43 protein-coding genes and 1 pseudogene (2 of these 44 cut by a window edge) are annotated in these 57,671 nt (G+C 55.1%); 35 read left to right on the forward strand and 9 right to left on the reverse strand.

The genetic code is table 11. The features are described from left to right. A protein-coding gene (locus tag HG15A2_RS07450; RefSeq protein ID WP_145059312.1) for a dipeptidase crosses the window boundary here: on the forward strand, positions 1 to 319 show its final stretch. The gene continues 956 nt to the left of window position 1, outside the view; only the last 319 of its 1,275 coding nucleotides appear in the window; its start codon lies beyond the left edge, outside the window; the stop codon is at positions 317 to 319. A 662-nt stretch (positions 320 to 981) separates the two neighbouring features. On the opposite strand, the pseudogene HG15A2_RS07455 reads toward HG15A2_RS07450, so the two are convergent. The 3 genes and pseudogenes from HG15A2_RS07455 to HG15A2_RS07465 all read right to left on the reverse strand — a co-directional run. Next, positions 982 to 1,140 (reverse strand): annotated as a pseudogene (locus HG15A2_RS07455) (sulfatase-like hydrolase/transferase); the annotation flags it as partial. A gap of 138 nt (positions 1,141 to 1,278) precedes the next feature. Further along, positions 1,279 to 2,328 carry a ThuA domain-containing protein gene (locus HG15A2_RS07460; protein ID WP_145059316.1) on the reverse strand — a complete coding sequence of 350 codons (1,050 nt, stop codon included), beginning with the start codon at positions 2,326 to 2,328 and terminating at the stop codon, positions 1,279 to 1,281. Between the two features lie 17 nt (positions 2,329 to 2,345). After that, entirely contained in the window at positions 2,346 to 3,179 is an 834-nt protein-coding gene (locus HG15A2_RS07465) for a TIM barrel protein (protein ID WP_218932392.1), read from the reverse strand. Between the two features lie 268 nt (positions 3,180 to 3,447). Here HG15A2_RS07465 and HG15A2_RS07470 point away from each other — a divergent pair, with 268 nt between their 5' ends. Next, positions 3,448 to 7,977 (forward strand): PVC-type heme-binding CxxCH protein, encoded by a 4,530-nt coding sequence (locus HG15A2_RS07470; RefSeq protein WP_218932393.1) that lies wholly within the window; start codon positions 3,448 to 3,450, stop codon positions 7,975 to 7,977. A gap of 38 nt (positions 7,978 to 8,015) precedes the next feature. On the opposite strand, the gene HG15A2_RS07475 is transcribed toward HG15A2_RS07470, so the two are convergent. Together HG15A2_RS07475 and HG15A2_RS07480 are read right to left on the reverse strand one after the other, a co-directional pair. Next, complete coding sequence (locus HG15A2_RS07475) at positions 8,016 to 8,993, reverse strand: hypothetical protein (protein ID WP_145059322.1); 978 nt, start codon at positions 8,991 to 8,993, stop codon at positions 8,016 to 8,018. Beyond that, positions 8,990 to 10,138 carry an aldose 1-epimerase family protein gene (locus HG15A2_RS07480; protein ID WP_145059324.1) on the reverse strand — a complete coding sequence of 383 codons (1,149 nt, stop codon included), beginning with the start codon at positions 10,136 to 10,138 and terminating at the stop codon, positions 8,990 to 8,992. Before HG15A2_RS07480 ends, HG15A2_RS07475 begins: the two co-directional genes overlap by 4 nt. Before the next feature lie 221 nt (positions 10,139 to 10,359). Here HG15A2_RS07480 and HG15A2_RS07485 point away from each other — a divergent pair, with 221 nt between their 5' ends. From HG15A2_RS07485 to HG15A2_RS07545, 13 genes are all read left to right on the forward strand, one after another. Continuing rightward, positions 10,360 to 11,583: a cupin domain-containing protein gene (locus tag HG15A2_RS07485; protein ID WP_145059326.1), complete on the forward strand. Its 1,224-nt coding sequence runs from the start codon at positions 10,360 to 10,362 to the stop codon at positions 11,581 to 11,583. A 157-nt stretch (positions 11,584 to 11,740) separates the two neighbouring features. Then, complete coding sequence (locus tag HG15A2_RS07490) at positions 11,741 to 12,784, forward strand: sugar phosphate isomerase/epimerase family protein (protein WP_145059328.1); 1,044 nt, start codon at positions 11,741 to 11,743, stop codon at positions 12,782 to 12,784. A gap of 75 nt (positions 12,785 to 12,859) precedes the next feature. After that, positions 12,860 to 13,972 (forward strand): Gfo/Idh/MocA family protein, encoded by a 1,113-nt coding sequence (locus HG15A2_RS07495; RefSeq protein WP_145063965.1) that lies wholly within the window; start codon positions 12,860 to 12,862, stop codon positions 13,970 to 13,972. Positions 13,973 to 14,007: 35 nt separating this feature from the next. Further along, positions 14,008 to 14,835 carry a 3-keto-disaccharide hydrolase gene (locus tag HG15A2_RS07500; protein ID WP_145059330.1) on the forward strand — a complete coding sequence of 276 codons (828 nt, stop codon included), beginning with the start codon at positions 14,008 to 14,010 and terminating at the stop codon, positions 14,833 to 14,835. A 158-nt stretch (positions 14,836 to 14,993) separates the two neighbouring features. Further along, entirely contained in the window at positions 14,994 to 16,031 is a 1,038-nt protein-coding gene (locus HG15A2_RS07505) for a sugar-binding protein (protein ID WP_145059332.1), read from the forward strand. A 15-nt stretch (positions 16,032 to 16,046) separates the two neighbouring features. Next, positions 16,047 to 17,597, forward strand: coding sequence for a sugar ABC transporter ATP-binding protein (locus HG15A2_RS07510; RefSeq protein ID WP_145059334.1), 1,551 nt, complete (start codon positions 16,047 to 16,049; stop codon positions 17,595 to 17,597). Between the two features lie 24 nt (positions 17,598 to 17,621). Continuing rightward, positions 17,622 to 18,617 (forward strand): ABC transporter permease, encoded by a 996-nt coding sequence (locus tag HG15A2_RS07515; protein WP_145059336.1) that lies wholly within the window; start codon positions 17,622 to 17,624, stop codon positions 18,615 to 18,617. Between the two features lie 173 nt (positions 18,618 to 18,790). Further along, the gene (locus tag HG15A2_RS07520) at positions 18,791 to 21,970 is read left to right on the forward strand and encodes a DUF1553 domain-containing protein (RefSeq protein WP_145059338.1); all 3,180 of its coding nucleotides are present in this window, start codon (positions 18,791 to 18,793) and stop codon (positions 21,968 to 21,970) included. A 29-nt stretch (positions 21,971 to 21,999) separates the two neighbouring features. Beyond that, positions 22,000 to 23,433, forward strand: coding sequence for a DUF1501 domain-containing protein (locus HG15A2_RS07525; protein ID WP_145059340.1), 1,434 nt, complete (start codon positions 22,000 to 22,002; stop codon positions 23,431 to 23,433). Between the two features lie 302 nt (positions 23,434 to 23,735). Then, positions 23,736 to 25,706: a redoxin domain-containing protein gene (locus HG15A2_RS07530; RefSeq protein WP_218932394.1), complete on the forward strand. Its 1,971-nt coding sequence runs from the start codon at positions 23,736 to 23,738 to the stop codon at positions 25,704 to 25,706. A 498-nt stretch (positions 25,707 to 26,204) separates the two neighbouring features. Then, complete coding sequence (locus HG15A2_RS07535) at positions 26,205 to 28,184, forward strand: response regulator (protein ID WP_145059344.1); 1,980 nt, start codon at positions 26,205 to 26,207, stop codon at positions 28,182 to 28,184. A gap of 48 nt (positions 28,185 to 28,232) precedes the next feature. Continuing rightward, positions 28,233 to 29,246 carry a response regulator gene (locus tag HG15A2_RS07540; RefSeq protein WP_145059346.1) on the forward strand — a complete coding sequence of 338 codons (1,014 nt, stop codon included), beginning with the start codon at positions 28,233 to 28,235 and terminating at the stop codon, positions 29,244 to 29,246. A 109-nt stretch (positions 29,247 to 29,355) separates the two neighbouring features. Next, entirely contained in the window at positions 29,356 to 30,741 is a 1,386-nt protein-coding gene (locus HG15A2_RS07545; protein WP_145059348.1) for a diguanylate cyclase, read from the forward strand. Between the two features lie 27 nt (positions 30,742 to 30,768). Here the strand turns inward: HG15A2_RS07545 and HG15A2_RS07550 are convergent, their stop codons facing one another. After that, complete coding sequence (locus HG15A2_RS07550; RefSeq protein WP_145059350.1) at positions 30,769 to 31,203, reverse strand: peptidylprolyl isomerase; 435 nt, start codon at positions 31,201 to 31,203, stop codon at positions 30,769 to 30,771. A gap of 159 nt (positions 31,204 to 31,362) precedes the next feature. After that, positions 31,363 to 32,496, reverse strand: a complete 1,134-nt coding sequence (locus HG15A2_RS07555; RefSeq protein ID WP_218932395.1) for an LptF/LptG family permease — start codon at positions 32,494 to 32,496, stop codon at positions 31,363 to 31,365. A 102-nt stretch (positions 32,497 to 32,598) separates the two neighbouring features. Here HG15A2_RS07555 and HG15A2_RS07560 point away from each other — a divergent pair, with 102 nt between their 5' ends. From HG15A2_RS07560 to csrA, 14 genes are all read left to right on the forward strand, one after another. Then, positions 32,599 to 33,384, forward strand: a complete 786-nt coding sequence (locus HG15A2_RS07560) for a ComF family protein (RefSeq protein ID WP_145059354.1) — start codon at positions 32,599 to 32,601, stop codon at positions 33,382 to 33,384. An 80-nt stretch (positions 33,385 to 33,464) separates the two neighbouring features. Further along, the gene (locus tag HG15A2_RS07565; protein WP_145059356.1) at positions 33,465 to 34,406 is read left to right on the forward strand and encodes a DUF502 domain-containing protein; all 942 of its coding nucleotides are present in this window, start codon (positions 33,465 to 33,467) and stop codon (positions 34,404 to 34,406) included. 5 nt (positions 34,407 to 34,411) lie between these two features. After that, positions 34,412 to 35,368, forward strand: coding sequence for a hydroxymethylbilane synthase (hemC, locus tag HG15A2_RS07570; RefSeq protein WP_145059358.1), 957 nt, complete (start codon positions 34,412 to 34,414; stop codon positions 35,366 to 35,368). Positions 35,369 to 35,674: 306 nt separating this feature from the next. Beyond that, positions 35,675 to 36,424: a flagellar hook-basal body protein gene (locus HG15A2_RS07575; protein ID WP_145059360.1), complete on the forward strand. Its 750-nt coding sequence runs from the start codon at positions 35,675 to 35,677 to the stop codon at positions 36,422 to 36,424. Positions 36,425 to 36,490: 66 nt separating this feature from the next. Further along, complete coding sequence (flgG, locus tag HG15A2_RS07580) at positions 36,491 to 37,291, forward strand: flagellar basal-body rod protein FlgG (RefSeq protein ID WP_145059362.1); 801 nt, start codon at positions 36,491 to 36,493, stop codon at positions 37,289 to 37,291. A gap of 49 nt (positions 37,292 to 37,340) precedes the next feature. Continuing rightward, positions 37,341 to 38,387, forward strand: a complete 1,047-nt coding sequence (flgA, locus tag HG15A2_RS07585) for a flagellar basal body P-ring formation chaperone FlgA (protein WP_145059364.1) — start codon at positions 37,341 to 37,343, stop codon at positions 38,385 to 38,387. A 29-nt stretch (positions 38,388 to 38,416) separates the two neighbouring features. Beyond that, the gene (locus tag HG15A2_RS07590) at positions 38,417 to 39,097 is read left to right on the forward strand and encodes a flagellar basal body L-ring protein FlgH (protein WP_145059366.1); all 681 of its coding nucleotides are present in this window, start codon (positions 38,417 to 38,419) and stop codon (positions 39,095 to 39,097) included. A gap of 63 nt (positions 39,098 to 39,160) precedes the next feature. Continuing rightward, positions 39,161 to 40,219 carry a flagellar basal body P-ring protein FlgI gene (locus HG15A2_RS07595; RefSeq protein ID WP_145059368.1) on the forward strand — a complete coding sequence of 353 codons (1,059 nt, stop codon included), beginning with the start codon at positions 39,161 to 39,163 and terminating at the stop codon, positions 40,217 to 40,219. Between the two features lie 73 nt (positions 40,220 to 40,292). Further along, a complete protein-coding gene (locus tag HG15A2_RS07600; protein ID WP_145059370.1) occupies positions 40,293 to 40,685 on the forward strand; it encodes a rod-binding protein in 393 nt (130 codons plus the stop codon). 53 nt (positions 40,686 to 40,738) lie between these two features. Beyond that, positions 40,739 to 41,272: a flagellar export chaperone FlgN gene (gene flgN / locus HG15A2_RS07605; RefSeq protein WP_218932396.1), complete on the forward strand. Its 534-nt coding sequence runs from the start codon at positions 40,739 to 40,741 to the stop codon at positions 41,270 to 41,272. A gap of 62 nt (positions 41,273 to 41,334) precedes the next feature. Then, positions 41,335 to 43,038: a flagellar hook-associated protein FlgK gene (gene flgK, locus HG15A2_RS07610; RefSeq protein ID WP_145059374.1), complete on the forward strand. Its 1,704-nt coding sequence runs from the start codon at positions 41,335 to 41,337 to the stop codon at positions 43,036 to 43,038. Between the two features lie 89 nt (positions 43,039 to 43,127). Continuing rightward, a complete protein-coding gene (locus tag HG15A2_RS07615) occupies positions 43,128 to 45,800 on the forward strand; it encodes a flagellin N-terminal helical domain-containing protein (protein WP_145059376.1) in 2,673 nt (890 codons plus the stop codon). A gap of 374 nt (positions 45,801 to 46,174) precedes the next feature. Beyond that, positions 46,175 to 46,615: a flagellar assembly protein FliW gene (gene fliW, locus HG15A2_RS07620; RefSeq protein WP_145059378.1), complete on the forward strand. Its 441-nt coding sequence runs from the start codon at positions 46,175 to 46,177 to the stop codon at positions 46,613 to 46,615. 98 nt (positions 46,616 to 46,713) lie between these two features. Next, complete coding sequence (gene csrA / locus HG15A2_RS07625) at positions 46,714 to 46,950, forward strand: carbon storage regulator CsrA (RefSeq protein ID WP_145059380.1); 237 nt, start codon at positions 46,714 to 46,716, stop codon at positions 46,948 to 46,950. 390 nt (positions 46,951 to 47,340) lie between these two features. Here the strand turns inward: csrA and HG15A2_RS07630 are convergent, their stop codons facing one another. Then, complete coding sequence (locus tag HG15A2_RS07630) at positions 47,341 to 47,574, reverse strand: hypothetical protein (RefSeq protein ID WP_145059382.1); 234 nt, start codon at positions 47,572 to 47,574, stop codon at positions 47,341 to 47,343. Between HG15A2_RS07630 and HG15A2_RS07635 the strand changes: the two genes are divergently transcribed. The 6 genes from HG15A2_RS07635 (at position 47,558) to HG15A2_RS07660 (ending at position 57,354) form a co-directional block, all read left to right on the forward strand. Beyond that, positions 47,558 to 49,735 (forward strand): flagellin, encoded by a 2,178-nt coding sequence (locus HG15A2_RS07635; protein WP_145059384.1) that lies wholly within the window; start codon positions 47,558 to 47,560, stop codon positions 49,733 to 49,735. The genes HG15A2_RS07630 and HG15A2_RS07635 overlap by 17 nt on opposite strands. 342 nt (positions 49,736 to 50,077) lie before the next feature. After that, positions 50,078 to 53,194 carry a flagellar filament capping protein FliD gene (gene fliD, locus HG15A2_RS07640; protein WP_145059386.1) on the forward strand — a complete coding sequence of 1,039 codons (3,117 nt, stop codon included), beginning with the start codon at positions 50,078 to 50,080 and terminating at the stop codon, positions 53,192 to 53,194. A gap of 66 nt (positions 53,195 to 53,260) precedes the next feature. Then, complete coding sequence (locus HG15A2_RS07645; RefSeq protein WP_145059388.1) at positions 53,261 to 53,758, forward strand: flagellar export chaperone FliS; 498 nt, start codon at positions 53,261 to 53,263, stop codon at positions 53,756 to 53,758. Between the two features lie 232 nt (positions 53,759 to 53,990). After that, entirely contained in the window at positions 53,991 to 54,863 is an 873-nt protein-coding gene (locus tag HG15A2_RS07650) for a menaquinone biosynthesis family protein (RefSeq protein WP_246117904.1), read from the forward strand. Between the two features lie 85 nt (positions 54,864 to 54,948). Further along, positions 54,949 to 56,169 (forward strand): M20 metallopeptidase family protein, encoded by a 1,221-nt coding sequence (locus HG15A2_RS07655; RefSeq protein ID WP_145059392.1) that lies wholly within the window; start codon positions 54,949 to 54,951, stop codon positions 56,167 to 56,169. Positions 56,170 to 56,223: 54 nt separating this feature from the next. After that, positions 56,224 to 57,354, forward strand: coding sequence for a carboxylate-amine ligase (locus HG15A2_RS07660; protein WP_145059394.1), 1,131 nt, complete (start codon positions 56,224 to 56,226; stop codon positions 57,352 to 57,354). Positions 57,355 to 57,375: 21 nt separating this feature from the next. Here the strand turns inward: HG15A2_RS07660 and HG15A2_RS07665 are convergent, their stop codons facing one another. After that, a protein-coding gene (locus HG15A2_RS07665; protein ID WP_145059396.1) for a thioredoxin family protein crosses the window boundary here: on the reverse strand, positions 57,376 to 57,671 show its 3' portion. Its footprint extends 283 nt past the window's final position; only the last 296 of its 579 coding nucleotides appear in the window; the start codon falls outside the window, past its right edge; the stop codon is at positions 57,376 to 57,378.

The following is a 57,671-nucleotide window of genomic DNA, read 5'->3' on the forward strand; positions in this document are numbered from 1 at the left end:
AGTCGATGCGAAAATGCGTATCTGGGAAAACCGCCGCCCGATAACACCCGGCACCATTCACGACGTGATCGATCACCTAGTGCACATCGTCGAAGTCGCTGGCATCGATCACGTGGGAATAGGTTCGGACTACGACGGTGTTCCTGTGGTCCCCAAACAGCTAGAAGACGTGAGTTGCTTCCCATTGATTACTCAAGCCCTGCTTGATCGCGGCTATGATGAAGAGCAAATTCACAAAATTCTTGGTGGCAACGTCCTGAGAGTCATGAGGCAATCGGAAGAGGTTGCCGCAGAGCTGCAAAATAAGAAAAGGCAATAATTCGCTTGAATGCGACTTGGCAGAGAGAATCACCGCCGACTTCAAGTTTTGACGGGTGCAAGCTCATCAAAATGAGTTCTCGAAGTTGTCGGCATGAATCGTTTCGGTCGATTTCTGCAACGATTCTTGGCCGATTGATCGGATGGCGCTGGGGTGGCTCGCAGGACCACTCTAACCATACGCTTGGCTAGTGCTTGCTTAAGCAGACGGCGTGTAGCGCAACACGCTGTTAGCTACCAGTCATTCGTTCGGCCGTCATGGGCACGGCAAGCTCACTATCTTCCTGAGTCTTAGGTGGCATTGCGGCCAGTTCGTGACTTTGGTGAAGCATACATGGCTTCACGCGGTGGAGCTCACCCAGTCGATGAGCCGCACAGCAGCAACACACCCATCTTCTCGTGGCATTCCTTATACAACTAATGAGTGTCAGTGCTACCCGATCGCCGCCCAGTCTTAGAGATAGGCAGGAGTCATCGTTCTACAGACTAGTCCCACATCTAGAACAAAAGATCGCGGCTGCAAGAGGATTCTGTTCGATGAGCGTCTTGCCACACGGATCATAAAACTTTGTACTACCCGTTGGATACTGGGTCCACAAGCTTACCCCGCAGGTAGTTAACTTCTGCCGAACAACTCGACTCTGCCCGCTCTCACGAATTTGGTCAAGCTCCGTAACTTATAGGCGAGCACACGGCTGAAGGAGAGTGCGCATCAGTGAATCGTATGCCGGCTGCGGCTATGGCATCGATGTTAGGCGTGGGGATTTTCGACCCGGGGTTGTAGCACTCTGGGTCGCCAATACCCACGTCGTCCGCCATGACGACGACAGTATTAGTTCACTGTGTGGGGATGTTCGGTGGTTGATCGGCAGAAGCTGTAGGCAGTCCCAATAGCAGGGCCAGAAATAGCGAGGCTGAGAGGAAAATTTTGATTGCCTGCTAAATCTCGCGATACGAGCGTTATTCATCCTGAGTAGCCTCTATGGCATTGAATGTTAGATCGCTAGGCTTCACGCCTTTGCGGAAACCGTCGAAGCCATAGTCAGTGGGCTCGTACTTGCCGACGACGCGCACATTTGCCTTTTCAGGTACTTCGATTTCCAGTCCCCAATACACGCCGTTCACGAGCAGGCGGCGGAAGCTTTCGTCGAGCAAATCGGTGGCGGCGCCCATCGTTGTGCAAAGCACGCGATTGTTCGTGCCGTCCGGATTGTCGTGAGTACGCGACCAAACAACCGGTTGCAGGGGTTCGTTCTTTCCGTTGGCTTCCAACGGCGAGTCGGGCTCCATGCCGGCAAGAACTTCGCCGAACATGAGAATCGTTGAGCCATCCATGGGGTTCGCCTCGTAAGCACCACTGTAAGCGAAAACTTTGCCTACTCCGCGCAGTAGTGGGTTGCTCAGTTCGCTTTCCACGGGGACCGCTCGCGTGGCCTCTTTGTGATTCTTGCCCAAGTGACCGGCCCACGTTTCGCCGAGCACCTGCCGCCCGAAGCCCCCGGGCCATTCCTTACTGTTGTGGGAATAACGAGCGAAGTTGGACTTCGAATTCTTGCCGAAGTTGAAGGCATGCGTGCTAGTGCGAACCGCCACAATGGGAATGCCCCTGTGAATCGCTGCCTCGAAATGCTTCATGATCGCGTCAGGGTATTTTCGGAATCGCAGCCCGATGACCAACGCATCGGCTGTGCTGAGTAGCTCAGCCCCAGGAAGTGTGTTGCTCACCTTGGGGTTGATCGTGCCGTCAGTCGGATCGATGGCAAACAGCACGGTTGTGCGAAATCCGTGGCGGAAAGTTAGTATCTTTGCCAACTGCACAAGTCCCTCTTCGCTGCGATACTCCTCATCTCCGGTGAGTAGTATCACGTGCTTCCCGATGCCGCTATCTTGAGCCGGCTCGTAGACAACGTACTGCTCAGAAGCTTCGTGTTGCGTGGCGAAAGCCGCATCGGCCGCACCGAGAGAGATCCCTCCAAACGCCACGAGTATTGCGACAATGGAGTAGATCATTTTGGTAGAATTCGAATTCAAACGTCGCATAGCTGAACTGCCTCCTTGAGGCCTTCGAAGGGATCGCGGGTGGGCAAGTACTCTTGGCCGACGTAACCGTCGTAGCCGAGTTCCAGGAGTTTGTGCATGACGGCCGGGTAGTTGACTTCCTGTGTAGCATCGATTTCGGCGCGGCCAGGGCAGCCGGCTGCGTGGATGTGGCCGAGGATATCTTTGTTTTCTTCCAGGCGACGGAGAATATCGCCATGCATGATTTGCACATGATAGACGTCGAACAGCAGTTTCAAGCCGGGCGAATCAACGCGGCGGATGATCGAAGCCACATAGTCTAGATCGTCGCCTTGGTAGCCAGGATGACCTTTCATGGGGTGCGAGTCGTCTCGCGTGTTGAGATGCTCCAGGCAAATCGTGACGCCCTGCTTGGCTGCGTAGTCGGCCAGTTCCTTGAGGCCCTGTACGCAATTGTCGGCACCTTCTTCGCGGGAAAGTTTTTCGCTCGTCGGGTCCTCCGCATCGCGATATTCGAAACCTGTGAAGGCGATTACATTCGGAAAACCAGCGGCGGCGTGTTCGTCGATTGCTTGGGTTGTGCGCGCGGTTAGCTCTTCATGATAGATCGGGTTGTTGTAACCCTTCACGAATGGGGCGCCCTCCATGCCGATCAAAGACAGGGCGGATACGAGGCCGTGTTTCTTGAGGATGGGCCAGTCGCTGGGTTCAACGAGTTCTACCGAAGGGCAACCAAGCTGATTGGCCACCTCGCAGGTTTTCTCGACATCCCACTGATCGCCTGCTGTGTTGAAACACCAGTAGGCGATGGATTGCTTGATTCGACCCTTGGTGGCTGCCATTGCTGTGTGCGATTGTGTAGAGGTTTGGTTGGTCAAGTAGTACGCCCACATTCTAGCAGCTCGGCTCATGCCGTTCTATTGCTCTCAATCGTCCGCACGGCGTCGTTCGAAAGCGTTCGTTGACCCAGCCGAGTTGCAAGAAATGCCTGTCCCGTGCGAGAGAACTGGAAAATCAGCCTGCCATCGACTAGAACAGTATTGTCAGCCTTCTGTGACCGTTGTCCGGGTGAAGGCATTTCTTTTGTCGAATCTGCCCCTCGAGCCAGGTATGCATCGAACTCTCCAGACGTTTGCCATTGTTCTCACTCTGCTGGGAGCCAATCTAATCGGTAGCGGCTCTGCAACTATTCAAGCACAAGCCGCTAATGGCACTGCCTTTGAGTTTCACAAGGGTGACCGGATTGCCATTCTCGGCAATGGGATGGCGGATCGTATGCAGCATGATGGATGGATGGAGGCGCACTTCCAAATGCGATTTCCTAAGGACGAGTTGGTCTTCCGCAATTTGGGATTCACAGGCGACGAACTTACCATTCGTGGGCGCTCGGCCGGGTTTGGCAGTCCGGAGGATTGGCTGAAGCGAACCGAGGCGTCGGTTGTGTTCGCATTCTTTGGTTACAACGAATCATTCCGCGACGAAGCCGGGATAGAGGCTTTTAAGAAAGACTTGACCAGCTTCATCAAGCAGACAAGAAATCCGAGTAACGATGCCACTGCTCGCCGGCTCGTGTTGTTCTCGCCGATTGCCTACGAGGACTTGGCCGACCAGTTGCTACCGGCGGCTAATGAAATGAATCGCCGATTGCTGGCGTACAGCAACGCGATGGCGGAAGTTGCAAAGCAAAATGAGGTGCCGTTTATTGACTTATTCCACCCGTCGCTCAAGGCCTACGAAGAATCGCCCGAGCCGCTAACGATCAACGGAGTGCATCTCAACGAACAGGGCAATCACGCGATTGCTCAAGCAGCGGCTGACGCTATGTTTGGCGAGCACGCTCTTGATGCCGATGTGCAGATCAATGAAATCCGTCAGGCAATCCAAGAGAAGAACCATTATTGGTTCCAGAGATATCGCGCGACCGACGGCTTTTCCATCTTTGGGGGACGGAAAGGCATGGGCGGTAGTCAGTGGACGCCGAAAAACGAGCCCGTCATGCTACGCGAGATGGAAGTTTTGGACGTGATGACGGCTAATCGCGACCAGCAAATTTGGGCCGTCGCCCAAGGCTTGAGCTACAGGGTCAACGATTCCAACGCACCGCCACAGATTCCGGTGGCCACGAATCGCCCCGGCCCGTTGTCTGACGGCACTTATCCGTTTCTTGGCGGGGAAGAAGCGATCAGCGAGATGACTTTGCCCGAGGGACTAGAAGTCAATCTGTTTGCCTCGGAGGAGCAATTCCCTGAATTGCAGAATCCGGTACAAGCGTCGGTAGATACGAAAGGCCGGCTCTGGGTGTCGGCTTGGCCCAGCTATCCCCATTGGCGGCCCGGCGATGAAATGAATGACAAGCTGCTCATCCTTGAAGATACTGACCACGACGGTCGTGCAGACAAGTGCAAAGTCTTTGCTGACGGGCTGCATAATCCCACCGGGTTTGAGTTCTACAACGGAGGCGTTTATGTAGCTCAGGTGCCGGATATCTGGTTCTTTAAAGATACCGACGGCGACGATGTGGCCGATATCCGGCAACGGGTGATTGGTGGAATCGACTCCGCGGACACGCATCATTCGGTGAACAGTTTTGTCATCGGCCCAGGCGGCGGACTCTATTTTCAGGAAGGCTTGTTCCACCACACACAGGCGGAGACGCCCCATGGACCGCCGGTTCGCGTTACCAATGCAGGCGTGTTTCGCTACGATCCTGTCAGCAAAGCTTTTGAGGCACATGCCGACCATGGTTTTGCCAATCCCCATGGGCACGTGTTTGATTATTGGGGCGACGACATCATCCACGACGGCACCGGGGCGGTTCCGTACTTCGGGCCCACGATCTCTGGCCGCACTGTTTATCCCGCCAAGCACAGACGCGGCCCCACGGTTTACAGGCAACGCACTCGACCCTGCGCGGCGACGGCAATTCTTTCCAGCGAACAATTCCCTGAGAAGTATCGCGATACGTTGCTCGTGTGCAACGTGATTGGCGATCAGGGCGTGTTGCAGTATCGGTTGAACGAAGAAGGGGCAGGGCTGAAAGCCGAAGAAATTGAGCCTCTAATCATGTCGAGCGATCCCAACTTTCGTCCTGTTGATTTAGAAGTGGGCAGCGACGGCGCGCTGTATGTGCTCGATTGGCAGAACCCCCTTATCGGCCACTTACAACATAACTTGCGGGACTCGAGTCGCGATCATCGCCACGGGCGCGTGTACCGAATCAAAGCCAGCGACCGTGAATTGCTCAAGAGTCAGAGTATCGTTGGCGAGTCAGTCGAGGCGTTGCTCGATTTACTCCAAGAACGCGATAACAGCGTGCGATACCGTGCGAAGATTGAACTGAGCAGTCGCCCGCGGCAGGAAGTGCAACAGGCTTGCGAACGTTGGCTGGAAGAGCTCGATCCAAGCGATCCGGACTACGAGCATCACATGCTAGAAGCACTGTGGGTGCATCAGCACCATCACTTAATCAACGAATCGTTGCTGCGCAAACTGTTGGAATCTAAGGATTACCACGTACGCGCCGCAGCAGGGCACGTGTTGCGAGCTTGGCGGGAGCAAATCGCCGACGCAGATACACTGATTGGTAAGCTCGTGCAAGACGAGCATCCCCGCGTGCGACTGGCCGGCGTGCTGACCTGTAGCGACATCGATTCCCTGCAGGCGGCGGAAATGGCCCTGGTGGCGGCCAAGTTTCCTACGGGTGAGTTTCTAGATTTCGCGATCAAGGAAACAACTCAGACTCTCGAGCCCATTTGGAAGAATGCACTCGCCAGTGGCGAAGTGATTTGTGCTGACAATCCAGCGGGGCTTGCCTACTTGCTGAGGTGCACTAGTCCTGAGGAGTTGCTCGAACTGGCTCAGCCTGATCCCTATCTGGTCGGCGTCATCAAGTTTCCTGAGACAACAGACCGCCTGCGTTTGAGCACGCTCAAGAAGCTAGCGAAGCTTCGCAAACAGGAGTCCGCTCAGGTGTTGATTGATCTCGTGCAAGAGGCGGACTCCCTAGGTGAAGAGATCGTTAGAACACTTGTTGCTTTGTTGCAGGATATTGATAAGGACGCTTTGGCGAGTTCCGAGGACAAATTCCTGAGCCTTGCCGCGAATGCCAAGAGCCGCATTGTCCGGCAGGCTGCCCTTGCTGCATTGGCGAGGATTGATAGCTCGCCAGACCGTGTGTGGCAGTTGGCCGGTTCGACGAGCAAAGGGATGAGCGATTTATTGGATTCCGTCGCCCAAATTCCGGAAGCCGCAACGCGAGGTTTGTTCTACCATCGTGTGCGATCGATAATGTTATCACTCAATGCCGATACGCACGAAGCTAGTCTCGCAGATGTTGCGCCGCGAGCTGTGGCTGCGATGGCACATATTCCAGGACATGAGCCAGAGAAGCTGGAAGACCTGCTTGGCCTCGTAGACGCAAATCTGTACCGCAGCGAAGCAGTTGACGCACTGAGCAAAGTTGCCAGGAAGCACTGGCAGCCTGCGCATAGCATTCGAATGGTTGCCGCCACGATTGCTCGCGCGACATCGGCAACTGCAACCGAACGGAGTTCGGCCGATCTGCAAGCGGAATTAAAATTTGCCAGCCGCCTAGCTTCTCAGCTACCCGACGAGCAGCGAGCAGGAGCGCAGGCTACGCTTGAGGGCTTCGGTGTTGCCGTGTTGCACTTGGGTACCGTGCCACATCGCATGATTTACGATGAAAGCCAGCTGGCCGTACAAGCAGGCAGTGCGGTGCAATTGATTTTCACCAACACGGATAACATGCCGCACAACTTTGTGTTAATCCAACCGGGACAGTTGGAAAAGCTTGGCATGAAGGTGGAGTCGGAGGCTAGCGATCCGGCAATGGTTGCCAATGGATTTGTACCCAGGGGGAGGAGAGTGCTGGCTGCCAGCCGTTTGTTGCAGCCCGGCGAAAAGCAGGTCATCGAATTTCGGGCACCCAGGAGCACGGGTGTGTATCCCTATGTGTGCACCTACCCCGGGCATTGGCGACGCATGTTCGGCGCCTTGTACGTAGTGAATGATGTGAGTCAATATGCAGCCAACCCCAAGGCCTATGCTGCCGAGCACCGTCTCAAAGCCAGGGATGCTCTCTTGAAGAACGATCGCCCGCTCAAGAATTGGACCTTCGAGGAACTCAAGCCGAGCCTCGACCAGCTGGCCGAGGGGCGCAACTTCGACCGCGGGCTCCGGCTATTCCAACGGGCCAACTGCATAACCTGCCACGACCCCCAGCAAGCCCCTGGAGCGAAAGACAACAGCCGCTTTGCACCCGATCTGACCAAACTCGACCCCAAACTCAAGCCCTCAGACATTCTGCAAGCAATCCTCCAGCCCTCTAATACGATCAACGAGCAGTACCAGACCAGCGAGTTCTTCATGGACACTGGCAAGACCATAGTGGGTTTCGTCACTGAGGAATCCGACGAAGATGTCACAGTAGTGATCGATCCGCTGGTGAGCTGCGAGCCCATAAAGCTCGCAAAGGAAGAGATTGAAGAGCGGGCAAAGTCGAAAGTCTCGCTCATGCCCGCTGGGCTGCTGGACCGGCTGACTGAGGAAGAGATTCTTGAGCTTTGTGCGTACCTTGTTGCGCGGGGTGATCGTGATGCGGCGGTGTATCAAGTGGAGTGAGTTGCCCACGTGTGGGGTTGAACTCTGGGCTAAGCATATTAGTGGACTTCGCTGCGAACTCGCGTGCTAATCGAACCAAAGAACTCATCGGCTATTCGATTGAATTCTTCGGGAGCCTTTTCGTACATCGTTTCTAGCGTCAGTATTTGAAAACTATATACTCGGTCCTCCTCTTGGTAATAGTGACGATGGACAACTACTGGCATGTCCTTCCTAAGCTCGTCAGTCCGACCCCCGGGCATCACAATGCGTTCTGCCACTCCCGGTAAACCGTAAAGCATGGTTGTTTTGCGAGCAATTACCTTGCTGCCCGGGCGCTTCCGAAGCCCACCAACGGCTAATCCCTTGAGAAAATCTCCGTCATTCTCGGAAGCAATACTTTCTATGAATCCATCTGTATACGTATTGACGCTTACTGCATAGCAAACGAATGTCGAGCTGCCTGAAATTGTCTCTTCAGTTTCATACAGTTGAATGCCAACGAGGCCGAGCTCTGTGTTTGCCACCAAGTGCTCAGCTGTAGGCTGTTTTGGGAGCATTACTGTTAAATTAGATTCCGGCACATCGAATGGAATCAGGGCTTTTGCGTTACTCTCTGTGGGTTTTCTTTCAAGGCGCTGAGGACTTGAATTTACGGCCTTAGTCACGAGCTCTATGCCTTTACCAACACCGACACACAGAACAATCAAAAGAATTGACTTAAGCCAATGCCCTCGCCACCATTGCCGTGCTGAATAAATGAGCACTAAGCCAACTGCGACGCCTCCGAACATTGTGGCTACCCCCTGGGTGTCAACCCTAGTTGGCCCGGGCTCGTATAAGGGCTGCCCAGTCATGGCTATGTACGCCATGATAAGACCCGCAAAAAGTCCTAATCCAAGAGATAGGCAACCAACCAATCCAATGAAGCTGACAGGAATCAGTTGCCACCGGAAACCACGGAGCATTGGTACAGTAGAGGTTTTATCTTGCTTCAAAATTGCATCATCAGGAGATTGTTCGGTCTCTGTGTTCAAGATAACTCTCCTCTCGATACGCCCAGTTGACAAATCTCTCCCTCGACGGCGTACACTTCCTTAGCGCTCGTCAAGCAACGCACGCCGATCTCCGTCGACCAACTGGCTCCCGACTCTAGCATAACCACTCGGCCACTCTGCGCTTCCACGTTGCGCGTGTTCGGGAAGTTGGTGCCTGGCTCCATACCAGTTACATAGCCGTCTTCGCTGGCTGCCGGGTTCTTCCAGAGCGTGAAGCAGGGCAGCGTGTTGGTGTCGAAACTTACGGCCGTGCCGGCGGTTCCTGCGTTGTGTTTGAGCAAGACTTGCGAGCGGCCAGAGTCATCAGCGGCTAGATCCATGTAGTAGCATGTCTCGCCTTGGCCGGCGACCGGTGGCCCGTAGGTGTCCCAGCCGCTAGCTTGGTCGTCGCCGGTTCGATCATCACGCGTACCCTCTCTCAAGGTGCGGTTGCGGACCGGCGCAACGAACTGGTCGCCTGGCGCCAGGCGTGGCTCCCCAATGTTGATGTGATAGAGCATTTGCATTCCGGCAGCGGTGCCACCATAGTTTTCCACGCGGTCGTTGAGCTTGAACTCGGTTGAATCGAACGCGGTCGTGAGCGAAGCTTCTAGGCGGAGTTTCTGGAAGTGGAAACGCGTCTCTTCCACGAAACCTCGCACGCTGATCGTTTGCGCTACATCATCGACGGTCACATCAACAAAATAGGCCGGGCGATTCGCGATGCGACCGTGAAGCGGATAACGCAAACGTCCCTGATCATCAAATTCTGGCGCACCATTGCTTTCCAATCCACAGCGCACAATGAACTCGTCGAATCCCTCCAGCCAGCCCAAGCCGCTTGGTTCAAATAGTGGCACATGGCCTGGATGCACGGGGCCGCGTACTGGGGACTTCCAGCCGATGACTGAATCATCTAGCTGCGCCTTCCAGACGCCCATGCCGCGTGTTGGTAGTACAAAGATGCGCAACCGACCGTTGTCGATTTCGATGAGGTCAACGCCGTCGCTCAGTCCTCCGTGCAAGGTTCGCTGTGTGACACTCCACTTGCATGCTGTTTTTGGCATATCCGCGGAAGAAATACGGCATGCACTTTCGTGAGTCATTGTGGACTTGTCAGTGAGAGTCCAGGTCTTGATGGCCATAGCTAATACGTCACTAGTAGGTGATAAATCGACTGATCGATTGGTGCAGGTAACTTGAGCATTCGCTATTCCGGATTGCCCAAGAGACAAATCTACCAAAAGCGGGCGGCACTTTCTCTCATATTTTCGCGGCACCTCGTCGAAAACTCTCCCCACTTTTGCTAGTCTCTGAGGACTCCTACAATTGAACCAACGGAAACCTTAAGAACCTAAGGAGCGATATGAGCACGCAGGCAATCGCCAACAAGGCACTAGACCAAGGGCAGGGCGTGGTGCGACTGACACCTACTTGGGTGCCGCGTTCGTTCTGTATCCCCGGTAAGCGAATCAAGCTGCATCCGGACGACTACTACGCTTTGGGGGGCAACCGGGGTGGTATTGACGAGCGCTGGTTTTCTTCCACGACACCCGCAGACAATGGACCGCTCACCAGCAAGAACGAGGGACTGAGCCACGTTGCTGTTGAGGATGGCGGTTCGACGGAGATGATCACGTTACGCGACGCGGTAGATGAGCTGAAGGGGCAGATTCTTGGCGACGACCTGTGGGACGAGCACCAGTGCTGGCCCATGTACTCTAAGTTTTTCGACAATCAGGGCGCGCTGCCATTTCACATTCACCACAACGACGAGTACGCCGCACGCGTCAATGCCAAGGGCAAGCCAGAGGCTTACTACTTTCCCCCGCAAGTGAATAACCACGGCGGTGATTTTCCCTACACGTTCATGGGTCTCTCGCCAGGAGTGACCAAAGATCAACTCCGCGACGCGTTGGTGCGCTTCACTGAGGGCGACAATCGCATCACGGACATGTCAGCCGCGTATTGTCTGACGCCCGGCACGGGGTGGGATATTCCGCCAGGCGTTCTCCACGCGCCCGGAAGCATGTGTACTTACGAGCCGCAACGGGCCTCCGATGTATTTGCCATGTACGAGTCGGTTTCCCATGACAAGGTGATTCCCGAAGAGTTGCTCTGGAAAGATACACCCAAGGACGAAGTCGGAAATTTTGATTACCTGATTGAAGTGCTCGACTGGGAGCAGAACGTCGACCCGAACTTCAAAGCAAATCACTTCATGGAACCGATCCCCGTGAATGATCTGAAACAAATGCGTAGCGAAGGTTACGAGGACAAGTGGATTTGCTACCTTAGTGACGCTTACAGCGCTAAAGAGCTAACCATCCTCCCCGGCAGCACCGTCACGGTTAAAGACAATGGTGCCTACGGGCTGATCGTCTTGCAAGGCCACGGCAAACTGGGCGTTTGGGATATCGAAACGCCCTCACTGATTCGTTTCGGGCAACTGACGCACGACGAGTACTTCGTTTCAGCGAGCGCTGCAAAAGAAGGAGTCACGATATCTAATCCCAGCAAGACCGACCCGATCGTCATGCTGAAACATTTTGGGCCAGGCGTGAATCCGACGATGACTCCTGGAGTGTAAGAGCCTTTCTAGGAAATCTTTAAACCACAAAGGACACAAAGTTTGAGCGATTTAATTTTGTGCTCTTTGTGTCCTTAGTGGTAAAAAAGTTCTGGCTTTCAGTCCCTCACGCACAAATTCTGATCAACACTGCATTCAAGATAAGTAAGCTCTAACCATGTCAAACAACTACCCAAAATTGCACAACGCCGCTTGGCCCGGGATCGTGGGCAAGGGGGACGACAGCGAGCCGCCAATCGAGTTGGACGCTCTGCTTGATCTGACTGCGGGCGCCGAAGTGAACGGCACCAAGTTTGATGGGATCGACTTGATTCTGAGCGAGCCGCACGTGGGCATCGATTCAACGCCTGACCAGTTAAGTGCCTTGGCCGAAGCTGTCACAAAGCGTGGGCTGGAGATCGGCTCGCTCGTCGCACCCGTCTGGCCGCCGCTGGGTGGTGGCTCGTCTATGGGCGATGAGAAGGAGTGTGCAGCATTTCTAGGCCAAGTCGAAAAAGCCTGCCAGATTGGCGCACAATTACGTGAGCTGGGCGTAAGGCCTAACGGTGTGATTCGCATTGATTCCGCTTGCGATCCGGGTAGTTGGGCAGCGGACAGGGAGAAGAACCAACGCGCCATTGCCGATACGTTCAACAAAGCATGTGACATTGCCAGCAAACATGGCGAACGCTTAGCTGCGGAGGGGGAAATCTGCTGGGGAGGCATGCATAGCTGGCGCGCGATGGCCGAACTGTTGGAGTTGGTCGGTCGCCCTGAGACGCTGGGTTTACAGGCTGATATGGCTCACACTTTGCTCTATCTGATGGGATACAACGCCCCCGACGATGCGTTGTTGCCGGCTGACCACGATTGGAGTGACAAGGCAGCATTTTACGAGCAATACAAGAAGCTTACCGACACGCTGCGCCCTTGGACAATTGATTTCCACGTGGCTCAGAACGACGCGACCGTGTTCGGCTCAGGCTCGCACGACAAAACGGGGCGGCACTGCCTGCCGGACGATCCCAACGGAAAGCTCGACATTGCCGAGGCAGCGGGCTACTGGCTGCGAGACGAGTCGGGCGAATTGACAAAAACGTGTCGCCATATTTGTTGGGATGGCTGCATGTTCCCCAACGAAACGATGCTCAACCAGGAAACTTGGAACAAGGTCCTGTCCGCCATGGTTAGTGTGCGCGACGCGCACGGCTGGCAGGAATAGAATTGCGAAAGTCGTCCGAACCGCAAAAACAATGAACAGGGAGTCGAAGCTGTGAGTCAACCGTTAAGAATTGGAATGATCGGCTACGGCTTCATGGGCCGGGTTCACACGAATGCTTACAAGCGGGTGAACGATTTCTTCCCAGAACTAAAGTACCGCCCCATTCTACAAGCCGTCTGCGGACGCGACGAAACGAAGGTGAAGGCGTTCGCCGAACAGTGGGGCTATGCATCTCATGAAACCGACTGGCAGCAGTTGGTTGCTCGCGAGGACATCGACGCCGTCGATATATGCGTCCCCAACAATTTGCATAAGGAAATTGCCATAGCAGTCGCCAAGGCGGGCAAGATGGTGCTGTGTGAAAAACCGCTTGCCATGGACGTGGCTGGAGGCGAGGAAATGTGTCAGGCGGTTGAGGACGCCGGCGTAGCAAACACCGTGTGGTACAACTACCGCCGGATCCCAGCCGTTTCACTTGCCAAACAGTTGGTCGACGAGGGTAAGCTGGGCCGCATCTATCATTACCGCTCCAACTTTCTGCAAGATTGGACCATCGCCACGGATGTGCCCCAGGGTGGTGCGGCAACGTGGCGACTTGACTCCGCGGCAGCCGGTTCGGGCGTTACGGGCGACTTGCTTGCGCATTGCATCGATACCGCAATCTGGCTCAATGGCTCGATCAAGGACGTGAGCGCCATGACCGAGACGTTCGTGAAAGAACGTATGCACGCGGAGACTAAGAAAGTTGAATCGGTGGGCATCGACGATGCGTGCGCCTTCATGTGCCACTTCGAGAATGGCTCGCTTGGTCTGTTTGAATCCACGCGTTACGCACGCGGGCACAAGGCGCTATACACCCTGGAAATCAATGGCGCGAATGCATCCATTCGCTGGGACCTCCACGATTTAAATCGGCTCGAGTATTTCGACCATGCCGACGATTCCAACGTACGGGGTTGGCGCTCGATTCACATTACTGAAGGCGAAATGCCCTACATGGACAAGTGGTGGGTCCCCGGCTTGTCGATTGGGTACGAACACAGTTTCATTCACCAAGTGGCCGATTTTCTTGCCAATCTGGAAAGCGGACAACCGACCAGCCCCACCTTCCGCGAAGCGCTGGAGACGCAAGCGGTTTGTGATGCCGTGCTCAAGTCGGGCAGTGAGCGCGCCTGGGTGAATCTGTAGGCGACAACCTCTCCTTGCTTCGAGGCAAAAAAGCGATGACAAACCGATTGCCAAACTGTTGTCCATTCCCAGGCGTCGGGCTCGCTGTGGCGATTTCTCTCCTGTTTCTTAATGCGCCGCTAATTGCGAAAGGGCAAGAGAGCGCCACGGCAACAGAGGAGAGGGCGGAAAAGCAGGCGGCAGAAAAGAAGCCGTCAGCTAAGAAAATTGAGCTGTTCAACGGCAAAGATCTAGCGGGTTGGGAAGGTGATCCCAAGCTTTGGTCGGTACAGGACGGGCAGATCGTGGGGAGCACGATCGGCACCAAGATTGAGAGTAACACGTTCCTTATCTATCAGGGCGGGGAGTTTGCTGACTTTCGCTTGCAGTTCAAGGCGCGCCTCGCAGGGGACAACAACTCGGGAGTGCAATATCGCAGTCAAGTGACCAACCCTAAGATGTGGGCTGTAGCCGGCTATCAAATGGACATCCATGCCAACCCACCTTATACCGCCATGCTCTTTGGCGAAGGCACCGGCCGGCACATTATCGCATTGCGCGGGCAGAAAATGGAAATCGAGGAGGAGAAAGTCGAGAGCCCACTGAAAGAGGGAGGGAAGCTCAAGCCGATTGACCTGGCAAAGTGGCATCAATACACCATAGAAGCCCGCGGTAATCGTCTCGTCCATAAGCTGGATGGCAAAGTGACGGTCGATGTAACGGACAATCACAAGAAAAAGTGCGACCGCGGTGTAATCGCCTTGCAAGTGCACCAAGGTAAGCCGATGACCGTGTGGTTCAAGGACATCTTGCTAGAACCCCTCGATGGATCCAGCCCATCGAGGGACAAGCCACCAGCGGAAAGTGAAGTTGCCGAAGATTAGGGCTAGCGAGGAGTAGCCGCGGTATAACAAGAGCTTCCCACTTGAGCCAGCGCCGTTGTCTCAGACTTGTTCCCACATAATTACCCGACTAGACTTGAGACTTCAGGGAGACTCTGCATGGGCTCTCAGTGAATTCTCTTCTCACAATAGGTTGCCCGATGAATCGGCTCCATAGTCTACTTCTTATCGTACTACTCGTCGCTCCGTTGGGTTGTTCTAAGAGCGGTCCCACCGCAAGTTCGGGCACCAGTGACAAAAGAGGCGATAAGCCTCATGTAGCCTACATTACCAATGGCGTTGCTTCGTTCTGGGTCATTGGCGAAGCAGGGGCCAAAGCGGCGGGCAAGGAAGTGGATGCCGAGGTCACCGTACTTATGCCTTCTGAGGGCTTGAGTGATCAGAAACGCATGGTCGAAGACATGATCACCAAAGGCGTCGATGGCATCGCAATTAGCCCGATTGATTCGGAAAATCAAAAGGGGCTTCTCAACAAAGCGGCCAAGTACACAAAGCTCATCACGCAGGACTCCGATGCCCCGGGGAGCGACCGTATCGCTTACATTGGCATGGACAACTATCTCGCCGGTCGAATGTGCGGCGAACTTCTTGAGATAGCTCTACCCGAGGGCGGCAAGGTGGCAATCTTCGCTGGCCGACTCGAGCAAGACAATGCCAAGCGCCGCCGGCAGGGACTGATCGATCAAATTCTCGGACGAAGCCAAGACGATTCACGCATCGATCCAACCGATGAGCGAATCAAAGAAGGGAAATGGGACATAGTGGGAACGTACACCGACCAATTCGATCGCGCCCAAGGCAAGGCCAATGCTGAGGATGCCATGTCGCGACACCCGGATCTCGCCGGCATGGTAGGGCTGTTTGCTTTCAATCCTCCGCTCATCTTGGAAGCGCTCAAGCAAGCCGATAAATTGGGTGAGATTAAAGTCGTGGGCTTCGACGAAGCGGACGAAACGCTGCAAGCTATCAAAGAAGGGCACATGTACGGCACCGTTGTGCAGAATCCGTTTGAGTACGGTCGGCAGTCGGTGCTGGTGCTTGCGGGGATAGTCCGCGGGAAATCGCTCGATGAGCTCGGCTTTGGCAAAAATAAATTCATGGACATCCCAGCTCGCAAAATTCGGCAAGACAACGTGGACGAATTTTGGACCGAGCTTAAGGCGAACTTGGGGCAATAGCTCTCCCTTATCTTCATGTCGACCATTGACGCCCCTGCTGCGCTCGCTTTGCCACTACTAGAGGTACGTGGCGTGACGAAACATTATTCGGGCGTGTGTGCTCTCAAGGACGTGGACCTGGACATTCGCGCTGGAGAAGTACACGCCGTCATAGGCGAGAACGGCGCCGGCAAGAGCACCCTCATGAAAATACTGGCAGGTGTGCAACTGCCGGACTCAGGGGGAGTGTTCCTCCACGGTGAGCCCGCTGTGATTGACTCCGTGCATACAGCACTGGAGTTGGGCATTTCGATGATTCATCAGGAGCTGAATCTTGCCGACAACTTGAATGTGGGTGCGAACATTTTCTTGGGACGCGAACCGCATCGACGGGTCTTCATCGACTTTGCAAGCATCAATCGACAATCGCAAGAGTATCTCGATTTGATCTCGCTCGACGTGTCGCCAAAGACTGTGGTTGATCAATTAACGATTGGCAAGCAGCAGATGGTCGAGATCGCCAAGGCGCTCTCAGCGACGGCGAAGATCCTGATCATGGACGAGCCCACTTCGAGCCTCACTCAGCACGAAGCGGAACAATTGTTCGCCGTTATCAAGCAGTTGCGCGATCAGCACGTGGCGATTATTTACATTTCGCATCGGCTAGGCGAGGTCAGCGAGCTTGCTGATCGAGTGACCGTGCTGCGTGATGGCGAAATTGCTGGCACTTTGCAGCGCAACGAGATCGATCACGACAGCATGGTGCAACTCATGGTGGGACGTGATATCTCGCAATTCTACGCACGCGAAGATCACGACATCGGCGCTCCACTCTTGGAAGTGACGAACCTGCGCACTACGACTTTCCCACAGCATGCGTTGCAGTTTTCGGTCGCAGCGGGAGAAATCGTGGGCTTGGCGGGGCTTGTCGGTGCAGGGCGCACTGAGGTCTTATGCGCGCTATTCGGCGTGACTCCAGCCAACTCGCTGGAAATCAAAGTTGCGGGGAAGCCAATCGCAATTACCAATCCACGCGATGCCATCGATGCTGGGTTGGCGCTGGTCCCTGAGGACCGCAAACAGCAGGGGCTGTTCCTGGACATGAGTATCCGTCAGAACATCGGCACGCCCGGGCTAGCGCGACACCAACGCCGCTTTGGTTTTCTAAACACAACACGCGAGCGAGAAGATTCCGCCCAGATGAGCGAAGAGATGCACATCAAGAGTACGGACGACCAGCAGCAGGCTCAATATCTGTCCGGTGGGAATCAACAGAAAGTTGTGCTCGGGAAATGGCTGGCTATGCAGCCGCGTGTGTTGTTGCTCGATGAGCCTACCCGCGGGGTGGACATTGGTGCGAAGCAGGAAATCTATCGCCTGATGGAAGAACTGGCGGAGCAGGGTGTTGCAATTCTGTTTGTGTCCAGTGAAATGGAAGAGGTGCTGAGCATGTCCGATCGGGTGCTCGTGATGCACGAGGGACAGATCACGGGGCAGCTTGCTCGCGACCAACTCACCGAGGAGGCCGTCATGCAACTTGCCACAGGAAGCTCACCGAGAGTCCCCGCAACCGTCCCCGCAAACTGAAACCCAATTCACTGAAAAACCACTGTGAAAAAGAACCTCGGAATTTTTGGCCTGCTAACTTTTGTGTGCGTGCTCACAGCTTTGTTTTCAGAAGGATTCCTCAGCGACTTCAACATTGAGAATCTTATCCGTCGCACGGCGCTGTTCGGAATCATTTCCATCGGTGTTGCGCTGGTCATTATAACTGCGGGGATTGACCTTTCGATTGGATCAGTCGTGTGTTTAGTTGGCTGTTTAGTGCCCTGGCTATTAGTCGACCAAGGCTGGGGCGTTCCCCTTACCTTGCTCGTGATTCTGCTGGTGTCATTGGGCATTGGCCTACTGCACGGGCTGCTGATTACGAAGTTAAAGCTCCAGCCGTTCGTCGTGACGTTATGCGGACTGCTCATTTATCGCGGTGTCACGCGCGGATTTCTAGACGATCAAACGACCGGTTTCAAAGGTCAATTCGACGGACTGCGACAGATTGCTCTCGGCGTGATCCCCTTGCCCGGCACCGAGATCGGCATTCCGGTGCCGTGTCTTATTCTGTTGGTCGTCGCAATCGGCGCGGCCGTGTTTCTCAATTTGACGATCTATGGGCGGTACTTGTTGGCATTGGGACGCAATGAAGAAGCGGCCCGTTACAGCGGCATCAATACCGATCGCATGATCATCCTCGCCTACGTTCTTTGCTCGCTGCTGGCCGGGTTGGGCGGCCTGTTGTTTGTCTGCGATGTAGGCTCCGCTCAACCGGTCGACTTCGGGAATTTCTACGAACTGTATGCGATCGCTGCCGCGGTGCTCGGTGGGTGCAGCTTGCGCGGGGGGGAAGGATCCATACTTGGGGTCATTCTCGGCACGGCGGTGATGCGGGTGCTCAAGAACTCGATCACCATGATCGATCAGATTCCTAATAAGATTGAATTCGCCGTCATTGGGCTGGTCATTCTTGGCGGGGTTGCTGTTGACGAGCTTCTCAAACGCTATGCCGCACGGCGGCGTGTTATCGTACAGGCCCGAGCGGACACGGTTCCATAGTTTTTTGCGAATAGCCCTGACAATCCCCGGCGAATTCTGAAGTACACCCCAAAGACGCTCGGTAGCTTTGTGCTTATAATGTTAGCGTGCCACTGCAAGGAGGGGAGAAGGGCCCTGCTGCAAATTAGTAGACCCCCTGGTTTCATATGCGTTCTTAGACTCTTGGGACGATCATGTTTCGACAGAATTCAATTGCAGCCTTATTGCTTGCGACGGTTTGGGTATCATTCGCCGCTGCGGAAACTCTCGAATACAATCGTGACGTTCGACCGATCCTCACGGAGAATTGCTTCGCGTGCCATGGTGTTGATAGCGCATCACGAGAGGCAGACCTCAGACTCGATCAGCGAGAGGCGGCGCTGGAGTACGGCGCGATTGCACCGGGCGACTCCGCGGAGAGTGAGCTGATCGCACGCATCTTCACCGACGATCCCGATCTCCTGATGCCACCTCGAGAAACGAAGAAGCAACTTACTCCCAAACAAAAACAACTGCTCAAACAGTGGATCGATTCCGGAGCAGAGTATGAGGCACACTGGGGCTACATCCCGCCGAGGAGTGTCGTGCCGCCAGCGGTCGAGCACCAGTCGAGAGTGAAGAACGCTATCGACAGTTTGGTGCTTTCGCGTTTGGAAAAGGAAGGTTTAGCACCAGCCCCCGAAGCAAACCCGCGAACCCTGTTTCGTCGTTTGCATTTGGACATCATCGGCCTACCACCCAAGCCGGCAGACGTGCAGAAGTTTGTGGCCGACTACCAAGCACGCCATGACGGAGCGCTCTCCGAGTGGATAGACCGACTCATGGAGATGCCTGCCTGGGGAGAGCATCGTGCGCGCTATTGGCTTGACGCAGCCCGCTATGCCGATACGCATGGTCTGCACTTCGACAACTACCGCGAGATGTGGCCCTATCGCGATTGGGTCATTCGCTCGTTCAATGCGAATCAGCCGTTCGACCAATTTGCCGTCGAGCAATTGGCGGGCGACCTGCTTCCTAATCCGGATACCGATCAGCTAATCGCTACTGGTTTCCAACGCTGTAATATCACTACAAACGAAGGAGGCACCATCGCCGAGGAGAACCTCGCTCTCTATGCGGCTGATCGCGTGCAGACGTTCGGTTGGGTATTCCTTGGTCTCACAACTAACTGTGCCCAATGCCACGATCACAAGTTCGATCCGTTTTCCACCAAGGAGTATTACTCTCTGGCTGCCTTCTTCCGCAACACCAAGTCGCCCGCATTGGATGGCAATGTGAAGGGTGGCAAAGGGCCAACACTCACGGTTCCTAGCGAAGTAGATCGCCCCCGTTGGAATGCCTTGCCGGGTGAGATTGCGGCAGCGAAGCAGCACCAAAAACAGCGGGCCGAACACTCCGAGGGCGACTTTCAGAAATGGCTGGCCAACGCTACACCTGACTCGGTTGGGAATATTCCGAGCGACGGTCTAGCGGTCCAGGTGCCGCTGGATGAAGGCAGCGGCACGGAAGTGCGCGTCGACGCTTCTACTGTTTCGAAAGTAAAGTTCAGTGGTCCCGTCGAATGGCATGACGATGGTGCTCTGGGACCGGCTCCAGTATTCCGCACGGGCTCGACACTCAACGTGGGGAACTATGGCGACTTCGAGAAAAACCAAGCATTCAGCTACGGTGCCTGGGTCAAGACGACCAAGCAAGGGGGCAATGTGGGAGCGACGGGTGCCATTCTTGCTCGCATGGATCAGGACAAGGACCACCGTGGCTGGGACTTGTGGCATAGCGGCAATGTCATCTCTGTGCATCTCATCGATTCTTGGGATAAGAATGCCATCAAAGTATCGACCGCGCAGAATGTTATCGAACCTACGAAGTGGCAGCATTTCTTCGTGACTTACGACGGCTCGGCGAAGGCTGCTGGCATTAAGATTTATGTCGATGGTCAGCCCACAGGAATGAAAGTGGAAAGAGATTCTCTGACGAATGATGCCACTCTCCACACGGATGTCCCACTGTTCATTGGCAAACGTAGCAAAGGCCAAGTGTTCGATTCAGGCATGGTTCAAGATGTGCGGATCTACGATCGCCAACTCGCCCCCGAGGAAGTTCGCTCTCTTGCCAAGAGCACCGTTGTGGGAGCGTTATTGGCAAAATCACTCGAGGAGCGAAGTAAGGAAGAAACGGCAGTCCTTCAAGGCTACTATCTCGCTGAGCAAGATCCCCAGTACCAAGCGATTGCTAAGCAGCTCGGACAGCTTGAGGCTGAAAAGAAAACCATTGAGGGGCGATCCCCAATCACGCATATCCAAAAAGAGAAGCCAAATTCCCAGCCGGTGGCGCACGTACTCATGCGCGGTGCGTACGACCAATTAGGGGAAGAAGTCACTGCGGCTATTCCTGCATCGCTCCACCCCTTTCCAGCAGATGCGCCACTGAATCGTATGGGCTTGGCGCAGTGGGTGGTCGATCCGAGCAATCCTTTGACGGCTCGTGTAACCGTCAACCGCTTCTGGCTGGAAGTGTTCGGCCAAGGCATTGTAAGCACGCCGGAGGACTTTGGCGTTTCTGGCGCGCTACCGAGCAATCAAAAGCTGCTCGATTGGTTAGCAATAGACTTCATCGACTCCGGTTGGGATGTGAAACGCTTTTTCAAGCAGATTTTCATGAGTGCCACTTACCGTCAAGCGGCTGCGACCACGCCTGAGAAGCTGGAGCAAGACCCCGACAACGGGATGCTCTCAAGAGGACCCCGCTTTCGCATGGATGGCGAAGTGATTCGGGATAGTGCTCTCTCCGTGAGTGGGTTGCTTTCCCCCCGCATGTACGGGCCGGGCACTAGGCCCTATCAGCCCGGGAATATCTGGGAGATCATGGGTCTGCCCGGCGGTGACACGCGGAACTACACCCAGGACCAGGGCGAGGGACTTTATCGTCGTACGATCTACAACTTCTGGAAGCGCATGGCCCCATCGCCGAATATGGAGGCCTTCAACGCACCCAGTCGCGAGGTTTGCACGGTGCAACGCGAGCGTACCAATACACCGCTCCAGGCGCTGGTGACTCTTAATGACCCGCAATTCGTAGAGGCCGCGCGCCACCTCGCACTTCATGCCCTAGAGACAGGTAAAGGCGACGACGGAGCGTTGACTTATATAACGCAGCGAGTCCTTGCCCGTAGGTGCACGGAAGACGAACGCTCGATCCTCCTCGGCTCCAAAGAAGACTATCTGCGCCACTATGAGAATAGCCCCGCGGATGCGAAGAAGCTGATCGAAGTGGGCGATTCGCCGACGTCCGAACGGTTTGATGCACCGACTCTAGCCGCTTGGACGATGGTTTGTAGTCAGGTCATGAATCTAGATGAAGCTCTCAACAAGTAGCTTGGCATGTAGCGAATAGTAGGCGAATCATGAACGACCATTTCACTCGACGGCAATTCCTGGCAAGCGGCAAGCACCTGCTAGGTGGGGCCGCTCTCGCCATGTTGCGTGGCGATTCTGCGTACGCCTCTACCGGTGGTGGGCTGCCGCTTGAGACGCACTTCTTGCCGCGAGCGAAGCAGGTGATCTATCTACACATGGTCGGCGGGCCCTCGCAGATGGATTTGTTCGACTACAAGCCCGGCTTGGTCGACTACTACGATCAAGACTTGCCCGATTCAATTCGCAAAGGTCAACGACTCACAACGATGACGAGCGGGCAAGCTCGGTTCCCGATCGCTCCCTCGAAGTACCAGTTCAAGCAAGCCGGTAAGTGCGGCATGTGGCTCAATCAAGAAATGCTGCCGTGGCTTGCGAAAAAGGCGGACGACATCTGCTGGATTCGGAGTCTCCATACCGAGGCCATCAATCACGAGCCGGCCATCGCCGCCATGCAAACCGGCAATCAAGTAGCCGGTCGCCCGTGCTTGGGCGCATGGGCGTCTTATGGCTTGGGAGCAATCAACGAAAACTTACCGGCTTTTGTCGTGCTGGTGGCCATCCCCAGCAATCGGGAGCAGGAGCAGGCGATTTCGTCACGGCTGTGGAGCGCCGGATACCTTTCCGGCGAGCATGCCGGCGTTTCATTCCGTAGCCAGGGCGACCCGATTCTCTACATCAACGATCCACCGGGAGTGCCCAGAGAGCTTCGTCGTCGCTCGATCGACGGGATCAATGCGCTCAACCAAATCAACTACCACAACCTGGGCGACCCGCGCACACACACACGCATGCAGCAATACGAAATGGCTTTTCGCATGCAGGCAAGTGTCCCAGAGTTGACCGACTTGAGCAGCGAGTCCGATCACACATTCGAGATGTATGGCGGAGAGGCGAAGAAGCCCGGTACCTTTGCCAACTCCGTACTCATGGCGCGCCGCCTCACAGAACGAGGCGTGCGTTTCGTACAGATTTACCACAATAATTGGGACCACCACTCGAACGTTGGCGGCCGTCTACCCGATCAGTGCAAAGACGTCGACAAGCCTTGCTATGCACTGCTGGAAGACTTAGAGCAACGCGGCATGCTGGATGAGACGCTTGTGATTTGGGGCGGCGAGTTTGGCCGTACCATTTATTCGCAGGGGCAGCTTTCACCCACCAATTACGGGCGCGATCATCACCCGCGTTGCTTCAGCATGTGGATGGCTGGGGGTGGTGCGAAGGGGGGCACGATTTATGGAGAGACAGATGATTTCTCCTACAATATCGTAAAAGACCCGGTCCACATTCGCGACTTCCACGCCACGATCTTACAATTGATGGGATTCGACCACGAGCGATTCACCTATCGTTACCAGGGATTGGATCAAAAGCTCACTGGCGTGGTCCCCGCGCACGTAATTCCAGAATTGATTGCCTGATGCAGTTGAGCCATCGCTAGGAGGGCACTTCCCCCCTTTCTGAGATGCTCGCATAGCCAGTTGGTGGCACGGCTACTTCTTACGGCTTCTGAGCCTCCCAATCGCAAGCGATTGGCTAGGTTGTGGCAAGTTGATGGTACGTGTTTTTTCTTTCATCCGGCTTCCCGCTCTTCACTTCTTCTCGAAACTGCTATGATTGGAACACTGCTCTGATGGCAGAAAAAGTGGGCGTTAGCCAGCCGGGGCTAGGCAGAAAAGGCCGACGAGAGCCCAGCATGTCTCAATCGTTTGAGGAGAATCCTATGAGGTTCCTAGTTTCAACGGTACTCGTTTTTTCATTCGGGTTTGCTTTAGTCGCACCTTGTGAAGCCGCTGAGAAGCAGATTGCCACGCCCGAACAGATCGAGTCATTCACTCTAAAAGACTTCCGTGGGAGAGCTCACAGTTTGAGTGAAATAGAAGAGCAGCTGGTGGTCGTTGCCTATTTGGGGACCGAGTGCCCACTCGCTAAACTTTATGGTCCGCGCTTGGTCGAGTTGCGGAAGAAGTACGCATCGCGTGGCGTGTCGTTTCTTGCGATCAACGCTAATCTTCAGGATTCGATTACCGAGCTTGCTGCCTATGCGCGCATTCACCAGATTGATTTTCCAATACTCAAAGATGTGGGCAATCAAGTGGCCGACTTGATGCAGGCCGAACGCACACCGCAGGTATTTGTGCTGGACCAAGATCGCAAGATTCGATACAGCGGTCGTATCGACGACCAATATGGTGTTGGCTACGTGCGAGACGCACCGGAACGGCAAGATCTTGCCATAGCCCTCGACGAACTGCTGGCCGGCAAATCGGTTTCAACGCCAAAGACAACTGCCGTAGGATGTAAAATCGGACGACAGCGCGAGCCAGTGGCCGACGCGGAAATCACTTACTCCAATCGCATTGCTCACATTTTTCAGAATCGCTGTGTCGAATGCCATCGCGAGGGAGACATCGCGCCATTCGCACTAGAAGATTATGATGAAGTTGCTGGCTGGGCGGAAATGATCGAGGAAGTGGTGCGCGAGCAACGTATGCCCCCCTGGCACGCAGATCCGGCTCATGGTGATTTCACGAACGATCGTCACCTCTCCGACGAGGAGCGACAAGCCATCTACCAATGGGTTGAAGATGGCGCGCCGCAAGGCGATCCGGACGATCTCCCAGAGCCGCGAGAGTTTGTCACGGGTTGGCAGTTGCCACAATCCCCCGATGCCGTCTACACGATCCAGAAAGAACCTTTCCGGGTTCGGGCTGAAGGTGAAGTGAAATACCAGTGGTTCCAAGCGAACCTAGACTTCGATGAGGATAAATGGGTATCGGGGGTCGAAATTCTTCCCGGAAATCGAGCAGTGGTCCATCACATTTTGGCTTTCGTGCTCCCGCCGGGCGATCTCCGCACATCGGGCGCTGGTAGAGGGTTTTTTGCGGGCTACGTGCCAGGCCTCAGGGCGAAGATGCTCCCAGCTGGCACCGCAAAATTGTTGCCCGCGGGATCGAAGCTGATCTTCCAGGTTCACTACACGCCCATCGGCTCGGTGCAATTCGATCAAAGCAAGATCGGTTTGGTCTTTATCGATCGCAAGGATGTGACTCGTCGGGCAATCTCTTCGAGTGCAATTACCAACCGATTCGCGATACCTCCAGGAGATAGCAACTACCGCGTGGAGGCTGGCTCGCGCAGCGTTCCATGGGATGCCGAACTGCTCTCGATGTCGCCTCACTTGCATCTTCGCGGCAAATCGTTCCGCTACGAGGCGATCTTACCGGATGGTAGCAAGCAGGTTTTGCTGAACGTGCCCCACTACGATTTCAACTGGCAGACTGAGTACCGTCTGTCTCAGGGAATTCCCATGCCTAAAGGATCTCGAATCCATGCTGTGGCGCATTACGACAACTCCACGGCCAATCTAAGCAATCCCAATCCGGATGTCACCGTGCGCTGGGGGGACCAAAGTTGGGACGAAATGATGATCGGCTACTTCCTGATTTCTGTGCCCGTGGACGCGCCTGTCGCACTCCCTGAGTCAGAACTTCGTTTGCCCAGCGCGACGGCGAAGAAACGCGTCAGCCGAATCTTCCTCCGCACGGATAAGAACGGAGACGGCGAGATTTCACTCGAAGAAGCTCCCACGGTGCTTAAGAAGGGGTTCGCTCAGGCAGACAAGGACAACAGCGGTGGTGTGTCTCCTGATGAATTTCGCGCTGCCTTGGACCGCTACAGGCTTGGGCGCTGAGTTGCCTCGCAAGGATGACTCAATGTCGCTGCGGGGACAGTGGTAGCCTCGCAGGATCTCTACCCTAGTAGCTGCGCGACGCAACAACCGTTGCGTTCCTTGGACGGTTCTTCCCCCCCTCGCTGAAGTTTCTGCAAAAAGTAGGGGATGGCATCTCTTCCGCTCGTAACGGTTATTCCACTTCGCAAGCTCTCAGACACCTCCGCCTGAGCAGTGGGTTCTCCTATTATTGGCTTGTCCCTCGTGAAAAGACTGTTTTTTGCTCTTTATGAGCTACGTTTGCCAGAAGAGCGAATCGACTCCCAGCCCGCCTTGAAGATTCGCTAGGCCACACGGAATGCCGTTTCGGAGGCAATTGCGATGCCCTGTTCCTCAATGAGAGGAACACTGATGCGCAACCGTTCCAGCGACCAGTCACTGCTAGCCTTTCTGGGCTGGCCGTGTTCACTACGCGTCGCACGGTTGTAACCCCCAAACCCAACGCTCAAGGCAATTGAGATGATAACTACTGAAACGCGGATCCTGCTAATCGATGACGATACAGGCGATGCCTTTATCACTCGTGAGTCGCTATCACGGATCGGAGGTCGTCACTACGATATCGATCATGCCGCCAGCATGCGCCAAGCAAAATCACGGTTGGGCAGCTTCGAGTACGACGTGATTCTGCTGGATCTCAATCTGCCCGAGTCTTCCGGCCCGGATACACTTCGCCGATTGTGCGAGTTAACGGTCTCCAAGACTCCTGTGATAGTGCTCACCGGGCTCGATGATGAGGAAGCTGCCTTGCAGATGCTGGCCGAAGGCGCTGCCGACTTTATCTGCAAGAGTGATATTCGAGCTGAGACGCTATCACGTTCGATTCAGTACACGATGCGTCGCCAACAACTACTGGTAGAGTTGCAGTCGGCCAACACGATGCTGAGCGAAAAAAACCGCCGATTGAATCAGCTCTATAAGACGGCCCAACAGTTTGTGGACAATGTGTCGCATGAGTTCCGCACACCACTAACGGTGATTCGCGAGTTTACCTCCATCGTTCGCGATGGACTGGATGGACCCGTCACGGAGCGTCAGGCGGAGCACTTGGAGAAAGTGATTTACCGCACGGACGATCTTTCGCTGATGGTCGATGACATGCTCGACATCAGCAAACTGGAAGCTGGCCTATTGGCCGTGTGGCGACGCCCTTGCGCTGTGGAAGAGCTGGTTCGTAATGTCGAAGGAATCATTGCCAGTCGGGCGAAAGCGCGTGGCATCGAGTTCACCATAGACATTCCTGCTGACTTGCCGGAAGCGTTCTGTGACGAAGAAAAGGCCCGTCGTGTGTTGATCAACCTAGCGATCAATGCCATTAAATTTACACCCTCGAGCGGATCGGTGAAGATCTGGGCGAAGAGCAATGCCGATCAGGCAGAGATCGTGCTCGGTGTTACTGACACGGGTTCTGGTATCAGTCAAGAAAATCTCAGCAGCATCTTTGGCCGTTTCCGACAGGTCGACTCGGGTATTCACTCCAGCACCAAAGGCTTTGGCCTCGGTTTGAGCATTGCCCGCGAGCTAGTCTATTTGAATCTGGGCGAAATGGATGTGCAGAGTCAGATTGGGATAGGCAGTACTTTCACTTTTACGCTGCCGACGAATGATCTTGCGGCGATTGTTGACCGCTATCTGGAAAGGATTGAATCGAAACGCACTGAAGGCACTTCGATCGCCCTGGTGCGTGCTCGCGCTGAAGGAGTCATGGCCAAGCAGTCCGAAGCGGTTGTTGATGAATTCCTGCAGCGTGCCGTCTGCGGTGGCGACCTTGCTGTGCGGTCAACAGATCAGCAGTGGCTGATCGCCAAGGAAAGCACCGAGAGTGAACTCAAGGATACGCTCGCAAAAATCGAGGGTGACTGGAGTGCATTTAAGCGCAATTGTCCAGGGGTCGAACTCCCTGGCATTCGTTTTGAACTTGATCGGGTTCTGCCAATGCCTGAATGCCATTTCGAACTTCGCCAGGCGGCACTCAACGGACTCAATACCGAACGACATCAGGAGACGAGTGAACCGACGAGCGATCACCGTACCGTTTTAGTGGTTGACGACAACGAAGACGTTAGCCGCTGCTTAAGCCTACGTTTGGAAGCCGCTGGCTACGAGGTTACAGCCGCCTACGACGGAGAGGCTGGGTACAACGCAGCCGTTGCGAATCGCCCCGACGCGGTCGTGCTGGACGTATGCATGCCCAAAAAGGATGGCCTCACCGTGTTGCGAGAGCTGCGCCAGAACCCGCTCACTAAAAACACGCCCATCGTCATGCTCTCAGCGAGTATCCGCGACCAGCATGGTGCCTTAGAGAGCGGCGCCAACTTCTTTGTACAGAAGCCCTACGAGTCCCATGAAGTGCTGTCCGCCATTAAGTCATCAATGGATCAGCAGTCCCAAGCAAAAGCAACTGAAACAGAAGAGCTTCTACTAGAGTGCGTTTCCTGAGCTACCTTCTTATTAAGGCCCCTGCACTAGCGATCAAAGAGTGTTCCCATGTTAGAAAACAAAAAAATACTTCTCGTCGACGATGACGATGATGCCCTGCAAGCAATTGGCGCTCGCTGCCGTAGCGTTGGTATGCAAGTGTTTACCGCTCGCAACCTCTTAACTGCTCTGGGTCAGGTCGAGAAGCAGCGTCCCGATGTCGTTTGCGTCGATGTGCAAATGCCCACCGGCAACGGTATTGGCTTTTGTGAGATGCTTGCAAACGATCATTCCACGGCTCATATTCCGCGAATTCTGATCACCGGCAATGCCACAGCCGAAACTCAAGACTCCGCACGCCGTTTGAACGCACCACTGATTCCTAAGTCGATGAATGTGTGGGAAACCTTGTTGCCATTGTTACAGCAGGTAGCTGGGGATTCGCCGCAGACTACATCCAAGGCACAATCGCCCAAAGCCAATTTACCCAAAGTCGACTTGGCAGCGACTCGCATTGTTCTCCCACTTCCGTTGGCACCAAAACAGAGTGACGCCGAGCCTGAAGTCGCTAGTGCAGCAACGATTGAAGCAGATCAAGAGCTTCTGCTAGACAGCGTGTTCGCCATGCTTGGTTCTGAGTTAGGTGAGGATGAGGCCGAGTTTCAGACCTACGACTCTGGGCAAGAAGAAACGCCACCTTGGGTACTTTGCATCGACGACGATGCCGACTTTACCGACGCACTGCGGTGCCGACTGGAATCGCACGGCGTTGCCGTCGTGCGGGCCTTCGATGGCATGGAAGGGTATCGCACAGCGTTTGCTCAACCTGCTCGGGCCATTATTCTTGATTTCGAGATGCCCAACGGTCACGGCGACTATGTGTTGAGACGTTTGAAAGAGAATCCGGTCACAGCCGATATTCCCGTTGTCATGCTGACCGGGAACAAAGATCGCAACATTCAGCGACGCCTCATGGCGTTGGGTGCGGTGGCCTACTTCAACAAGCCGGTTCGCTTCGATCAACTGCGTGGCGAGTTGTCTAATTACATTGAAATCCTTGATACACCGCTAGTGAGCGATTGAGTGTGTGGTGGGCCAAGGATAGAAGTCCAGCTTTCTCAGAATCGCAATACTCCATGATTCGCAACTCTGGAAGAGATTAGCACGCTCCCAGGTCGTGTGAACAATCAATTTGAACTCAGAACACGCCATCACTGTCTTGGTTGTTGAAGACGACTCAGTCGATATGCAATCGGTTGAGCGCGCGCTTGACGGCTCGGCGATGGCATTTCGTATTAAGCAGACTAAAACCCTTTCGCTGGCCGTGAAGTGTCTACGGGAGGCGAGCTTCGATGTTGTCCTACTCGACTTAGGTTTGCCAGACGGCCAAGGTCTCAGCAATCTCGCGGCCATTCAGGAAGCAGACCCGAAGGCACCAGTCGTAATACTCTCTGGCCTTGTCGATGACAATATTGCTCTTGAAGCTGTCAAGGCAGGGGCTCAGGACTATCTCTCGAAGGCCGAGCTATCAACCGAGTCGGCGGTCAAAGCGATCTCTTACTCCATCGAGAGAAAACTCACCGAGACACGTCTCCGAGAAGGTGTGTCTGAGCTCAAGCATGCCGCCCAAGTCGATCCATTGACCGGGTTATTGAATCGCCGCGCATTCCTGCAACACCTGCAACGGATTCAGCAGCGCAGAGTCTCTGATAGCTATGCGGTAAGTTGCGCGATGCTGGACATTGACTTCTTCAAGCACGTCAACGATACCTACGGCCATCCGGCAGGCGACGAAGCCTTGCGCTCCGTAGCGAGCTTGCTACTGCATGAGTCGCGAGCCGGTGACCTTGTGTGCCGCTTTGGCGGCGAAGAGTTTTGTGTTGTGCTCGTAGATACCGACGAACGCGCCGCCTTCGGCTGGGCGGACCGAGTACGTTCTTCATTGCAAAATCGGGTCATTCGCACCGAACGGCAAGACTTACAACTCACTGCTAGCCTTGGTGTCGCTCAAGCTTCCAGCGAATTGAAATTGCTAGAAGGTCTTATCGACCAAGCAGACCAGGCGCTCCTCGCCTCAAAGCAGAGCGGACGGAATCGCGTTACCGCGTTCTCTTCCCTACGCGACGAGCAGACAGCGCAACAGGTGATCGATGGGGAGTCGTTGGATAACCCGAAAATGACGCTAGCCGATTTGTCATTTCCACCGATTCGTTGCTTGTTATTGAGCGATGAAATCGCCGATGCTGCCAATGAACTACTCGATCAACGCATGCAAGCGCTGCCCGTTGTTGATGACGCCGGGCGATTTGTGGGCGTCGTAACGGAGAAAGAGTTGCTGCAAGCCATTCCTGGTGACGGCGCTTGGTGCGGCACCGTCGAGGAGATTGTGGAACGCACTGCGATGGCATTTCCTAGCGACGGCACCGTGGACCTGGTGCGCGAGTTCATGACGCGCACTCAAACAGCCCAGGTAGTTGTCGTGGAAGACCGTCGCCCCCTAGGTGTGCTCCATCGCGCAGACTTGCTGCGACTGCAACAGCAAACCAGTAATGCTGTGCCGGAGCAACTTCTTTTATAATCCCCCCGCAGTTTCTCGGCAGCACTTTTACTCGTCAGAAATGACGAGCGTCTCAATCTTGTCGCCTTGTTCGATCGCATTGACGACTTCTTGACCATCGCCCAGCACTTTGCCAAACACGGTATGTTTGCCGTCTAGCCAAGGCGTGGGCACATGCGTGATGAAAAACTGCGACCCGTTAGTGTTGGGGCCGGAGTTAGCCATGGAAAGGACCCCCGGTGCGTCGTGCTTCAACTCGGGGACAAATTCGTCCTCGAAGGAGTACCCAGGTCCTCCGGTACCGGTGCCTTGTGGGCAACCACCTTGAACCATGAAGTCCTCGATGACGCGATGAAAATTCAAACCGTCATAGAACCCGTCATTGGCCAGCTTTTCGAAGTTCGCCACGGTCTTGGGGGTTTGCTCGGCGAAAAGTTCGAGGCGGATCTCACCCTTGTTGGTGGTGAACGTGGCGGTCTTCATAGCGGGCTCCAAAAGGACGGGGCAATTTGCATGGCGGTAATCACACAACATCGCAAGCCAAGCCCTGTAGTTCAACCCCCGCAACCGAAAACCACTGGCCGGAACGCTTCCGCGCCCCGGTTTTCAGCGTGCCAGGTGGTGGCTTCTCCGGTTTTCGGTTTAAGTTCGCAACGTCTGGCTCATCGCAGCAGCGACAGGGATGAAAACCAACAGCGGTGCCCAAGCGGCCAGCGCCGGGCGAACCATGCCGAGATCGCCGAGCGAGCGGCAGGCGATGGTCGCCAGAAAGAACAGCGTGGCAACGACCAGGCAGATGCCAATCGAGAGGAACACGTTGCGATTGCGTCGGGAGAACATCAACGGTAGCCCGAGCATGAGTAAGGTGCCATCCAGCAACGGTTGCACGGCTCGTGAATGGACGGCTACTTGCACGTCCGGGCCCAGGTCGGTGCTGGGATGACTCAGCTCCGCGATGAGTTCAGTAGTCGAGGAATAATTCCGCCACGTTGATCCGTTAGCTAGCATCGTGAATGACAGTTCGGAAGCGACAAATAGCTCGTCTTCTTTCAACCAAGAAGCATCGCGCGGGGTGACGATGATAGGCTTTTCCTCTAGGTACAACGACGCCTTCTCAGCAATGTGTTTGGGAGTGGAGACGTTTCTCAGGAAGTATCCTGATGGCCGCGTACCCTCAGCAGGGGCGTAGACTGCACTCTCTGCAACGAGGCGGCGTCCGTATTTGGCGAGATCTCCTTCGAGAATGAACGTGGGCCGCAAGATTCGCTGCTCAGCGACCACGACTTTCTCGCCACCAATCAAGATGTCCGTTTGGCTATCGAAACGGGCTTCCAAGGAACGAGCACTCACGCCGCCCAAGTCCTTACTGTCGCGAGTGAGCTGATCGCGGACCTGCGGAATCACCCATTCTCGGTTCGCGGCGGCGCACAGGCTCACTACTCCTACGGAGACGATCAGTGGACGTAGTATCCGAAACTTCGAGATCCCTGCCGCCAACATGGCAGTCATTTCATGGTGCCGTTGCAGCCAAGTGACCGTAAACATCGCGGCAATCATGGCCAAGATGCCGCTGGTGCGATCAAAGAAGTCGAGACTTCGATACGCATAATACTCAGCAACGATAGCAATCAGGCTGCCATGTTCTTTGGCATGCGAGGAGAAGTGATCGAGATGCCCAAAGGCGTCTATCACAATGTAGAGCCCGGTGAGGCTCAAGAAGCAGATCGCAAAGATTTGTACGAACTGCCGCAGAAGATAGCGAGTGAGGATAAACATACTCGTCGAAGAGTACCTATCGGCCCCAGCGAAGGAAACGGCATTTTGGCGCAGGTATTTCAATCGAGTAGAATCTAAACTGCTAGCACCCCCCCCCGCCGAATGCCACCAATTTCCTCCATCGTCGATTGTCTCCCAGCTTGGCTGCAAGATTTGCGCGGTCGTGCGCTCGACTTGGTGTTCCCGCCGACCTGTCTCGCCTGCGAAGCCGATCTTTCGAACGTCACTTGGCAGCAGCTGGGTGGCATGTTTTGTGAGTCCTGTCGAGAGTCGCTCATTCTGCTGGAGGAACCGATCTGCCCGCGATGCGCATCGCGCGTGCCTGAGGTACATGGAGTGCGGCTCGATTGCGGCGTTTGCCAAAAGCAGGCATTGCGAATAGACCGAACAGTTGCCGTTGGGCCCTACGACGGCTTATTGCGAGATCTCATCCTGCGGATGAAGACCGACACGCGACGATTGCTGGCTCACAATTTAGTCGATCTTGCCTGGCGGGCATGTGGGGCACAACTTCGTGATTTAAAGGTCGATGCGATTGCCACGGTGCCGACCCATCCCCTGAGGCAGCTTCAGCGCGGGGTGAGTGTCCCGCATGCCCTAGCGGGAGCTCTGGCCAGAAAGCTGAAAGTCCCAGTTGCCTCGCGGCTGCTGAAACGTAAGAGCAATACACCGGCCCAGGCGGGATTGAGCCGGCCGGCAAGGATCAAGAATGTTCGCGGCGAAATCCTTGTGCGGCAGGGTCACGTCGGAAGCCTGGGGCACGTTTTGCTCGTAGACGACGTCCTTACTACAGGCGCCACGGCAGACGAAACGGCCCGAGTTTTGAAACGGGCAGGGATCGGCAAGGTTTCGGCGTTCGTTATGGGCCGCACACTCGACATGGGTTGAGGGATAAACTCGTCGGAAAACAGCCGCTTCCCTAAGGGTTCGCCTTGTATGATGGGCGGGTATTGCGAGAATAGGGGCCGATGGAAGCCAAAGACCTAGCACTGAAGAACCTGCCCGACGGCAAGAAACGGCCCATGGACCCGTTTCGCCGAGCGGTGGTGCGCGGATTAGCCGTGCTGCTGCCGCCGCTGCTGACGATCGTAATCTTCTTGTGGATCTTGAACACGGTAGCCAATTATCTATTGCTGCCGCTGGAAAACTCTACCCGCTGGGCATTGAATCGCCAATTCGAAAAGAACATCGTTACGGAAACAGAGCTGCCTAAGGATGCTTCTATCGACAACAGCGGACAGGTGCTTGTCGGAGATATTCTCTACAAGCGCACGCCCGAAGGGAAATTCATTCCCGAGCACCACTATGACTTTGTGAAGCGACTGCGTGGCGGGAAAGCGATGCCCGAGACCGCTGCAAAGATTTATGAAGTGTACGTCGATCAGAAGTTTCTGCGTCGGCACATCGTCATCCCGATCTTCCTGCTGCTCTTTTTGCTGATTCTCTACCTGCTCGGTCGGTTCATGGCAGCCGGTGTAGGCCGGTTCTTTTGGATGCAGTGCGAGCGGGTCATTAATCGGCTACCGATCGTGCGAAACGTTTATTCGTCGGTCAAGCAGGTCACTGACTTCATGTTCAGTGAACGAGAGATCGAGTACACCCGGGTGATCGCCATCGAGTATCCTCGCAAGGGCATTTGGTCGCTTGGTATGGTTACCGGCGAAAGCCTGTTGGACATCAGTTGCGCCGCCAACGAGCCGGTACTCTCTGTGTTGATACCCACTTCACCCATGCCCTTCACGGGCTATACCGTGACGGTTAAGAAAAGCGAAGCGGTCGACTTGAACCTCACGATCGATCAGGCGTTCCAGTTTATTGTGAGCTGTGGAGTGGTCGTCCCGACAAACCAAGTAAGCCAGGCAATCGCAGCGCATGAAGCCTCACGCTCGATCACCGAAGCGGGGAGCTAGCAGCTATGTCAGCCTCTCTCTTCCAAAGCGACTCGCCGTTGCGAATCGGCACACGCGCTAGCAAGCTGGCCCGCTGGCAGAGTGACTGGGTTGCGGCTGAGCTGAAGAAACATGGTCACGCCGCTGAAATCGTGGAGATCAGCACTCAAGGCGATACCCAACAGAGCGGCTCGGTCGCTTCGCTCGGTTTGCAAGGTGTATTCACGAAGGAAATTCAGTCCGCGCTGCTAGCTGGAGAAGTGGATATCGCGGTTCATAGCCTGAAGGACTTGCCCACGGAAACGATCGCCGGTTTAAGGCTCGCAGCCGTGCCACGACGGGCTAACCCGGCTGATGCGCTCGTAAGCAGTGCGGGTAGGCTCTCCGAACTCCCAGCCGGTGCGAAGATAGGCACAGGTAGCACGCGTCGCCAAGCCCAGTTGTTGGCGGCTCGTCACGATCTTAATGTCGTGGGGATCCGTGGCAATGTCGATACACGGCTCCGCAAGCTCGACGACGGCGAGTACGACGCCATCGTGCTGGCAGCTGCGGGGCTCACCCGTTTGGGCTGGAAAGACCGCATCACCGAACTCCTCAATCCACCAACCATGCTGCCTGCGCCAGGGCAGGGTGCTTTGGGGCTGGAGTGTCGGGCCGACGACGAAGGAGTTATCGCGGCACTGTCCCTACTCGATCACGAGGAGACCCATCGGGCGACCACCGCAGAACGAACCATGCTTGCTGTGCTGGATGGTGGGTGCTCCGCTCCCATTGCTGCGTGGGGCCGGCTTGAAATGGATGACGACGAGCAACCTCAGCTCAAGCTGGATGGTTTGGTGGCGAGTTTGGATGGTACCGAGGTCCTGCGTGCTAGCACCTCCGGCAGACCGGGGCAAGCTGAGGAACTGGGTCGCATTGCGGCAGAACAATTGCTCGATCTTGGGGCGGCAGACATCATTAGGGATGCTCGGGTTAGCGACTAAGCCGCAAGCGGCAATGAAAATAGCCGCGAGCCAACGGCCCGCTGGTGTCTCGTGTTGGGTGCTGCAATTCTTGCCGCTCGTACTCTCAAGTGGCAACATTCGCCGATCACAAGAAATGCTAGCGGCGAATTCTGCCGGTGTGTAGCGCTCCGCAAGCGGGGCGGCGAAATGGAGTTCGCTTTGTAGGCCTTTGAAACAGGGGCAAAGTATGCGACGGGTGTAATTCGCCCCGATTTGGCATGCGGCGTGCATAGAAAGACCGTCACTGAACGCAGGGGGGCTACCTGCGATCCACTGACTCTTCTCATGCCATACGGAATGTACATCTCGGGCGAAGGTGCCCGCGTGCAGGCCCAACGCCTGGAAGTTATCGCCAATAATCTGGCGAACGTCGAAACTCCCGGCTTCAAGCGGGACGTGCCGATGTTCCAGTCGCGTTTCGCTGAAGCGATTCAGGACGGAACTGACTACCCAGGTAGCGGATCGCAGAACGACGTCGGTGGCGGCGTCAAGATGATCAGTACGGAGACCGACTTCTCTCGCGGCGGCATCCGGCAAACCGATACGCCCACCGACTTTGCTATCAATGGCGAAGGCTTCTTCAACGTCCGCGGCGGCGACGGGCAAGTATATCTCACGCGGGCCGGGAACTTCTCGCTCGATGCGAACGGCCGCCTACAAACCCAAACTAATCTACCTGTGCTCGACGAAGGTGGAGCGGAGATCGTGATCGATGGCACCCGTCCTTGGAGTCTCGACTCTGGCGGACGTATCACCCAAGAAGGCGATTCCAAATTGCTGGGGATGACCGAGCCACAATCGCTTGGCGATCTCGTGAAGGTAGGTAGCAATCTGTTCCGCTCGCTTGGCCCCACAACTCCCGTCGCAGGACGCGACGTTCGCCAGGGTTATCTCGAACAGTCTGGCGTAAATCCAACACGCGAAATGATGGCCATGATCGAAACGTCACGTGCGTTCGAGGCAAACACGAAAATCATCCAACACCAAGACAGCATGATCAGCGGGTTGCTGAGTCGCGTGCTGTCGAACTCGTAAAACCAAACAACATAGTTAAGTATGGACGGGCTCGGGACGAGCCGGCTCGCAACTAAGGACAATAACATGAGCGTACAAACACTTTATACTGCCGCCACTGGCATGGATGCTTTGGAAACAAAGCTCGACGTTATTGCCAATAATATGGCAAATATCAACACCACGGCCTTCAAGAAAGACCGTGCGAACTTCGAGGACCTCTTCTACCGCCAGTACCGTGCCCCTGGTGCAGTCGATGCGGATGGTAGCATTACGTCCACAGGCATTGAGGTTGGTCTTGGTACCCGTGTTTCCAGCACGCAAACCAATTACGGGCAAGGCTCGGCTCAAACGACCAATAACCCGCTGGACTTCGCAATTGAAGGACGCGGCTTCTTCAAGGTGCAGGATCCCAACGGCGGTTCGCTTTACACGCGTGCAGGCAACTTCGGTCTCAATGCAAATGGTCAGTTGGTGCTTGGCTCGGCGAATACCGGATGGATTCTTGAGCCAAACGTCAACATTCCTGACAACGCGACCAATGTCGTCGTGAGCTCCGACGGCAACGTCCAGTACAGCACCTCGGATGCTCCCGGTTTAAACAACGCGGGCCAAATCACGTTCACCAACTTTATCGATCCGGACGGTCTGCTGAAAATGGGTGACAACCTCTACAAGGAAACGGCCGCCTCGGGCAGCCCGATTGAATCCAATCCTGGTACGGCTGGTTTCGGTGTTATCCAGCAGGGCGCTCTGGAAGCCTCCAATGTCGAGCCAGTTCAAGAGCTCATCGATCTGATTACCACGCAACGAGCATTCGAGCTGAATTCACAAGTCGTGCAAGCGGGTGACCAAATCATGCAAGTCGCTACGCAACTTCGTCGTTAATCATGAGCTGAGCCGCTAACCTCCTACCAACTGTTCACCGACTGATTTTATGAAACACACTGCCCTTACCATTCTGACATACGCCCTCGTCGTGGCATTCTCGGTGGCTACTGCCACAGGTGCCGAAGTCAGACTACGGGAATTCGCCGCACCGGAAGGTAGCGTATTACTGTTGGGCGATGTGGCCGACATTCACGCGGCAACGCCTGCTCGTCGCAGCGAACTAGCAACGACGCCTCTCATGCCGTCCCCCCCGACTGGCCAACAGGTGTTTTTGAGGACGGCTCAAATCCGTGACTTGCTGCTCAGCCGTGGAGTTGATCTTCGCGGCGTGGTCTTCCTCGGGGCCAGTCGCATCTCGATCGGAGATGCTCCCGCGAATATCGGTCTTGATCGTAGCGAGCGACTTTCGCCATTAGAGCTTCGCGAAAATCTGCAAGCGGACCTCACCGCTTACCTCACTCAGCAATCGGGCTACGACCATTGGGAAGTGCAGCTCTCTCTGGGGGGAGACACTTTGCAAAAGATTTCACGCCTGCGTGGCACACCAAGCATTCGGGGCGGAAAAGCACCTTGGATCGGTCGCCAAACTTTCGAGCTATTTACGGGCGAGCAATCTCACATCGTCCCAGCAACTGTTCGTCGCAACGAGATGGCTCTGTTCGTGGTGCACAACATCGAACGCGGCATGATCGTTGGGCCTGGCGATGTAGAATTGCGAGTCACTCAGAATCGCCTGCCATCGAACGCTTGTAAATCAGTTGATGCCGTGGTTGGCATGGAAGCACGGCAGCCGTTGCGAGCAGACACGTTGTTATCGGCAGGTCAACTCGTCGCTCCACGGCTCGTGGAACGGGGCGAAACAGTAACCGTATTCGCCCGCACGGGCGGAGTTCTGGTTCGCACGCTAGGCGTTGCCCAGCAGCACGGTGCTCAGGGCGATTTGGTTCGCGTGGAAACTCTCGACGGCGACGACCGGTATGCCGCACGAGTCACTGGTCACCGCGAATTAGAAGTGTTTGCCACCGGAGTGAACGCAGGCGATCTTGCTCTACGCAATCGTCCCGCGACGCAATCGAAGACAGTCATTCGATAGTCAGAAACACACGTAACCCAGTGAATACCATGATCAGTACGCTTAAACCAACTGCCCTGGCATTGTTGCTCAGCCTGTTGTTTTCCAACAACGCGGCCACAGCTCAAGACGCCAGCCTTTTTAATCAAGGTGGCGGCCAGCAGCCGCTGACGGTGCAGGACTCTTCGTTCATTTTCAAAGAGCTTCCTCCCTCCGCTCGCCCACGCGAGCTGCAGAAGAACGACATCATCACGGTGATCGTCGACTACAACACGCGCATGCTAAGCGAAGGTGACGCTGAGAGTCGTAAAACTTCTAGCCTATTGGCAGTGCTTACTGACTGGATCCGCTTCGACGGCAAGTCCATCCAAAGTGCTTCGCAGGCAAGCGGCGATCCCTCGGTCGGTGGTACTTACAACAGCCAGTACCGTGCCGAAAGCGATGTGGAACTTCGTGACTCGCTGACCTTTCGCATTGCCGCCAAGATCGTGGACATTCGTCCCAACGGCAACTTGGTGATTGAGGCGCACTGGAACATTCAGAACAACGAAGAGCATTGGCGAATCTCGCTCACTGGTGAGGTCCGTCGCGAAACGATTCAGGCTGACAGAACCGTCACTAGCGATGCGATCGCGGACATGAACATCGTGAAGAAGGAGATGGGCCAAGTTCGCGACGGCTACGCACGCGGATGGTTCTCACGATGGTACGACACTTATAAACCGTTTTAGTTGGGTGCTGGTAATTGGGCGCAAGTCGCTAGTTTTTATAGCTGATCTTTACACGAGACTCACATGTCTAAGAAATCGTCGTTAGTTGCACTCTGTATCGCTTTGCTGTCACTCAGTTTTTTCACTGAGCAAGTAGAAGCACGTACCGCCCTCAGAAACATTTGCCGCGTGAAGGGGCAAGAAGAGAACGTGTTGCGTGGGTTAGGTCTTGTGACGGGCCTCAATGGCACGGGGGACGCGGCCGATCCGGCTACCATGCGGGCACTTGCTCGTGCGATGGAAATCATGGGCAGCCCGGTTCCCGAAGTGGCTCTCACCGCCAACGGCAAGAGCGATTTATCAAAGATCAAGAATGTAGCAATCGTGATGGTCACCGCAACCGTGCCTGCAACTGGCGCACGTAGCGGCGACAAGTTGGATTGCCACTTGAGTGCGATCAGCGGCAAGAGCCTCGCTGGTGGCCATCTGGCATTCGCTGCCCTGCAAGGCCCAAACACACGCGACCGTCGCGTTTATGCGTTGTGTGGAGGAGATATTCAACTGGACGATGCGGCACAACCACTTGTCGGTCGTATCCACAACGGCTGTCAGATGGAAGCGGACGTGTTTACACCCTTTAAGCAAGATGGTTACATCACGCTGATTCTTGATCGTCACCACGCCAACTTCCAAACGGCCACGGAAGTCGTTGAGTCGGTTCGTCGCAGCTTCTCCGACGAGAACGAAGAGATGGCCCAAGCGGTAAACGCGGCGAACATCGTCGTGCAAATTCCAGTACAGTATCGCACTGAGCCCGTTACGTTTCTGGCAGACTTGTTGGATATCAACGTGTACTCCCCAGAGCCTGAAGCTCGCGTAGTGATCAACGCTCGCACAGGCAGCATAGTGATTAGTGGCGATGTTACCATCGGTGAGGTAGTCGTATCACACAAGAACGTGGTGATCGAAGTCACCGAGCAGGCCCGCTTCGAGGCGATAGGCGACGAGCAAGCTCCCAACACGCGGCTTGACGCGTTAGTCACCGCTCTTGATTCCCTGAAAGTCCCTGCGGAAGACGTTATCGACATCATTACGGGCATCGAACGCAACGGCAAACTGCACGGGCAGTTGATTATGCAATAACGAACCGGGGCGTCCCCGACCCAGATAGGTCGTCAGAGTGAAGAAAAGCCAAATCAATTAACTAAGCAGCATCATGGAAATCAACCCAACGCAATTATCTTCCGTCAAGCCGCTACGTGCGACGACTGTAGATTCTGCTAGCAAGGGCGACCAGGGCTTAGAGCGGGCTCAAGAGTTGAAGCAGGCCTATGGCGATTTCATCGGGAAGACTTTTTTTGGCCAGTTGATGAAGTCCATGCGATCGAGTGTTGGCAAGCCGGCGTACTTCGACGGTGGGCGTGCGGAAGAAGTATTTCGTGGGCAGCTTGATCAAACTCTAGCTGACCATATGACAGTCGCCAGCTCGGATCGCATCGCAGACCCCATGTTCCGACACCAATTCCCCGAGCAAGCAGAACTACTGGCTGCTGCGGAAGAACAGAATAAGTCGGACCTTACTGATTTGTCCGCACTACGTCGTCGCTAAACGATAACGCACCAATCATTTTCGATTCTCAACGCCATAGGCAAACAACGACCGTGACCGAATCTGACAACGCTACTCCACCTGCTGAGACAACTTGGGACACCGCAGTCGCCGGTCTCATCGAACGGCTCTCGACGGCTCAAACCGGGCTGCTCGACTTACTTGCTAGCAAGCGTGAAATGCTTCAGCGGCAGGATCACGAAGCGCTAGCATCGCTAGCGCCGGAAGAAGCGGCCCTCGGGGTCGAATTAGCCGCATGCCATCAAGCGCGCGAAGCGTTGCTGACGCGGGCGGCTGGTGAGGGACTTACCGGAAAAACGCTTGCTGAGGCGAGTCAATCGTTGCCAAGCGAGGCTTCCGCTGCCTTAGTTGAACCGCTAGCAGCAGCCAAAAAAAGGTCGCAACTTATTCGTCATGAGTGTCTTGCCCAGTGGGTTGTGGTCCAGCGAACTGTGCTGCATTTGTCCCAGATGTTGGAAATTGTCGCTACTGGAGGCCGTAGTAAGCCGACTTATGACAATGGGTCGACCTTGGCGAAGGGCGTGCCACAGGCCAATAGCGGATCGCTAATGGACCGGGCCGTCTGACCGTCTAGCTTACCCGTTGACGTGTTTCAGGCTTTTCTTTTCTCACCATTTCGTTGGCAACGATGTCGCTGTTCGGTTCCATCCAGCTTGCAGGCAATGCGCTCAACGCCATGCAAATCGGTTTGCAGGTGGTTGGCAACAATATTGCTAATGCGAACACGCCGGGATACGTGCGCGAGAAGGCGATCTTCTCGCCCGCTCCCACACAGCAAATCGGAAAGCTCACGCTCGGCCTGGGTGTGGAGGTGGACGCCATTGTCCAACAGATCGACCGCTTTGCCGTCGATCGCCTCCGAGATGCGAGTGGCGATCGGGCAAGCGCGGACATTCAAGAGAAGGTGTATCGCGACATTGAGGCCATACTTGGCGAATTGTCTGATACCGACATCAGTACCGAGCTCTCGAACTTTTTCAACAGTATCGATAATGTCTCCGGGGAAGACTCCGTCCCGGTTCGAGAACTAGTCGTAGAGCAGGGCGTCACGCTCACCACAAAAATTGCAAATCTCCACCGTCGCGTCTCCGTGCTCGGCAACGATTTTAACCAACAGGTTGAGGATTTGGCGAGTGAGGTGAACACGCTCGCCGAAGAGGTTCGCCAGTTAAACCTCAATATCGTAACTATCGAGGGTGGCGAGGCTGGCAATACCGAGGCTGGCGGTTTACGTAGCCAAAGGCAATCTGCCTTGTCGCGCCTCTCTGAGATTGTGGACTTGCATGTGACTGAGGGAGCCTCGGGACTGGTCAATCTTTCTGTGGGCGGGCAGTTCTTAGTGTTCGAGGGAACTCGCTCCAAAGTGCAGGTAGACTATTCCACCGCTGATGGACAGCTTCAAGCGAAGCTTGAGTTCGTGCAAGATGGTAGCGATCTTCAAGTCTCCGGCGGCGAGCTCCATGGCATCTATCAAGCGCGCGATGGTATTGTGGGTGAGTTCCTTGGCCAGCTGGACCGTTTTGCTGGCGCGCTGGCCAACGAGTTTAACAAGCAGTTTTCCAGCGGGCAGGGCATAAGCGGCTTTCGTACGGTCACCGGCACAGAAGCGGTTTCTGACGCTGGATTCGTTCTAGATGAAGCGGGGCTCACTTTCGCACCGGTGAATGGTAGCTTCGATCTGCTACTTCATAACAAAGAGGCCGGAATCAATGGCCAGTCGACGCCGCACACGATTCAGGTTGATCTCAATGGGCTCGACGGCGATGACACTCTGACAACACTAGCCGCTAAGATCGACGCGATTGAGGGTGTAACGGCTGAGGTTACCGTCGAGAACAAACTCCGTCTATCAGCCGATTCGGCAGATGTGGAACTCGGGTTCAGTAACGACACGAGCGGAGCCTTAGCCTCGCTGGGCATCAATACCTTCTTTACAGGAGATAGTGCGGCGACTCTGGGCGTGAACCAAGAGTTGCAGAACGATGCTTCCAAATTCGCGGCGTCGAACGAGGGGATTGGCGATGGCACCGGGAATTCCGTGGCATTGGGAGCATTTCAGTATCAGGGGCTAGAGTCGTACGAAGGCAACACTGTTACTGACCTCTATGACCAACTCATTAACAGCACTACGCAAGGATCGACCGTTGCTAGCGCTGTAGCCGACGGGCTACGTAACTTTGAGGCAACACTCGATGCCAGCGTGCAATCGTTGAGCGGCGTGAATATCGATGAAGAAGCGATTGACATGATCCTGTTGCAAAGAACTTATCAGGCTTCGGCGCGGTACTTATCGACGCTGTCGGAGTTGTTGGACGTATTGATCAATATTTAAGTTAGCATTATCCGGGACCAGGACGACCCGGCTCTCACGAGCAAGTTGTATTAATTCCACCTCCATCCTTCCGCTTTCTCTCTTGAACTATGGCCGGCTCGATTCCTATTCCGACGACGCGTGCTCCGGGCATTCTTGCTCAGCAGCGTTTGGTGCAGCAGTTGCAAGCCGATCAGCTTGCACTGTTTCAGGTTCAGAATCAGATAAGTACTGGTCGTCGGATCAATTTGCCGAGCGACGACGCCCCCGCGGCCTTGCGGGCGATAACTTTGCAGCGGTTGATTGAACGCAAGGAGCAGCTGGATACCAATATTAGCACCGGGCGCAGCTTTCTAGAGAGTACGGACGCAACACTCAATTCTGTCTCGGACAGTCTGATCAAAATCCGCGGGGAGGCCTTGGGCGTTGCGGGGACCGATGTCACGCAAAGCGAACGTGATAGCGTAGCCACACTTCTTCGCCAGGATATCCAAGGGATCCTACAGTCAGCGAATACCAATTTTCGTGGTCGATATCTGTTCGCCGGGGCCCAGACTAGCTCACTGCCCTTTGAGCGAATTGACGATTTTGTCGCCTATCAGGGGGATGGCGGGGAGCTGCAAAATTATTCTGATATCGATGTGCTGTTTTCCAGCAATTCGGCAGGCTCGCAAGTCTTCGGCGGCTTCTCATCACAAGTAGTGGGCAGCACGGATCTGAATCCTCAGCTCACCGCTAACACGCCGTTGAGCAGTCTGCGGGAAGGGCGCGGCATTACTCCCAACGGCTCGATTGCCGTGTCGGATGGCACTAACATTTCGGTCGTCGATCTTAGTAGTGCTTCGACCATCGGAGATGTCGTTCGGCTGATTGAAGCCAGTCCGCCGGATGGGCGCAAGGTGAGCGCAAGCTTCAACGCCACCGGCCTGAGCGTGCAAATTGACTCGGAAGGAGGAGGCAATCTTACGATCTCGGAGTTCGTCGGCGGTCGAACGGCGAGCGAGCTAGGCATCCTCGAAGTCACGGGAGTCGGTGTGGCTCCCATCGTAGGTGGCGATCTGAACCCTGTACTCCGGCAGACAACCCGACTGGACGACTTGCTCGGTGCGAAGGCTTCTGCACGATTGATCTCTCCGGGTGACAATAACGACATTCTGTTGGAAGCTAGCGTGAATGGGGCTTTGCTCAATGGTGCCTCGATTCAGCTCGTTGACGACGATCTCCTACTCGCGTCAGCGGGCGTAGGTGCGGGAAGTGAATTCGCAGACTTCGACACCAACGCACGAGCTTCCAGTGCCTCGCTTCGTTTGAACGGAGCGGGTGACGACCTGATCGTCACGGCCAACACGCCGGGCTCTGCTTTCAACGATGTGAAGATATTCATCAATGGGCAAGCTGGCTTAGGGAATTCGGCGTTAGCTAACTACGACTCAATCAACAAACGCCTCACGATTACGATCGACGATGCAGGGGCGACTACTGCTCAGGAAGTGGTCAATGCCATCGATGGTACGGGCCAGTTTACAGCGACACACGACAACAGCGTGGAAGGTGCTTTTGATGGGGCCGCGTTACTCGACCCGACAAACATTGCTAACGTAGTGGGCGATACTGGCAAGAGTGGTGGCGACGCGAATACGTTGTATGTCCACGTGCAGAAGAATGCCACCACGGCTAACCAGGTGGTGACTGCCATTAATACTGAGGGCACATTCACCGCGCAAGCCGATCCACTCGACACGACGCTCCTCGCTCAGCAGGGCACCGGACTTGTTACCACGGGAACGGCAACGATTGCGACTGGGGGAAGTGGAGAGTCGCTCGATCTCACCTCTGGCTTACGAGTGGTCAACGGTGGGAATACCTTCGACATCAACTTTACAGGTGCAGAGACTGTTGCTGAACTGCTCAACGAACTCAATGCGGAAGAGTACGGACTCCGAGCGGAACTCAACGAAACTCGCACTGGCATTAATATCAGCACGCGCTGGAGCGGCACCGACTTTCAGATCGGCGAGAATGGCGGAACCACAGCCACCCAACTGGGAGTGCGTTCGTACACGGAAGATACCAAGCTAAGCGGCTTGAACTACGGTGTTGGCGTGCCTGCGAAAGACGGCGATGATTTCACGATTATTTCGCAAGATACCGGCGGACTAGATGTAGCATTGACGTTCGACGTATCGAGCGCAAGCTCCGTAGGAGACGTGATCGACCTCATCAACACGCACCCGGCAAACAATACCGCTGGTGTTGCCCTGAGGGCTCAGCTTACTGCTACTGGCAACGGAATCGAGTTGGTTGACGAAAACCCCACAGGTGCGGGCACCCTAACGGTGACTTCCGAGTTTGGAAGCGAGGCAGCTGAATACCTCGGTCTGACTGACGAAACGGGAGACCGAGTTAGCACTACCGGCACGCTCACTGGCGATGACCAACTATTCCTGGAGGCCGATAGCGTATTCAACACGCTCGTTCGTCTCGAGAGAGCGCTCACGACCGGAGACATTCAGGGAATCGGTCGCGCACTAGACAAGCTCGACGACGACATTGATCAAGTCGCTTCCGCACGTGCCAATGCAGGTGCTCGCGTTCAAGGACTGAACGTGACTCAGATCAATCTTGAAGATGAAGAAGTCCAACTACGTGCGGCATTGTCTGAACAGATTGACGTGGATTTGGTGGATGCTATCTCACGACTCACGGCACGTCAAACTTCGCTGCAAGCATCCTTGCAGACAACAGCAAATCTCCTGCAGTTGTCGTTGTTGAACTTCCTCTAGAAGCCTTTCGCTAACCGCGGAGAAAGTTCTCCAGAGGCATACCGTATTTGTAAGCCGCCGAGCTTGCTTGCCGTGTATGTTCGCGGCAAGCAAGTTCGGCGGTTTATAAAACATTACCACGAGAACGACATATTCCCAACTGTTGGACCAGATTGCCCTTCCGGTTAGGTAAACTTGTTGGCTGGTAAGGCGTAGGTTTCGCGTATCGGGTGGAACTTTACTCTTTTCGCTGGCCAATCTCGATCGCCGGAGACGAAGAACACCAACGGAGGCCCCAGATAGGTACAAGTTGCCTAGTCGACGGCTCCTACGATGAATACCGTGGAGAGAGTTAACTGATTGATGGGCAAACCAGGAAGGTTTGGGCTGAGAACATGGAAGTAAAGACCTCACGATTTGGCGTGTTGCGGGTACTGCCGCAGGATCTGATTACCTTCGAGCAAGGAATCGTTGGATTTCGCGAGTTGCGGCGTTGGTGCCTGCTCTCGGATGCTGATTGTCCGACGCTGGGTTGGTTGCAGAGCGTTGATACTCCCGAAGTAGCCATGGGCATTGTCAGCCCGCGACGATTCGTGCCGGAGTACCAACTGCGAGCGGCCCGCCAGGATTTGCAAGATTTGAACCTGCAGGCCGAAGGCGACGCCCAAGTGGTGGTGATTGTCAGCCGGCACGAGGAGGGCTTCAGCCTGAACCTGCGTGCCCCGATTGTAGTCAATGTAGAGAATCGTCGTGGATGCCAAGTGGTTTCCCGCGACCCGTTGCCCGTCCAGCGATTGCTACCTGTTCCCCAGACAGTTCTACGCCGGACGGCCTAGAGAGCATCGCTACCGTTACCCATTCACAAACATCCCAAGACTCACCAACGAGTTTTCCAAATCAACGCGGCCACAACGGCTGCCAGGGCGGTTTTGCCATGTTGGTCCTATCCAGACAACGCGACGAGAGCATTATTATCGGTGACAACGTAGTCATCACGATTGTGGACGTGCGCGGCGATAAGGTGAAGCTAGGGATCGACGCGCCTCAGGAAATCCCCGTACATCGTCGTGAAGTGTACGAAGCGATTCGCCGCGAGAACGAGCAAGCCGCCAAGCTGCGGCCTGATGAAGTCCGTTCGCTGAACAAAATCCCTAAGGATCAACGCTCGTAAGTTGCTTGGTCAAACACCAGCACGAAGCGCAAGTTAGTGAATGTTGTCACGGTACGCAACTTATTCACTCGCTGGCGCTTCGTGCTCGTATTGCCAGAATGATTCGCCAAGGTGGGCAAACCCCGCCGTTCTCAACGGGCAACCGCCATTCCCTGCAGCGTTCAAAGTCGGGCTGTAGCGATTCTATTGGTTGCAAGTTTGTCTCTGTGGAATTGCTGGCAACTTGGGCCGGGTCGCCCTAACGCTCCTATCTTGCCGTGTCGATGAAACACGCTAGATGATCCACTTTTTGCTGTGGTGCTAGCTCTTCCCCAGGGAGCTACTTTGAGCAGCAGTGGGGCTCAAAGCGGAAAAACTGATTTTGTATCACGCCTGTCGCCTGTTAGCGACCTACGGTTTGAAGTCAGATTCTCCGGCAACAGCCCCGCAGAGGGCGAGGATGCCGAGGATCATCGGCAGTGACATATCGATTTCGGTGAAAACTGCGAGGCAAGGTCCTCGGCGCCGTAGAAATGTCGCCCACAGCACTTGGACGAGTGTTCCCGACACCAACAAGTCGCTACGAGTGACAAACGATTCAAATTTCAAGACAGGGGTGTAAAACACAATGTCAAGAATCAACACTAACGTGAGCTCGCTCGTTGCCCAGAATACTCTGAGTCGTTCGAACTCCGGCTTGAACGAAGCTCTGACGCGTTTGAGCACAGGCCTTAAAATCAACACAGGCAAAGACGATCCAGCCGGTTTGATCGCTAGCGAAAACCTACGTAGCGACATTACTGCGATTCGTCGTTCGATCAGCAATACGGAGCGTGCCACTCAGGTCATCGCTACCGCTGACAGTTCGCTCGGACAGGTCAGCTCGCTGCTGAACGACATCCGCGGTCTGGTCACTGAATCCGCCAATGCAGGTGCTCTCTCCGAGGAGCAAGTTGCTGCTAACCAGCTTCAACTTGATAGCTCGTTGGAAGCACTTAACCGCATCGCTCAAACTACTACTTTCCAGGGTCGCCGACTGTTGGACGGTTCGTTGGACTTTGTTACCTCTGCCGGTACCAACTTCTCAAACGTATCGGACCTTAAGATCGATCAAGCGAATCTCGGTGCGACGGGCTCAGTGAGTGTTGACATCAACGTGAGTGCTGCTGCTACGCAGGCTCAGGTCGATGTGGATAATGTACCTGTCGAGATCGCCGGTGTTACCTCCAGCGATGGTACCTTGACCTTTGCCACCGCTGCCGTTGCTGAAGTCCTTTCCACTGGTACCTTCACTGTTGGTACTGGTGGGTCGGACACAATCACTGTAACAGCAGTCTCTGGTGGCGCTGCTGCAGGAACAGCAGGTGATGATATTGATGTTGTGATTGTTGACGATAATGGCACTGCCAACGGTGTCGACTCAGTTACGTTTGCTGCTGGCGTGCTTACCGTCAACGCTGACGTCACTGGTGGCGTTGGATCCGATGACATTGCTGCCGCAATTCAGGCATTCAACGGCGGTGCTGACTTTACGTCAAGCTCTAGCGCTACAAACAACCTGATCGCTGGTGATATTGCAACGAACACAGACGTCACCAGTGGCGGTGTTGATGGTGTTGACGAAGTCGACGCGCTAATCACGATTGCTGCTGCCAATGATGGTACCGCATTTGATCGTGCAATAACCTTTGTTAGCACAAATGATGAAGGTGCTGGAGCGTTTTCCGTTACTGACGACGGCACGACTCTTGCTATTAGCGTTGACGACGATACCGCTGTCGATCTTGCCGATTTGGCTGCTGAGATTGAAACGCAGCTGAACGCAACCGACGACGACGTTCAGTTCACAGCAACCCTCACTGACACGACAGGCGATGGTCAGTTTGATACGACTGTCGATACAGATCCTACACTCGTGAATGTAGGTGCAACGACTGCCGGTGTTGACTCAGGTGGTGGTATCGCGAACGCAGTGGTTCTTGAATTGTCGGGGTCGAATGGTTCGGAAGTTCTGAGCTTTGGTGCCAACACCTCCATCGACGACCTGGTACAAGGTATCAACTTGGTCAGCGACGCGACAGGCGTGACAGCAACTGCCAATGGTACAACTCTTGAGCTTACTTCCAGCACGTACGGTAGCGAATCGCTCGTTGACATCAATATACTTAGCGAAGGAACGGGCACGACGGCTGCAGGAACATTCACCACAGCAATTGCTGATGGTGAACGTGCCGAGGGTTCGGACATTGTCGCAACCATTAACGGTGTTGAAGCAACTGGCAAAGGCAATGAACTATCGATCAACACCGCTTCACTCGACTTGCAAGCAACGTTGACTGCTGATTTTACAGGGACAGCTAGCTTCACCATTGACGATGGTGGTGCCTTGTTCCAACTCGGTCCAGACGTGGTGAGCAACCAACAAGCTCGCCTCGGCATCGGTTCGGTAAACACTGCCCGCTTGGGGGGTGCTAGTGGCAAGTTGTTCCAGCTAGGTACCGGTGGTTCGGCTGAGCTTAGCACCGACGCCAATACCGCTGCGAAGATCGTAGAAGAAGCGATCGACCAAGTGACTGGCCTACGTGGTCGTCTGGGTGCTTTCCAACGTACGACTTTGGAAACCAACAAGAACGCCCTGAACGACACTTTGGTCAACCTGACTGAAGCGGAAAGTTCGATCCGCGACGCTGACTTCGCTGCCGAATCGGCCGCGCTCACACGCTCGCAGATTCTGGTTCAATCCGGTACGACGGTCCTCTCGATCGCCAACCAGAACCCACAAAACGTCTTGGCACTACTCCGATAAAATCGGCTCGGTAGTCTCAAGCGTCTAGCATACCAACGACTAGCCGGCTCGATCCCTTACGGATCGAGCCGGCTTTTATTGCTTGGTGACTCCCAGCTCAGCGGCAAAATCCCGCGTCGCACACCAGATAAACTGTAGCGATTGGGTAGCTCTCGCCGATGAAATCGATAGGTCCTGGATTTGACCTCAGGGAAGCCTTGCGCGCTCGTAGCGTCACTGCGTCATTCTGCAACCTACACTTGTAGTGGCCGCTGTACTTGCACACGGTTCCTACCCGAATAGCTGCGTCATGTCCCTCCTTGCAGTTCCAACACAATAGCCCACCTCGATAACCCCCACCCTATGGGTCGAATTACTTCCAATGTCGGTCTGATTACCGGTCTGCCTATCACAGACACGGTCGATCAATTAATGGCCGTGGCTGGTCAGCCGCGTGACACTCTGGCAAGCCGTACGCAGGGCTTGCAGTCTCAGCAGTTCGCGCTCAACACCCTGGGCACGAGGCTGGCGAGTTTTCAGTTCTCTGTGAACAAGCTGGACTCGCTGGACGTCTATAACGCTCGGCAAACGACTTCCAGTAATGAAGATGTTCTCACGGCATCCGTACCCACCGGAGTAACGCCACCGATTGGCGAGTTTCTTATCCAGCCAGTTCGCGTCGCCTCAACACAGCAGCTCATCAGTAGTCAGTTTGAAAGCCTGGAGAGCGACTTTGGTACAGGCACGTTCTCATTTCAATTCGGCGGATTCGTCGACAAAGGCGTGTCGCTGGATTCGCTCAATGGTGGAGCGGGTGTTCAACGAGGGAAAATCAAGATCACCGATCGCAGCGGCGAGGATGCCGTCGTCGACCTGAGCTTCGCACAATCCATCGACGATGTGGTCGATGCGATCAACGCGGACACCACGATTGACGTCACGGCCAGCGTTTCAGGCGACGCTCTCACTCTAACGGATAGCTCCGGCGGTGGTGGGAATCTCACTGTCCAAGAGGTTGCCGGCGGCACGACCGCGGCCAACTTAGGGCTGGGTGGCATCGAGATTGCTGCCGATACTATTACCGGAAATGACATTTTCACGTTGTATGACAACGCGAAGCTCACGTCGCTCAACGACAACAACGGCGTGCGGCTGTCAGCAGAAGGTGCTAACGATCTTGAGATCACCCTTACGGACGGTTCAGCAACTCTCAATATCGACCTCGGTACTGCGACAACACTTGGCGAAGTCGTTGATCTGATCAATGCCGCTTCACCAGGAGATGTTTCAGCAGCAATTGCTGCTGATGGCAACCGACTGGAGATCACAGATCTTACCGGTGGCGGGGGAGCTTTCGTCATCGAGAGCTCCGAGGGCAGCTCGGCTGCCGAAGATCTAGGCATCGTGAACAACGCGGTTGGTGCTACGGTCTCTGGCGAACGATTAGTGTCCGGCTTGGCAGGGACGCTGCTATCGACCTTGAATGCCGGCTCAGGCTTTGACACTTTGGGAACGATCTCCATTACTGATCGCGACGGAACCGTTGATAACTCAATCGATTTGAGCACTGCGGAAACACTCAGCGACGTTGTTGATGCGATCAACAATTCTACAGCCGACGTGACCGCTTCAGTAAATTCCGCTCGCAACGGCATTTCGATCGTTGATAACACCGGCGGCGTAGGCAACCTTACGATTGCCAATGCCGACGGAAGTACATCGGTTGAGTCCCTGGGTATCCAAGTTGACGATGCCGTTGACTCCGTGAACAGTGGAACCCTCAACCGGCAAACACTCAGCGAGGCCACATTGCTCTCGTCGCTCAATGGTGGCGAAGGAGTCAAACTTGGTGACATTCGAGTTACTGATAGCGATGGCGTTGCTTCGGCTGCCGATCTCAACGGCGCGGGCAATGAAGCCGTGACAGTGGGCGATGTGATTGATGCAATCAATAGCCTCGCAGCAAGTGTGACAGCTCGAATCAACGACACGGGTGACGGCATTGTCGTAGTTGACGAAGCGGGCGGCGTCGGCTCCCTTGGAATCAGCGACATCAGTGGCAATATCGCGCAGTCGCTGAGGTTGACAGGTGGCAGTGAAACCATTGATATCAATGGCACGGACACACAAGTCATTGACGGCACGGCCGTGCAAACCATTGACGTGTCGAACCTCACCTCGACAGGTGAGTCGGTCTTGCTTTCAGACTTGAATGGGGGGGCGGGTATTACTCGGGGTACTTTCACGATTGCCGATTCCAATGGTGGAAATGTCATCGCGATTAATCTCAACGGTTCTGAGGCGGGCGTCTCGACCGTGGGTGACCTGGTCGACGCGATCAATCAGAAGGCATCTGACTTCAACGTCGGCGTCACCGCTTCAATCAATGAGGCAGGTACAGGGATCAAGCTTACTGATAACGCAGGTGGCTCAGGCGACCTGACCGTTACCGCGATCAACGAGTCTAGTGTCGTAGAAGACCTGAAGCTTGATGGTAAGGTCAGCACTTCGGGCAATGTGCAGACCATCAACGGAGCGGGCACCTTTGCGGCTGGCACCTCAGCCCAATCAGGCTTAGACGCCCTGGCCGCACGGATCAACGACCTCAACGCAGGTGTCACTGCGTCGACCGTTTTCGATGGCGTCGGCTATCGGCTTTCCATCGTGGCCGATAAGTCGGGTGCCGCAAACGAACTACTCATAGACAATGGCGAAACCACGTTCTCCTTCACGGAGATTGCCAAGGCGGAAGATGCTTTGCTTGCCTACGGCAATGTGACCGTACCTGGTGGCAGTGTATTAATCAGTTCTGCGGACAACAAATTCGAGGGCGTCATTGGTGGTGTCGACGTTACCGTGAAAGCGGCTAGCGATACCCCTATTGTGGTGTCCGTTGCTTCGAGCGATACGAAACTTGTGGACACGGTCCAGGACCTCGTGGACGCGTACAACGCGGTCCGAGACGACCTCGACACGTTCACCGATTTCAATGCCGACGACCTCAGCACGGGTTTGTTGTTTGGCACGAATGAAGCTCTGCAAGTCGATACACGACTTTCGCAGGTGCTTACGCAGCGATTCTTCGGCGTTGGAGATTTTCAGTCGCTCGAAGAAGTCGGCCTTGCAGTCAATTCGGAGGGGAAGCTGGAACTCGATTCCGCGAAGCTCCGAGAGGCGTTCAGTGACGACCCGAGCAGCATTAGGGAGCTGTTTACTAATGCAGAGAGTGGCGTCGTCGCCAAGCTCACAACAGAGGTCGAACGACTCGCTGGCGATGATAGCTCGCTGCTCGACCGTCGCAACGATACGTTGCAACTCACGATCGACTCGAACAACCTACGACTGGAAGATTTCGATGCCTCGCTGGAGCGTCAACGCGAGCGTCTGTTGCTCGAATTCTTCCAACTCGAACAAATTATCTCCAACCTGCAGCAAGGCCAACAGGCTCTGGCTAGCCTGCAGCCGATCGCTCCGCTGTGATCAGGAGTCGATAGCGAGTCAGCCATTAAGTACTTCCCGTAAGATCCCTCGAAAGCTTCGTCCATCATGTCTCACAACTCCCATTCCCAATCGCAGTACCTCACATCGAAAGTCACAACCGCTTCGCAGCCGGAGTTGCAACTGATGCTGCTCGATGGTGCCTTGCGCTTCGGTACGAAGGCACGACAGGCATGGACGCAGACGATGGACTTTAGTGAGACAGAGCGATTTCTCGGGAAGGTCCTCGATATTCTGGAAGCGATTGTCCTAGGCGTTGCCCAAAGCGACCACGCCATCGCCAAGCAACTGGAAGAGCAGTACGCATTTCTTTTTCGCGAAATCGCCGCCAGCAGAATTAACAACGACTTGAAACGGTTTGATAAGTCGATGACACTGCTTGCCTATGAGCGAGAGACCTGGAAGCTCGCTTGCGACCTGCTTAGCGCGGACACGACTTCGCCGGAGCCCACGGCTACCTCGAACGCCGGGGTTCCTGCTCCTCATGTCTCAGCGGCACCTGTTGCCGCGAATCACCTAGTCGAGAGCTTCTCTTTCGAAGCTTGAATCCAATGCGGTTCTTTCATTTTCCGCTTCAAGTGTGCTGATTCCTTGCGATTTGGGTGAAGGTTCGTAGCTCACTTGCGGTTCTTGTCGAGCAGTCGTCAAGGCGATGTCAGCTAAGCCGCAAGCGGCTGGCCGTTTGACGATCCTTGCCCCGCTGTCGTATGATCGTCGCTGTGACGAGTCACATTCTGCGAGTCATATCTACGCCTACCAGAGAATAGTGAGAAACACCGTGTCTGCCACCGAAACGAAGCAATTGATCCGCGTTGGCCATAGCCCCGATCCTGACGATGCTTTCATGTTCCACGCCTTGGCGAACGATTGCATTCAGACCCCCGGCTATCACTTCACGCACGAACTTGTAGATATCGAAACACTCAACCAGCGAGCTTTTACAGGCGAGTTGGAACTCACTGCCATCAGTATCCACGCCTATGCGTTCCTGCACGAGAAGTATCTCTTGTGCGCGTGCGGAGCCAGCATGGGCGACGGCTATGGGCCCATGGTTGTATCACGCGACGCGTGCAGTGTCGAAGATTTGAAGACTCGCACCATCGCTGTACCAGGTAAGCTCACCAGCGCGTTCCTTTCCTTGCGCATGTGCCTGGAACAAGACTTCGATTACGTGCTCGTACCGTTCGACCAAATCATCGAAGCGGTTGCAGCGGGCGAATTCGAAGGCAAGCAAATCGATGCCGGGCTTATCATCCACGAGGGTCAGCTTACTTACGGCGATCAAGACCTGAAGCTTGTTGTAGACATGGGCGTCTGGTGGGGCGACCTCACCGGCGGCTTGCCCTTACCGCTAGGAGCCAATGCCATTCGCAAAGATTTGGGCAGTTCCGTGATCGACGATGTGCAGAAGCACTTGTACGACAGCATTAAGTATGGTCTTGATCATCGCCAAGAGGCGCTTGACTATGCTCTGCAGTATGGTCGCGATCTTGACAACGCCAAAGCGGACAAATTCGTGGGCATGTACGTCAACGACTGGACACTCGACTTTGGACCCAAAGGACGCGAGTCGGTTGCGAAATTCCTGGCCATGGGTCACGAACAGGGGATTCTTCCCGAACTAGTTGTTCCCGAATTCGTTGATTTGTAAGATAGTGGGCTGTAGCACAATGATGGAAAGCCATCGCTGTTTCAGCTAAGCATTCCTCATTCATTTGCCAAAAGAATTTTCGAAGATGCCCGACCATTGGCAACAAGAACTGCACCAACATGTCGAGGACATCGCGGACGAATTGGTTGAGCTTCGCCGACATTTCCACGCGCATCCAGAGCCTAGTGGTGAAGAGTTTGATACGAGCCTACTGCTTTACCAGCGTCTTTCGGAACTCGGCCTCACGGTAGCAATGGGGCCTGAGGGCTGTGGAGTGGTGGCCGACAACTCCTCACCCGCTCCCGGGAGTGCTCGCATCGCTGTGCGGGGCGACATCGATGCCCTGCGAATCCACGACGAAAAGACGGCGCCTTACCGCAGTCAGAACGACGGCATCATGCACGCCTGCGGACACGATGCCCACGCCACGATGGCCTATGGCGTGGCCGCTGTGCTAAGCCGGTTAGAGAAAGCGGGCCAAGTACCTTGGCCGCTCGCCTGGCGAGCGATTCTTCAGCCCGCAGAAGAAACTGCAACAGGCGCTAAAGCGATGGTTGCCGCCGGTGTGATGGACAATGTAGCGGCTATATTTGCATTGCATGTCGATCCTAAGCGACTTGCAGGCGTCGTAGGAATTCGCAAAGGGGCCCTCACTGCCAGTTGCGACGCCATCAAATTCACGGTCATCGGCCAGGGGGGGCACGGCGCTCGGCCCCATGAGTCGAAGGATCCAATCGCGGCAACTGCCTTGCTTGTCAGCTCGCTCTATCAGTTTGTGCCTCGCGCCAACGACAGCCTCGACGGCACCGTGCTTTCCATCGGCCGTATTGCCGGCGGTGAAAACGCCAATGTGATCCCTGAGCAAGTCGAAGTCGAAGGCACGCTCCGCACACTTGATGCGCAGGTGCGTGCCAAATCGATCGATCACATTCGTCAAGTGCTCCGCGGCGTCGAGGAGATCACCGAAACACGTATCGAGATGGAAATTCCAGCCGACACGCCGGCAGTTCTGAATGACCAGACAGCGACTGAATTGTTAAGAAAAGCTGCCATACATACGCTAGGCAGCAAACAAGTCGAAAAGATCCCTCGCCCCAGCATGGGCAGTGAGGACTTCGCAGTTTATCTCGAAGAGAGCCCCGGGGCTATGTTCCGCCTCGGTGTCGCCAAACCGGGAACTGAGCATACGTTGCTTCATACTTCGCTATTCGATATCGATGAGTCGGCTTTGGCGCATGGAGTAGAGATACTCGCTCACGCTATCGTTTTGGCATGCAGTCCTGAATGTGAATTTCAGTCCAGATGACGAAGTTCCACCACTTGGGTAGTGACAACTCAGATCTCAGGGGTGATTCCCAATATGGCCAAGCTTTCGTTTACATCGAATCCTGAACCAACCGTCGGCATCGAGCTCGAACTCGGCATCGTCGACGAGAAGTCGATGGAACTATCTAATTCGTTCGAGAAGCTCGGTAGTCGATTGCCCAAATCGGCAGGCGAGTGCTTCAAACCCGAGTTGATGCAGTCGGTCATGGAGATCAACACCGACGTTTGCCAGACGATTGCTCAGGCGGAAGCCGACCTGCGCAGGAAATTGCAACTTGTCGAGCAAGCTGCTGATGCAGAGGATCTCCGTCTGTGGTGGGGCGCTACCCATCCCTTTTCGCGGTGGGAAGAGCAAGCTGTTACTCCGAACGAGCGCTACTACGGGCTGGTCGACTCCCTGCAGGAGCTAGCCCGTCGTTTGGTTACGTTCGGGCTTCATGTTCATGTCGGCGTGGATTCGGGCGATAAGGCGGTCATGGTTTGCGACCGCATTCTGCGACACTTGCCTGCGTTATTGGCTCTCTCCAGTAGTAGCCCCTACTGGGAAGGCCGCGACACGGGGCTGCACTCCTTCCGCTCGAAGGTCATGGAGGGCCTCCCGACGGCTGGTCTACCTACGCTTATGCGCAATTGGAGTGAATACGTGTGGCTTGTGAGCCACATGGAAGAAACAGGCTTCATCAATACGATTCGCGAAATATGGTGGGACGTTCGTCCGCATCATAACTTCGGCACCGTGGAAGTGCGCGTGTGCGACATGCCGGGTAATTTAGAGGATACGCTCACAATTGCCGCGCTTATCCAATGCTTGGTGAAAGCCCTCTCCGAGGAAATCGACGACGGCGCTTACCAGCACGATTGCCATCCCATGATGGTCGCTCAAAACAAATGGCGTGCTGCACGTTTTGGGCGCGACGCAAAACTCGTGGATTCGTACTCCTTCGAGGTGCAGACCGTTTCGCAAGTCGTCCAACAGCTCTACGGAGAACTCGCCCCCATCGCGGACGAACTCGGCTGTTCCGATTACCTAGCCCGTTGCCCCGCTATGGCAGAAAGGCCCAGTTGGGCGAGTCGCCAACGCGAACTGAGTGAGCAGTTGGGCAGTCAAGAGGCCATGGTCCGGCAGTTGACTGCCGATTCGCGTGTTACTCCCGTCAAAAGTTAAGAAGAATCTGACCGAAGCCAATCAACCGAAATAGTCGGGCTCTTCCCCCGGCTTCCACTTGATGTTGCAGCCGAGGCTCGCGATTTGATTCTCGGGAGGCGATTGACCAGACAGCAGTGCAGCTATCGCACCGCGCAAGTCCTCACCCGTTACCGGGATGCCGCTATCAGGGCGGCTGCTGTCGAGTTGGCCGCGGTAGTAGAGCTTCTGATCGCCATCAAACAAGAAGAAGTCTGGCGTGCAGGCGGCGTGGTACGCCTTCGCGACTTCTTGCGTCTCGTCGTAGAGATAAGGAAACTGGTAGCCCCGCTCTTCGG

Origin of the sequence: Adhaeretor mobilis, assembly GCF_007741515.1 — a bacterium.
Classification (GTDB): Bacteria; Planctomycetota; Planctomycetia; order Pirellulales; family Lacipirellulaceae; genus Adhaeretor; species Adhaeretor mobilis.

What these genes read in the sequence shown, in the direction of transcription:
- HG15A2_RS07460 (WP_145059316.1), bottom strand. Translation starts at nt 2,328, where the DNA reads ATGATCTACTCCATTGTCGCAATACTCGTGGCGTTTGGAGGGATCTCT.
- HG15A2_RS07465 (WP_218932392.1), bottom strand. Translation starts at nt 3,179, where the DNA reads ATGGCAGCCACCAAGGGTCGAATCAAGCAATCCATCGCCTACTGGTGT.
- HG15A2_RS07470 (WP_218932393.1), top strand. Translation starts at nt 3,448, where the DNA reads ATGCATCGAACTCTCCAGACGTTTGCCATTGTTCTCACTCTGCTGGGA.
- HG15A2_RS07480 (WP_145059324.1), bottom strand. Translation starts at nt 10,138, where the DNA reads ATGGCCATCAAGACCTGGACTCTCACTGACAAGTCCACAATGACTCAC.
- HG15A2_RS07485 (WP_145059326.1), top strand. Translation starts at nt 10,360, where the DNA reads ATGAGCACGCAGGCAATCGCCAACAAGGCACTAGACCAAGGGCAGGGC.
- HG15A2_RS07490 (WP_145059328.1), top strand. Translation starts at nt 11,741, where the DNA reads ATGTCAAACAACTACCCAAAATTGCACAACGCCGCTTGGCCCGGGATC.
- HG15A2_RS07495 (WP_145063965.1), top strand. Translation starts at nt 12,860, where the DNA reads ATGATCGGCTACGGCTTCATGGGCCGGGTTCACACGAATGCTTACAAG.
- HG15A2_RS07500 (WP_145059330.1), top strand. Translation starts at nt 14,008, where the DNA reads ATGACAAACCGATTGCCAAACTGTTGTCCATTCCCAGGCGTCGGGCTC.
- HG15A2_RS07505 (WP_145059332.1), top strand. Translation starts at nt 14,994, where the DNA reads ATGAATCGGCTCCATAGTCTACTTCTTATCGTACTACTCGTCGCTCCG.
- HG15A2_RS07510 (WP_145059334.1), top strand. Translation starts at nt 16,047, where the DNA reads ATGTCGACCATTGACGCCCCTGCTGCGCTCGCTTTGCCACTACTAGAG.
- HG15A2_RS07520 (WP_145059338.1), top strand. Translation starts at nt 18,791, where the DNA reads ATGTTTCGACAGAATTCAATTGCAGCCTTATTGCTTGCGACGGTTTGG.
- HG15A2_RS07525 (WP_145059340.1), top strand. Translation starts at nt 22,000, where the DNA reads ATGAACGACCATTTCACTCGACGGCAATTCCTGGCAAGCGGCAAGCAC.
- HG15A2_RS07530 (WP_218932394.1), top strand. Translation starts at nt 23,736, where the DNA reads ATGAGGTTCCTAGTTTCAACGGTACTCGTTTTTTCATTCGGGTTTGCT.
- HG15A2_RS07535 (WP_145059344.1), top strand. Translation starts at nt 26,205, where the DNA reads ATGATAACTACTGAAACGCGGATCCTGCTAATCGATGACGATACAGGC.
- HG15A2_RS07540 (WP_145059346.1), top strand. Translation starts at nt 28,233, where the DNA reads ATGTTAGAAAACAAAAAAATACTTCTCGTCGACGATGACGATGATGCC.
- HG15A2_RS07550 (WP_145059350.1), bottom strand. Translation starts at nt 31,203, where the DNA reads ATGAAGACCGCCACGTTCACCACCAACAAGGGTGAGATCCGCCTCGAA.
- HG15A2_RS07555 (WP_218932395.1), bottom strand. Translation starts at nt 32,496, where the DNA reads ATGTTTATCCTCACTCGCTATCTTCTGCGGCAGTTCGTACAAATCTTT.
- HG15A2_RS07560 (WP_145059354.1), top strand. Translation starts at nt 32,599, where the DNA reads ATGCCACCAATTTCCTCCATCGTCGATTGTCTCCCAGCTTGGCTGCAA.
- HG15A2_RS07565 (WP_145059356.1), top strand. Translation starts at nt 33,465, where the DNA reads ATGGAAGCCAAAGACCTAGCACTGAAGAACCTGCCCGACGGCAAGAAA.
- hemC (WP_145059358.1), top strand. Translation starts at nt 34,412, where the DNA reads ATGTCAGCCTCTCTCTTCCAAAGCGACTCGCCGTTGCGAATCGGCACA.
- HG15A2_RS07575 (WP_145059360.1), top strand. Translation starts at nt 35,675, where the DNA reads ATGCCATACGGAATGTACATCTCGGGCGAAGGTGCCCGCGTGCAGGCC.
- flgG (WP_145059362.1), top strand. Translation starts at nt 36,491, where the DNA reads ATGAGCGTACAAACACTTTATACTGCCGCCACTGGCATGGATGCTTTG.
- flgA (WP_145059364.1), top strand. Translation starts at nt 37,341, where the DNA reads ATGAAACACACTGCCCTTACCATTCTGACATACGCCCTCGTCGTGGCA.
- HG15A2_RS07590 (WP_145059366.1), top strand. Translation starts at nt 38,417, where the DNA reads ATGATCAGTACGCTTAAACCAACTGCCCTGGCATTGTTGCTCAGCCTG.
- HG15A2_RS07595 (WP_145059368.1), top strand. Translation starts at nt 39,161, where the DNA reads ATGTCTAAGAAATCGTCGTTAGTTGCACTCTGTATCGCTTTGCTGTCA.
- HG15A2_RS07600 (WP_145059370.1), top strand. Translation starts at nt 40,293, where the DNA reads ATGGAAATCAACCCAACGCAATTATCTTCCGTCAAGCCGCTACGTGCG.
- flgK (WP_145059374.1), top strand. Translation starts at nt 41,335, where the DNA reads ATGTCGCTGTTCGGTTCCATCCAGCTTGCAGGCAATGCGCTCAACGCC.
- HG15A2_RS07615 (WP_145059376.1), top strand. Translation starts at nt 43,128, where the DNA reads ATGGCCGGCTCGATTCCTATTCCGACGACGCGTGCTCCGGGCATTCTT.
- fliW (WP_145059378.1), top strand. Translation starts at nt 46,175, where the DNA reads ATGGAAGTAAAGACCTCACGATTTGGCGTGTTGCGGGTACTGCCGCAG.
- csrA (WP_145059380.1), top strand. Translation starts at nt 46,714, where the DNA reads ATGTTGGTCCTATCCAGACAACGCGACGAGAGCATTATTATCGGTGAC.
- HG15A2_RS07635 (WP_145059384.1), top strand. Translation starts at nt 47,558, where the DNA reads ATGTCAAGAATCAACACTAACGTGAGCTCGCTCGTTGCCCAGAATACT.
- fliD (WP_145059386.1), top strand. Translation starts at nt 50,078, where the DNA reads ATGGGTCGAATTACTTCCAATGTCGGTCTGATTACCGGTCTGCCTATC.
- HG15A2_RS07645 (WP_145059388.1), top strand. Translation starts at nt 53,261, where the DNA reads ATGTCTCACAACTCCCATTCCCAATCGCAGTACCTCACATCGAAAGTC.
- HG15A2_RS07655 (WP_145059392.1), top strand. Translation starts at nt 54,949, where the DNA reads ATGCCCGACCATTGGCAACAAGAACTGCACCAACATGTCGAGGACATC.
- HG15A2_RS07660 (WP_145059394.1), top strand. Translation starts at nt 56,224, where the DNA reads ATGGCCAAGCTTTCGTTTACATCGAATCCTGAACCAACCGTCGGCATC.